This is a genomic window from Pseudoalteromonas rubra, assembly GCF_005887095.1.
In the GTDB taxonomy this organism is placed as follows: Bacteria; Pseudomonadota; Gammaproteobacteria; order Enterobacterales; family Alteromonadaceae; genus Pseudoalteromonas; species Pseudoalteromonas rubra_E.
This window is the reverse complement of the sequence record NZ_PNCI01000013.1, coordinates 1-57,671: the sequence shown is the minus strand read 5'-3', so window position 1 is coordinate 57,671 and position 57,671 is coordinate 1. Positions and strand designations below refer to the sequence as shown.

At 48.4% G+C, this 57,671-nt stretch carries 41 protein-coding genes and 1 tRNA gene (1 of these 42 running past the window's edge); 24 read left to right on the top strand and 18 right to left on the bottom strand.

Annotated elements, in window-relative coordinates; genetic code table 11:
• From CWB99_RS06170 to CWB99_RS06130, 9 genes are all read right to left on the bottom strand, one after another.
• Positions 1-530 carry the 5' end (the start) of a peptide MFS transporter gene (locus CWB99_RS06170; RefSeq protein ID WP_138550258.1) on the bottom strand. Its footprint begins 907 nt before the window's first position, so the window shows 530 of its 1,437 coding nt (coding positions 1-530); it begins with the start codon at positions 528-530; its stop codon lies off the left edge, out of view.
• 279 nt (positions 531-809) lie between these two features.
• A complete protein-coding gene (locus CWB99_RS06165) occupies positions 810-2,018 on the bottom strand; it encodes a DUF642 domain-containing protein (protein WP_138550257.1) in 1,209 nt (402 codons plus the stop codon).
• 392 nt (positions 2,019-2,410) lie between these two features.
• A complete protein-coding gene (locus tag CWB99_RS06160; protein WP_138550256.1) occupies positions 2,411-6,520 on the bottom strand; it encodes a poly-gamma-glutamate synthase PgsB in 4,110 nt (1,369 codons plus the stop codon).
• Entirely contained in the window at positions 6,510-10,844 is a 4,335-nt protein-coding gene (locus tag CWB99_RS06155) for a hypothetical protein (RefSeq protein ID WP_138550255.1), read from the bottom strand. The genes CWB99_RS06160 and CWB99_RS06155 overlap by 11 nt, the downstream gene beginning before the upstream one ends.
• Complete coding sequence (locus CWB99_RS06150) at positions 10,832-11,590, bottom strand: hypothetical protein (protein ID WP_138550254.1); 759 nt, start codon at positions 11,588-11,590, stop codon at positions 10,832-10,834. Before CWB99_RS06150 ends, CWB99_RS06155 begins: the two co-directional genes overlap by 13 nt.
• Positions 11,580-13,877, bottom strand: a complete 2,298-nt coding sequence (locus tag CWB99_RS06145; RefSeq protein ID WP_138550253.1) for a hypothetical protein — start codon at positions 13,875-13,877, stop codon at positions 11,580-11,582. The genes CWB99_RS06150 and CWB99_RS06145 overlap by 11 nt, the downstream gene beginning before the upstream one ends.
• Positions 13,864-16,977 (bottom strand): poly-gamma-glutamate biosynthesis protein PgsC/CapC, encoded by a 3,114-nt coding sequence (locus CWB99_RS06140; RefSeq protein ID WP_138550252.1) that lies wholly within the window; start codon positions 16,975-16,977, stop codon positions 13,864-13,866. Before CWB99_RS06140 ends, CWB99_RS06145 begins: the two co-directional genes overlap by 14 nt.
• Positions 16,977-18,923 (bottom strand): hypothetical protein, encoded by a 1,947-nt coding sequence (locus tag CWB99_RS06135; RefSeq protein WP_138550251.1) that lies wholly within the window; start codon positions 18,921-18,923, stop codon positions 16,977-16,979. The genes CWB99_RS06140 and CWB99_RS06135 overlap by 1 nt, the downstream gene beginning before the upstream one ends.
• A gap of 49 nt (positions 18,924-18,972) precedes the next feature.
• Positions 18,973-21,186 carry a CapA family protein gene (locus tag CWB99_RS06130; RefSeq protein ID WP_138550250.1) on the bottom strand — a complete coding sequence of 738 codons (2,214 nt, stop codon included), beginning with the start codon at positions 21,184-21,186 and terminating at the stop codon, positions 18,973-18,975.
• A gap of 275 nt (positions 21,187-21,461) precedes the next feature.
• Between CWB99_RS06130 and tyrR the strand changes: the two genes are divergently transcribed.
• Positions 21,462-23,018, top strand: coding sequence for a transcriptional regulator TyrR (gene tyrR, locus CWB99_RS06125; RefSeq protein ID WP_138550350.1), 1,557 nt, complete (start codon positions 21,462-21,464; stop codon positions 23,016-23,018).
• A gap of 22 nt (positions 23,019-23,040) precedes the next feature.
• Here tyrR and CWB99_RS06120 read toward each other — a convergent pair whose 3' ends face one another.
• Positions 23,041-23,532 carry a hypothetical protein gene (locus CWB99_RS06120; protein ID WP_138550249.1) on the bottom strand — a complete coding sequence of 164 codons (492 nt, stop codon included), beginning with the start codon at positions 23,530-23,532 and terminating at the stop codon, positions 23,041-23,043.
• Between the two features lie 150 nt (positions 23,533-23,682).
• On the opposite strand from CWB99_RS06120, the gene CWB99_RS06115 reads away from it, so the two are divergent.
• Complete coding sequence (locus CWB99_RS06115) at positions 23,683-24,222, top strand: thioesterase family protein (protein ID WP_138550248.1); 540 nt, start codon at positions 23,683-23,685, stop codon at positions 24,220-24,222.
• 80 nt (positions 24,223-24,302) lie between these two features.
• Here CWB99_RS06115 and CWB99_RS06110 read toward each other — a convergent pair whose 3' ends face one another.
• Positions 24,303-24,977, bottom strand: a complete 675-nt coding sequence (locus CWB99_RS06110) for an OmpW/AlkL family protein (protein WP_138550247.1) — start codon at positions 24,975-24,977, stop codon at positions 24,303-24,305.
• Between the two features lie 168 nt (positions 24,978-25,145).
• Positions 25,146-25,910, bottom strand: a complete 765-nt coding sequence (locus CWB99_RS06105) for a response regulator (protein ID WP_138550246.1) — start codon at positions 25,908-25,910, stop codon at positions 25,146-25,148.
• A 339-nt stretch (positions 25,911-26,249) separates the two neighbouring features.
• On the opposite strand from CWB99_RS06105, the gene dapE reads away from it, so the two are divergent.
• Positions 26,250-27,428 carry a succinyl-diaminopimelate desuccinylase gene (dapE, locus tag CWB99_RS06100; protein ID WP_138550245.1) on the top strand — a complete coding sequence of 393 codons (1,179 nt, stop codon included), beginning with the start codon at positions 26,250-26,252 and terminating at the stop codon, positions 27,426-27,428.
• Positions 27,429-27,445: 17 nt separating this feature from the next.
• On the opposite strand, the gene CWB99_RS06095 is transcribed toward dapE, so the two are convergent.
• From CWB99_RS06095 to CWB99_RS06085, 3 genes are read right to left on the bottom strand one after another with little or no spacing between them, the layout of a single operon-like run.
• Entirely contained in the window at positions 27,446-27,982 is a 537-nt protein-coding gene (locus CWB99_RS06095; protein ID WP_138550244.1) for a hypothetical protein, read from the bottom strand.
• Positions 27,982-29,172 (bottom strand): peptidyl-prolyl cis-trans isomerase, encoded by a 1,191-nt coding sequence (locus tag CWB99_RS06090; protein ID WP_138550243.1) that lies wholly within the window; start codon positions 29,170-29,172, stop codon positions 27,982-27,984. Before CWB99_RS06090 ends, CWB99_RS06095 begins: the two co-directional genes overlap by 1 nt.
• The gene (locus tag CWB99_RS06085; RefSeq protein WP_138550242.1) at positions 29,172-30,182 is read right to left on the bottom strand and encodes a phospholipase; all 1,011 of its coding nucleotides are present in this window, start codon (positions 30,180-30,182) and stop codon (positions 29,172-29,174) included. Before CWB99_RS06085 ends, CWB99_RS06090 begins: the two co-directional genes overlap by 1 nt.
• 182 nt (positions 30,183-30,364) lie before the next feature.
• Between CWB99_RS06085 and CWB99_RS06080 the strand changes: the two genes are divergently transcribed.
• Complete coding sequence (locus CWB99_RS06080; RefSeq protein WP_138550241.1) at positions 30,365-31,207, top strand: MipA/OmpV family protein; 843 nt, start codon at positions 30,365-30,367, stop codon at positions 31,205-31,207.
• Entirely contained in the window at positions 31,197-31,598 is a 402-nt protein-coding gene (locus CWB99_RS06075; RefSeq protein ID WP_138550240.1) for a DUF3019 domain-containing protein, read from the top strand. The genes CWB99_RS06080 and CWB99_RS06075 overlap by 11 nt, the downstream gene beginning before the upstream one ends.
• A 202-nt stretch (positions 31,599-31,800) precedes the next feature.
• Here the strand turns inward: CWB99_RS06075 and CWB99_RS06070 are convergent, their stop codons facing one another.
• The 3 genes from CWB99_RS06070 to CWB99_RS06060 all read right to left on the bottom strand — a co-directional run bounded on the left by CWB99_RS06070 (position 31,801) and on the right by CWB99_RS06060 (position 34,058).
• Positions 31,801-32,304 (bottom strand): hypothetical protein, encoded by a 504-nt coding sequence (locus CWB99_RS06070; protein ID WP_138550239.1) that lies wholly within the window; start codon positions 32,302-32,304, stop codon positions 31,801-31,803.
• Between the two features lie 221 nt (positions 32,305-32,525).
• Entirely contained in the window at positions 32,526-33,002 is a 477-nt protein-coding gene (locus tag CWB99_RS06065) for a globin (RefSeq protein ID WP_138550238.1), read from the bottom strand.
• 276 nt (positions 33,003-33,278) lie between these two features.
• A complete protein-coding gene (locus CWB99_RS06060) occupies positions 33,279-34,058 on the bottom strand; it encodes a delta-class carbonic anhydrase (protein WP_138550237.1) in 780 nt (259 codons plus the stop codon).
• 335 nt (positions 34,059-34,393) lie between these two features.
• On the opposite strand from CWB99_RS06060, the gene CWB99_RS06055 reads away from it, so the two are divergent.
• The 19 genes from CWB99_RS06055 (at position 34,394) to CWB99_RS05965 (ending at position 57,249) form a co-directional block, all read left to right on the top strand.
• Positions 34,394-34,470: transfer RNA gene (locus CWB99_RS06055), tRNA-Met, on the top strand.
• A gap of 260 nt (positions 34,471-34,730) precedes the next feature.
• Positions 34,731-35,186 carry a ribosome maturation factor RimP gene (gene rimP, locus CWB99_RS06050; protein WP_138550236.1) on the top strand — a complete coding sequence of 152 codons (456 nt, stop codon included), beginning with the start codon at positions 34,731-34,733 and terminating at the stop codon, positions 35,184-35,186.
• A 42-nt stretch (positions 35,187-35,228) separates the two neighbouring features.
• The gene (gene nusA, locus CWB99_RS06045; protein ID WP_138550235.1) at positions 35,229-36,728 is read left to right on the top strand and encodes a transcription termination factor NusA; all 1,500 of its coding nucleotides are present in this window, start codon (positions 35,229-35,231) and stop codon (positions 36,726-36,728) included.
• Between the two features lie 29 nt (positions 36,729-36,757).
• The gene (infB, locus tag CWB99_RS06040) at positions 36,758-39,436 is read left to right on the top strand and encodes a translation initiation factor IF-2 (protein ID WP_138550234.1); all 2,679 of its coding nucleotides are present in this window, start codon (positions 36,758-36,760) and stop codon (positions 39,434-39,436) included.
• 115 nt (positions 39,437-39,551) lie between these two features.
• A complete protein-coding gene (rbfA, locus tag CWB99_RS06035) occupies positions 39,552-39,962 on the top strand; it encodes a 30S ribosome-binding factor RbfA (RefSeq protein ID WP_054015307.1) in 411 nt (136 codons plus the stop codon).
• Positions 39,962-40,897 carry a tRNA pseudouridine(55) synthase TruB gene (gene truB / locus CWB99_RS06030; RefSeq protein WP_138550233.1) on the top strand — a complete coding sequence of 312 codons (936 nt, stop codon included), beginning with the start codon at positions 39,962-39,964 and terminating at the stop codon, positions 40,895-40,897. The genes rbfA and truB overlap by 1 nt, the downstream gene beginning before the upstream one ends.
• Positions 40,898-41,002: 105 nt before the next feature.
• Positions 41,003-41,272 carry a 30S ribosomal protein S15 gene (rpsO, locus tag CWB99_RS06025; RefSeq protein WP_010385052.1) on the top strand — a complete coding sequence of 90 codons (270 nt, stop codon included), beginning with the start codon at positions 41,003-41,005 and terminating at the stop codon, positions 41,270-41,272.
• Positions 41,273-41,544: 272 nt separating this feature from the next.
• A complete protein-coding gene (gene pnp, locus CWB99_RS06020) occupies positions 41,545-43,659 on the top strand; it encodes a polyribonucleotide nucleotidyltransferase (protein ID WP_138550232.1) in 2,115 nt (704 codons plus the stop codon).
• A gap of 111 nt (positions 43,660-43,770) precedes the next feature.
• On the top strand, positions 43,771-44,673 hold the full coding sequence (gene nlpI / locus CWB99_RS06015) for a lipoprotein NlpI (protein WP_138550231.1): 903 nt from the start codon (positions 43,771-43,773) through the stop codon (positions 44,671-44,673).
• Between the two features lie 4 nt (positions 44,674-44,677).
• Positions 44,678-45,850 carry a hypothetical protein gene (locus CWB99_RS06010; RefSeq protein ID WP_138550230.1) on the top strand — a complete coding sequence of 391 codons (1,173 nt, stop codon included), beginning with the start codon at positions 44,678-44,680 and terminating at the stop codon, positions 45,848-45,850.
• A 231-nt stretch (positions 45,851-46,081) separates the two neighbouring features.
• Complete coding sequence (locus CWB99_RS06005) at positions 46,082-48,874, top strand: monovalent cation/H+ antiporter subunit A (RefSeq protein WP_138550229.1); 2,793 nt, start codon at positions 46,082-46,084, stop codon at positions 48,872-48,874.
• A complete protein-coding gene (locus tag CWB99_RS06000) occupies positions 48,874-49,248 on the top strand; it encodes a Na+/H+ antiporter subunit C (RefSeq protein ID WP_138545818.1) in 375 nt (124 codons plus the stop codon). Before CWB99_RS06005 ends, CWB99_RS06000 begins: the two co-directional genes overlap by 1 nt.
• Entirely contained in the window at positions 49,245-50,756 is a 1,512-nt protein-coding gene (locus tag CWB99_RS05995) for a monovalent cation/H+ antiporter subunit D (protein ID WP_138550228.1), read from the top strand. The genes CWB99_RS06000 and CWB99_RS05995 overlap by 4 nt, the downstream gene beginning before the upstream one ends.
• A complete protein-coding gene (locus CWB99_RS05990) occupies positions 50,757-51,293 on the top strand; it encodes a Na+/H+ antiporter subunit E (protein WP_138550227.1) in 537 nt (178 codons plus the stop codon).
• Positions 51,287-51,556 (top strand): K+/H+ antiporter subunit F, encoded by a 270-nt coding sequence (locus CWB99_RS05985; protein ID WP_010385043.1) that lies wholly within the window; start codon positions 51,287-51,289, stop codon positions 51,554-51,556. The genes CWB99_RS05990 and CWB99_RS05985 overlap by 7 nt, the downstream gene beginning before the upstream one ends.
• Before the next feature lie 9 nt (positions 51,557-51,565).
• Positions 51,566-51,895: a Na+/H+ antiporter subunit G gene (locus CWB99_RS05980; RefSeq protein WP_138550226.1), complete on the top strand. Its 330-nt coding sequence runs from the start codon at positions 51,566-51,568 to the stop codon at positions 51,893-51,895.
• A gap of 270 nt (positions 51,896-52,165) precedes the next feature.
• Complete coding sequence (locus CWB99_RS05975; RefSeq protein WP_138550225.1) at positions 52,166-54,280, top strand: methyl-accepting chemotaxis protein; 2,115 nt, start codon at positions 52,166-52,168, stop codon at positions 54,278-54,280.
• A gap of 95 nt (positions 54,281-54,375) precedes the next feature.
• Entirely contained in the window at positions 54,376-56,316 is a 1,941-nt protein-coding gene (locus CWB99_RS05970; RefSeq protein ID WP_138550349.1) for a DNA topoisomerase III, read from the top strand.
• Positions 56,317-56,391: 75 nt separating this feature from the next.
• The gene (locus CWB99_RS05965; protein WP_138550224.1) at positions 56,392-57,249 is read left to right on the top strand and encodes a tetratricopeptide repeat protein; all 858 of its coding nucleotides are present in this window, start codon (positions 56,392-56,394) and stop codon (positions 57,247-57,249) included.
• Positions 57,250-57,671: the final 422 nt, after the last annotated feature.

Sequence of the window (57,671 nt, the reverse complement as noted above, 5' to 3'; positions counted from 1 at the left end):
ACATAACCTGCGATAAGTGGACCTAACGCACCACCTAAGTTGATACCCATGTAGAAAATTGTGAAGGCACCGTCACGGCGCTTATCACCTTCCTGATACAAGTCACCAACCATAGTCGAGATGTTTGGCTTAAACAGACCGTTACCGGCACATAATAATGCCAGACCAATATAGAAAACCTGCTCTTCCATACCGGCAACCAGACTGTGTGGAATACCCATAGTAAAGTGGCCTGCGGCCATCAGGATACCACCAATGATGATAGCTTTACGCTGACCCAATACGTTATCGGCTAACCAACCACCGATCAGAGGGGTCAGATAGACCGCCATGGTAAAGGTACCGTACAGGCTCAGTGCATCGGCGTTGGTCCAACCAAAGCCGCCATTTTGTACCTGAGCAACCAAATATAAAACGAGTATTGCACGCATTCCGTAGTAGCCAAAGCGCTCCCACATTTCCGTGCCGAAGAGTAAGAACAGGCCTTTTGGATGGCCCAGAAACTCACCGCGATTAGGTAATGAATTCATATTATTCCCATTTCAATCAAATGTGTTGTTTTGGCCTTAATATTATCGATGCCGAAGGTACTGTTGATGACAGTATTCAGCGACATACTTTGAACGGGTGGCCAGTCCCCAAATGATTTCCAAGTTAGGTCAGTGTTGACTAACTATTCATTAAAAGCGCGTCAGTATACCTAGTGGGATGGCGATGGGGAAGCCTTACCAGCTGGGTCGGGCGCTTTTTGTATACAAAAAAACCAGCCTGTCAGGCTGGTTTTTGAGCATTTAGAGCGTATGTTCCGGTTATCGGCAGAAGTTGTCGACAAAGGTCAGGTCGTTAATATGCTCAGGACCTTCCATCACTAAAGTTGCAACGGCTGTGTCTGGATTCATTTGCCAGATTTGCGCATTGCTACCTGCTTCGCGACCAGAGACGTACAGTTTGCCGTCGGCGGTAATGGCCAGACCAGAAGCCCAGTTAACACCGTGCTCACCAATTTTAGTCAGTTCCATATTACCTTCATCCAGCGTATACAGTGCCTTACCGGTTAACACGTAAAGGACGTTACCGTCTGCTGAGTACGCAATGTCACCATGGCTGAAGTCATCGCCAGAGTAAGACAATTTACCCAGTACGGTTTTTTCACCGCTGTTCATGTCAAAATCGTACATGTAGGTTTTACTGGTGCTGCGCAAAGATACGCCATCTGGTGTAACAGCAGAGCGATATAAAGGCCATGAAGTTGCATTAGCCACGCTATATTGCTGGTTACCATTGAGATCCAGCGCCCACAGGGTAGAAGCTTTAGACTTGCTGTCAGTCTGCTCCATGAAATAAAGCACACCGTCTTTGCTTGCGATGTTAGATGCGGTGTGTGTTACTCCTGACACAGTGCTGTACTGACCTGCGTCAACATCAAAGTGATACACGTAACCATTTTGCGAGGAGCCGTAATTGTTGATACCAAATAAACCTGTAACACAGTCAGCAGTGACCGAAACGTTATCCAGTAGTGCACCGTATGAGTCTGAGTTACCAGCACCAACGAATTTCAAAGTACTTGCGTCACTGTTTGCCGTTACCGTAATGGTGTAGTGTTGCCAGCCTCGTTGCGTACCATTTAGCTCTGCAATGACCTGGTCGTCCCAATAGACGGTTGCTTTATTGGTGGTGCTATTGTTAGTAACACGGGGTGAGTAGTAAAAGCTTACGACATATTGTTTGCCAGCTTCCGTAGCCACGCTTTGGTATGCGCTGTAGTTACGGGTTGAGTCCAGCTCAATGTATTGCTCACCATCCTGTGCCTGAATAAGGCCAAGGCGATTAGTCTGAACTTCAAACTTAGCGGAGCTGCGGCTCCAGCCAGGCAAAGTTCTGAACAGACTCCAGGACCCATTAACGGCATCTGACTGTTCAAAAGAACCATTGGTGATCAGGTTTTCACCGGCGTTTGCAGCAAAGCTGCTGATTAGGGCGGCACTTAGGCCAAGCGCAAGAACTGATAATTTCATAAACATACTCCAGGGCTAAATTCTATTTGTGTAAACAAAATGTTATCCCTAATCAATTTTAACTAATCCCATTTTCTTACTTTTACACGGTTTGGTCAATTAGAAATCAAAAAAATGACTGTTAGTTCCGATTTATACCTCAGTATTAGAATATAAAATGATACCAAAGGATTGGTTTTCATTGTTGGTGTACCTAATACTTTTACATGTCATCCGAACAGTCACAGTTCGCATTTTGCACAGTTTTGCATTTTGCGAGGCCTGTCTCGGCCATTTTGCTTAATAAAATTGCACAATGCGAAATGACACTGTTTTTAAGTCATTCAGAGATGATTAGAGCAAGGAGCGTGCCTACACTGGCCTGGTGCAGGCAAACAGATGTATGAGCGTTGTTAATCCTTGCCGCGATTAAGCCAGCGCTCCGTCAGCCAGCCCGGTTTTTGGCCCCTGTTCAGCGCGGCCAGAACCGTAATGGCGCGTTCCGGTGTGATCCGCTGTGTGGCAATATCCTGATAAACCTGTTGTGCGGTTTTCTTTCTTTTTACCGCAGCACCGGCGTCGAGAAACGACTCAACCACTTGCAATACAAAGCGTGTAACACCAGAGAGGCTTTCCGGCCCCACAGCTTGTTCGTCGCTGGCGCTTTGTTGAGTGAGCCGTTCGGCCAGGTGGCTGAGTTCGGCCTGAGCGAATTCGCTTTGTGCCTGAGGGAGCTTGCTGAGGGTTTGCAGCATGTGTGAAAAATAGTCGCGCTCAATACGATTGACCTTGTCTAGTTGTGTCAGCTTATTGAGGTCGCGACGAAACTGAGCATGACTGATCTGTGGCTCCAGTAGCCGTTCGCAGCTGGCGTGCAGAGTATGCCAGTGCTGCCAGGCATAAACATAGTTTAGTCCCGGCCCCTTGATGTTTTGCATACCGACAATTAATTGATGTTGTCCGGCCAGCCCCAGGCGGGCGATACGATTGGTGAGCTCATCGGCGGTGATATGCGGGTTGTCTAACAAGTGCAATTTACTGTGCATTATACTGCCCAGAACCTGAGTCAGTTGTTTTCGGTTTGCACTCAGATCATCTAATGTTCTGAGGGAATGTGCCAGTTGCCAGTTCTGAACCCGCAACCGGACAATACCTTGCTGGACTTTATCGTCAATATGCTCAGTCAGTGTTGTCGCCAAAAGGCTGTCATCAAACAAATGCGCAGTGTCCAGCAGGGGAGCTTCAAACAGGCTGTTTAACTGCTGAATAAAGTGCTCCGGGCTTTCCCCGCATTTCCATTGCGTCAGCAGGCGTATCAGATCTTGCTTGTCATTATTATCAATCAGTCGGTTAACTCGGGTATCCAGTGCCTGATCCAGATAGGCCTCGAAGCCGTCGACGTTACTCCCGATCACCACTATATGGTCGAAACTGAGATCTTCCACCAGGATCTGCGCAAATACTTTTGACCGTGCAACCCGGTCATTACGGTTGTTCAGCAGAGCGATGGTTTGTGTCTTTGGTTTGTCGTTCAGGTCGAATAAGCCAAGACGACGCCAGTTTTCCAGGGTCGCCAGGCGCTCATTGGCTGACATACTATTAACGAAAGACTGAGTCAGATGATCAACCGGTGCCGCTGTAAAATGTTGTAATACGCCAACATCCGGCACAATACGCTCGGCGGTTTCTTTATACACATAATCTTTATCAATACCGATGTACTGGGCCATTTTACATACCAGGGCAATGTTGTCCGGGTGTTCTTCATACGGGTATAAGGCGCGGATATCCGGCGTGATTTGAAAACCATCACCCCAGTGCAGTTGGATCAGGGTAGATTGCTTGTGGTCCGCAGCGCGATTCAGAATTGGGGCCATGGTTTGTTCAGCGGTAAAGATCTGGGTGTGGCTGCCAATAAAGGCGGCCATTTCCCGCGCAACATCCACACCGCTTGGGCCAAGGATATCTTCATGGTCCGGATAGGTGTTGGTGATAGTGGTGAAGTTATCGCGCATCCAGCGACGCAGGATCCGCACATATCTGGGGGTCAGGCCCATACACTCCCATAAAAAGACATCCGCACGCACCGAGCGAGCAAAATCCAGCACGTCGCTTTGTTCCCAGATACTGGCTTTGTCGAAGGGTCTGAACAGGGGTAATTCATATTGCTCCCCTGAGCTGCGGGCAAAGATCATCATGGCCTCACACCCGGTTGTTTTAGTAACCACGCGCAGCGCCAGGCTACTGAACAATGCTGCTTTGAGCCGCTCGGTACCTGACTTTCCCCGGGTGCCCCAGCCCCCAATGGTAACGGGGATTTTCGCACGGTTGCTGCGGATTTTGCGATTTAGCCGGATATGACGCAACCAGAAATAAGCAATAAAGGTCGACACAAAAAACACCAGCTGACCTATGCTGTTTTGATAAATAGAGTAAAGGTATTCTTTAAAACTGTAGCCCAGATTAACCAATACCCCAGATACGCCTGCCCGGGAAAACAATTTTGCAATACCCGGCTCAACCGGGAAGGTGCAGCCTAGTTCGCTGCCATAAGGTTTAAACTCCAGATCAAAGCCAAGTTTGCGCAGTTGTGCAATATAATTTTGTTGCTCCAGCGCATTGCCCTTGCGCAGGCCGTCGATTTCAGCGTAGTTGACTGATAAGTGCCAATAGGCGCGGACCCGTTGCCACAGACGCTGTGGCGGTGTCACCACTAAAATGCCATCGGGGGTGTAATTCTTACTACTGGTCTTGAGTTGATCCTGGCTGAGCACCGACAACAAATAGTCGGGCAGGGGCAAATGTGGCCGAGCACTGGCTTCTTTGAGGTGATAAAGCGCCTCGCCCGGGACATTTGTGGCACTGATCTCAGCCGTGGTACAACTGGGCACATGGAGTTGTGCAGAGGGAATTTTTGCTCTGGTATGACTAAAACTCTGACGTTTATCTGTACTGGGTGTGAAAAACTCATGCCAGATCCGCCAGAAGCGTCGGCGGCGTTTGTAGTCTATCTGGATCCGCCAGCCTTGCTTTTCACGGTAGGCGTTAAAGCTCTGTTCATGCTGAGCCAGCATGCTGAGTGCTCGTCCCAGTATATCCTGATCGATATCGCCGGGTAAGTACACAGCTTCTTGCTCAGCCAGTATCTGGGCAAGTTGTGCATGCAGACTTTGCTGTGTGAAGCTGAATAACTGCTCGCGGGTTCGTGCAATGTAGCGCCGTACGGCTTGGTCAGGTTCATTTTCCAGAGCCTGATTTAATACGGCTAAATAACGTTGCATTAACACTGTGTCTTGATTGTTTGCGGTATCGTCCAGTGTTGCTTCAACGGCCTCATTTAGCATGAGTCTGGGGCTTTGCTCCAACAGCATACGCTTAACTTCCAGACACTCTTCGCCAATGAGATGGGAACGCCATAACTCAAATGCATACCCGTCAGCAGAAAAACGAGCCGCGGTAAGCTGCTTAACCAGGGTGAAACGCACTGAATCGACCACTTCATTTTCGAAACGTTGTTCCAGTAGTTCTCTGGCCAACTTATCAGGCAGGTTACGCAATTGCTCAATACACACTTGCCGTACTCGGGCAAACGGGTGCTGTGTTAGCTCCCGCAATAGCAGAATATCCCGCTCTGCCAGAGGGTGCTTATTGGCCAGAATTCGAGGCATTGCAGCCACAATGAACAGCTGATCATTGTGCTTGTGTGTGGATGTGTTGTCGTCAAGCGTTGTTTCAACATAGGCCCACATATAACTGCGAACAAAGGTCGGACGCTGGTGGATCAGAATTTCAAGAATATCGATAATGGCCTGATAAGGGGTATTTTCAGCATCCAGTAGCTCGATGAGTTCGGCAACCAGTTCGCTGTCCAAGTCCGGATCGGCTTTAAATTCATTGATCACGGAAACCTGATTGACCAGCGCGCGGATCATGCCATGGCGGACGTGGGCATTGTTACTGGTGGCCATTAAACGCAAGAAAAAGGGTTGCAGATCCAACTTTTTCCAGGCTTGTTCCAACTGATCACCCGACAGACGCAGATAACGGTTGGTCAGGGCACCGAGTTTGGCAATAAAGAAACGCAGGTCTTGCTCCAGATCGGCAACCAGTGTTTGATAGCGGCCTATGACCGCACCTTCATCGAACCAGCGAGCAAACGCTTGCTTATCTTGTTGCAGCTGGGTGCCCGAAGCCCCCAAAGTTTCTGCATACTTAAGGATATGTAATTGTTTCTCGGTAGCCAGCTCGGCTTTGCTGAGCCGTTCTACAAACGACTGGTAGTCTGCATCATGTCCTTCCAGTTGTTCGTGAAGCCGCTCAATTTTATGGCGCAAAAACGCAATGGTCTGCAGCAGCTGCCAATAGTCTAGCTGCTCGTCTTTTGGCTGATTTTGTAACAGCTCCCATCCGGCCAGCTCCTCAATCAGCTGCTGGTACTTGTGACGGTGCAGATTCAACCAGAACTGTTCTGTATCGGCAAATAGGATTGCCTGAAGCTGGGCTTTTAATTGGTTATCTGCCATACAGATCCTGCTCTAAAAAATGCGTTAATTGCAGCGATTCAAAAATAATCTCATCATGTGCAAACGGGTCAAAGCCACTGCGCTGCAAATTGCCCAGGGTGACCTCAAAACGAATGCTGTGGTTATTTCGGAACCAATCCTGTGTCCAGTTCAGGCTGATCCAGCCGCCAGTGTGTTCGCTAAAGTCGAACAGCGTTTGCCAGCCCAGCGTAGTCAGGTACTGCCAGGTCGCATTAGGCCGGTGATCATCGGCAAACACATAGCTACTGCTCAGGCCGACAGAAAAAATATGGCCCTGATAATATTGCTGCCAGACACCACTTAATGACGCAACGTCGAGTGAGGTCCAGTCGTCATTAGAGGTAGTCGTAAGTTGCGCACTAAGCTGACTGTCTACGCGACTTTGATGACGGAGACGGTAACCGCCACGCCAGCCATGGCTGTGGTTATGACGGTAAAAGTTGAACATGGCATTACTGATGGTCTCATCCGCCAGATACTCGTCTTTTTCAATACTGGTGTAGTAATAAAATGGCTGCCACCACCATTGATGACGCCAATGTTGATCCTCGCGCCAAATCTCTCCAATGGTCACGGCCCACTGGCTGGTCAGGTGTGTTTCCCGGCTCTGTGGCGACTCCTGCCAGCGATTATTCCACAGCGCTTTGGCAAACCAGTCGTCTTCATCATCAAGCCAGTCATACAGGCCATTGATACTGAATGACGGTTCACTGGTGTTATTCAGGCGAAAGAAGCTTTCCAGCCGATACCAGTGTTGCTTATGTCGGTTACGCAATCGTATGCCCAGGTCCAGCGTGTGTTCAGAGCCCAGCGGCTCACTACTTTGATAGATACCATCCCGATTGTATTGCATGACGCCTTCAACATGGGTGAGGTTGCCATCAGTCTGCATAATGGGTTCACGGTAGTGCGTTTTTGTTGGCGTATATACCAGTGTGGGTTGAGGCACTCTGTGTGGCTGCAAAGCAGGTGCCACGGCCAGTTTATGGCGATTGGGGTTAAGTTGCCAGCGATAGAGTCTGGCCAGGCTCGACGTTTGCGGTGCAAGAGTCAGTAGTCCGGCCGGATAAAAGCCTGACTGCTCCCGACGGGTATCCTGTTCGACGTATTCCAGTTTAAGAACGGCGTCTTTATTCAGTTTAGCAGTGATCGGGTTGCTGTCATTGCCATAGTAAAAGAGTTGCTCAGCACCCAAATCGATCGTTTGCCAGGCGCCTTGTTGGTATGCCTCGACCTCGACACTCAGTAGCTGTGCGGCAAACGGGTTGAGCCAGCGCAACACTAGTCCCCCGCTGGCCAGGTCTGCACGCGTTAACCCGAGCTCACTTCGGTTGCTGTCAAGGCGCCAGTGCACGTTGCCATCGGCGCGCTCAACACTGAGTTGCGGTCGTTGATGTTGTTGTAATAACTCCGCATTGGCGAAGTGTAAGACCAGCCTCACCTGCAATGACTGTAACTCCCTCAGATCCAATGCCAGGCTATGGTTAGGGCGTAAGATCAGCCCTGGTAAATCGTCATCGCGGCTGGTATGTCGGCTAAACTGCTCAGCGGCACTGCGTGTAGACAGCGCTGATAAATCGACCAACTGGGTACCTGCATAATTTTGATAAGCTTCGAACGCTTGCCAGTGCCCAAAGCTCTGGATGCGGTTATACAGCATGTCCAGTGCCGGGCTTGGCGAGGATTGCATCAGCCTTGCTGATAGGGCGGTATATTCATGTTCACTGAGTGTCTGGCGCTCAAGACGATAAAGCGCATTGAGCAGCAGAGTGCGTTGCAGAGCATCGGATTGTGCACCACCGAGCGGTGTTTGATAGAGCAAAGACATAAAGTCATCCTGCCACAAGGTCCCCTTCAGATCCTGACCTGAAGTGATGGCATGCTCAGGCGGTAAAGCATCAAACTGGAGCAGCAGCAGCTGGTCGCTACTAAAGGTCAGTTGCTCTCCGGGTTGAAGCGAAAAATATCCGCTACTGGCTATGGATAAGCGTGGCTGATCTTGCTCGTCTATACGCAGCGTGGTGGTCGAAGGCACGTCGTTAAATATCGGTATTATGTCACTTTGTGCTGAGCGATGTGCTCGCAGCCAGACTATCTCGCTTTGTTGTGTCTCTGCCGCCCGAGCTCTGGCACTGACTTTGAGTAGCATAGGACGATGAGCGGTGAGAGAGAGACTTTGATTGACTATCGGGTACGCCGAGGTGTTGCTTGTTTCGCTGAGCAGTGTACTGACACCGTGGTGACGTAGTGAATAATCAACAACCGGCGGATGGCTGGCAGGCACAGTGTAGCCAAGTTGCTGACGGACTGGGTGCAAGTCGTCATCGTCTTTACGTGTGTCATGCCCTAACCACAGAGCATAAAGGTTTTGCTGTAATTCGACAAAACTGGCGCGCAGTGCTGCCTCGCAGGCTGGCAGTGTTTTGTGCCACATACTGCACAACCCCTGAATGCTGTGAATCGAACGAGTGCTCTGGTAGTGCTTCAATAGTCGCTGAGCGGCATAATGTTGTAACTGAGGGTAAGGATGGCTCAACAGAGCGCCCAAATAGCGCTCAGCAGTATTGTGTTCTCCCAGCTCAGAAAAAGCGGCCAGACGTAGCTGCCAGGCTCTGATCACGACTTCCTGATGGGGGCTGTCTATCAGTGACTTCAACAAAGGTAACGCCTGCTGTGGGTCTTGCTTTAGCATCATTTCAGCTTCGCCGAGACGATAGTGCCAGTGGCTGGCGCTGAGACTGCTTTTGGAGGTGGAGTGCTGGGAATGAGTCAGCACAAACCGAGACAACCCTTGCTGATAGGAATGGGCAAGCCGTTGCAACTGTTGCTCCAGGCGATAGGCAATAGCCGGGCTTTTGTCGCTGAGCTGGCCCGGGCGCTGATATAAAACGGCATTGCTTGGCAAAGACTGTAACTCTCTGACACGTAAAGCCAGATCCACCTCAATGGGATCTCTGACAGTGACACTGAGTTGCCGTGCGTCCAGTGGCAGAGGCAGCTCCAGCATGGCAAAATGTCCGGATGGCAAGAGATCTATGGTGTGCCGATAACTGTCTATTTCCACTGTCAGTTGGGTGGCACTTGTTGTGCGGGTATAAAGCCTGAGTGTCGGGGACAGGCGTTGCTGATCAATCAGCTCAAACTGAACAGGGCCAGAGAGGGTATGATAGTGCAGCAACTGACGCTGTTGGGTTGCATACAGGCGGTCGGTTGCAAGGCGATAAGCCTGTGTTACGGTCTGCTCACTGACGTGAGTGGTAAATGGGTGTTCAGCGCGTTTGGGCTGTAAAAAACGCACTGTGCCTAAGGTATCTTGCAACTCCGACTGTCGCTGACGTCCCAGTGCACTACTTTTCGCCAGATCCGCCGAATGCAAAGCCGAGATAGTGTGATGCTGGTAGACCTGCTCCAGCTGCCACTGCAAGTTATCTGTCCAGTATGGGTTAAACAGGGACTCCGGCCAGGTTTGTGCTGCGTCGGTATCAAACAAGCCACGCTCCATGCGCACCAGGTTTAGCAAGGTATCGCCCTGGGCTTCAAGGCGCAAATAGCCCCCGGCTGGCACGGCGATATAGTCGCTGCTAACCAGGCCGATAACCTGATCATCATTGAGCATTACATCATGGCCAAGGCGATGTTTACGCAACTGCGGGGAAAATTCCTCTGCGGGAGAGTCGCTCAGGGCTATCTGACTGATCACAGCATCATTAAGTCGAACCGAGACTATGCCTGGCTGCGCCGGATCGGGCAAAATGCGCCGGGCGTTTAATCTGAGCTTTGTTGCCTCGGCAAAAAACAGCTGAATACTCTGTCTGTCGTTTAAGCGATAATGTGTGGTGTGGGTCTGCGCTTCATAGAGCTGCATTGCCGGTAGCGCCAGCTTGACCGGAATGCGAAACGGATCCCGGTGTCGATGAAACAGGCCTTGCCAGGCTGAGAATGGCTGGACATCTTCACTTGGATTGTAAAAGCGGATCAGGCGTGTAGTGGGGCCAGCAGGCAGCTGACACCGATTTTGCTCACAGTGAAGTTCGGCCCGGGTTATACGCTGCATGGCATAGGGGGACTGTCCCTGCCATATTTGAATGACCTGTGCTTCGCTCTGCAGACTGAGCCAGCGGCCCGCCGGAAGCAAGATGAAACGGGATTGTTCGGCATCCAGATTGATGTCTGCGGCATTACGATGCAGCTGCAATGTGCCGGGCTCGAACCAGTCTGGTGCACTGTGCAGTGCTGCGGGTTGTGCCAGCGCAGGCAACAGCGTGCTTGTCAGGAGCAGGAGCAAAACAATCAAATAAGGCATAGGGCAAACTGTTCCAGAATTTGAGGGTTTGATACCAGTCGCTCTCGCATTGGGCGACTTATCTCAATATGAATAAAAAATCCCGCGGGCAAACCGAGGCGATGCATAATATTGCGCGTACCACCCAGTTCAGAGACTTGATGTGGGTATTGATAGGTATGCTCGCTGACTTTTGACAGACATTGAGCTAATTGTGTCAAAGTTGGGGTATTTTGTCTGCCCTGGCTGATAATGAAATCTGCGAGACGGCCATGTGATGTACGACGCTTATCCTGATTAAAGCCATGTATTTGGTACAAATGACTGGCTGGATAACGTCGAGCAAAAGCCTGTGCGGCGGCAGCATGCAAGCCACTGGGACGGTGTGAATAGTCCATACTGTAAAGGTCCGGGCTTGGCTCATTTCGGTGCTCAGTGTTGATAACCATGACCTGACAGCGGGTATTGAACACGGCTTTACCTATTTTGCCTGTCAGTTGATCATGAAACTGATGAGGCACAGACAGCATACAGGTGCTTCCTTGAGGTCGAAAATACAGATCGCCGCCGCCAAACTGCTTTGAGCTGGCACGTAAAGAGACAAGCCCTGGTTGGCTTCGCAGTTGCCAGGGCGGCAAGGCAACCGGCTGTGCAAACCAATTGTACAGTACTTGCCAGCTGGGGCTTAGCAGCTTAGGCGTCTCATTGGTATAACCCTTGCCTGCTAGCAGCAGTAATGACAGGAAAACAAGCGCGTTAATATTCATGTTGCCACCATTGCGGTTGAGGAGGAGGCGTTGCATATTCTTCCAGCAAGGCAAACCACATGGGTTGCTCTGCCGACAGACTAAGCTGATATAGTTGTTCAATGTCCGAGCCCACTGTCAGCGTGACGGAAGGGTAGGCTGTCAGTGCCGGCTTTTTCGGATGCAGCAAGAAAGCGGGCAACTCTTGATCAGGTGCCAAAGCATAGCGCTTACGCGAAATACTGTATTCATCGCTAAAGGCACGACTGAAACGTCCATCCAGTTGGGTACTCATAACGAGTGGGTGTTCAGGGCGATTACCTCTGACAAAGGGTCTGATAACAATCGCCATCGGCTTATCTTTGCCGCGATAATCCTGTATCAGAGTTTGCCCAGGTTGTAACTGAAACAGACGTACTTTCCAGTAATCACGAGGCGCTCCCTGATTGATAAAATGCTGTGAAGAGGTATTTGATAAATCAGGTAAGCTATCCAGCTGCGCAATATCCTGATCGGTGTAGCGGATCCCCTTGTCACTGAGAGTAATTAACCTGGGAACAGGCGCCAAGGCCGTATCACTTTGTTGCAAGCTGAGCTGAGCGCGTTGCAGCTGCGCCAGATTTTCTAACGGCGCATACTGAAACGGGGCCGCCGGCTGCGGTGGTGCAAAATACTTGGGCGGATTGTAGACAAGCGCAGTATTGGATACCGGTAAACGCACAAACAGGGCTTGTGACAGGTAGCCGGTTTGTTTTTCTTCTATAAGGGGAGGGGCGCTGAATAGCCGCACTTTGAGGATCTTTTGTTGCTCAATAAAGTAAAACTCATTATCGGCACTTTGGCTAAACCAGGCACCGACCTCAGTGAATCCAGTTTGTGGCGCGTCACACAGTGTGGCGCACACATAGTTCTGATGATGCATTGTGCCATGGCGGCTCTGCAGCTTAACGGCCACTTGTTCGGTACTGGTGAGGGTGATTCTATGTGCCTGTCGGCTCAGGCGCAGAAACCTTTTTTCACTGTCGGATATGGCTTCGCGTCGGGTTTCCGGGGTGATTAAACGATCAAAACCACTACTCAACCCCGTCAGGGCGAGTTCCTCAGAGCGCAGCAGTTGCTGCCGGGAATCATATACCTTTGCCTGCACTGTGCTGCCCGCTGGACCACGCATATCGAGTTGGATATCGCTGCCACCCTGGACCGTGAACTCGGCCTGGCTGGTCTCATCCAGCTGATAGTAATAGCTGTGCAGGGGGGCAACGACTTGGTCCAATTCGTCCCGCCAGGTAGTGATCATCTCAGAACGAGAGCTGATCACCAGTAATCCAGGTTGCAGATCCGGCAACAGGAACTGCGTCGGGTCATCTGTCTCTGTCAGGCTCAATGTCACTGGGGCTTGATGCTGCGTGAGGTCATGCCAGACCAGTTGCAGATCTTTGCTGTTTCCTTGTGTTTGTACGCTCAGATCCCCGGTGTTGGTAAGGCGTATCGAAGCGGCAAGCCCTGGTCGGGTGTAGTATCCATCCAAGTCAAATTGCTCGGCAGAAAAGTCATAGGTGATCACATTATAGGGCAGAGATTCATAGAGAATATCGGCGTCAAAGTCGATACCTGGTATCCCTTGCGGAGCCAGTTTTCGCCAGTCGTAAGAAACTGCATTGGCAATTTGCAGCGGCTGCAAACCACTGTTTCCCAGCGTATGATAACTGGTCATCCGTTCTCGCCATTGCTGAGGCAGCTTTAGCCAGGTACGGGTTACATCATCCGCATTGGTTGGGGTCTTACCATGGATACGCACGACAACGCCACGCAGGCTGGGCTCTTCCGGAATTAACCGTAAGGAAATTTTACTGGCACGAGTCAACTGCTGCCAGTCCACATAAAATGACTGCCCAGATGTGACAGCCAGCGCCTGTCGGTCCTCAATCAATTGTTTAACCTGTTGCTGGCCTTCCTCCAGTGCAAGTTTAGACGCATGATGATAAACATGTTTTTCCAGTTCATTGTCCTGACTGTCCAGCAGCCGGTATTCTATCGCATAATTGATTGGCTTATCGAAAACGGTTTGGCTGGCAAAAATAGCGTTCGACAGCACGCGAATAGCAACAGTCCGTGAAGTAGGAAAGGTATACACGAGCGGGCGATCCGGACTCAGCCAGTGCACCACAGAGCGGGTCTCTTCTTCACTGCGCGCCGCAATGCGCTCAGCCGAATTTAGCCAGACATAAAAATGCAGTGCAACACGGTACCCCGCAAGTAACACTAGGATTATGAGCAGCGCCTGCAGTACGCGTTTAATCCAGTACATTCGGCCCCCCTTGCATCATTTGTTCAAGTGCTTCAAGCGTAATCAACCGGTTACGCTGAGCAAGGTACACCGCTGCGGTTTTACCTGCCAGCTGCATTTGTAGTCCGAGTAATCCGTTGTCGGAAAGTCGGATGGCCTGCAGGGTGCACTGTGCCAGGCCGTCGCATAAGGCGCTTAACCAGGGCAGGTGCTGGGTTTGTGCATAGCGGCCGATTATCATGTCGAGTCTTTGCCTCTGTTGTGGTGATAGCTCGGCCCAGTCATCTGGCCCAGTTGCCGCAAGGCGCATCTGCATAAAGCTGGGGTGCACGGATACGGCAAGCAACCGCTCCTGAAGTGCCTGTTCAGAGACGGCATAGTGCTGCTTAAAATCGGAGGCCAGCCACAAGGTTGCCAATTCACTGTCGGGGCTAAACAGACGATAGCCCGATTGCGGAGACGAACCAATTTCCAGCCCCCGGGTAGCAATCTGCCCAGAAACTTTCTCTACTGTTATCCCCAATCGCGTCATGGCCTTATACAGTGCGTTTATGGTCGAAGTATGTCGAAAATCAGGTTGAGTAAACTGATAGGCAATGGCACTGGGACGGATCTGTGAAGGGGCACTGTGACTGCGAACCTGCAGACTTAATACCGGCATTCCCGGATTGTGTCGTACCGCACTTTGGTGTACCACATTATAAAGTGTCCGCGTATTAGTCGGCGCCATGACGTTTGCCTCTTCACTAGCATAAGGGTGAGCGCCGGCAATGAGCAGTGCCCGGGCACCACTGGTCTGGAACAGGTCCGTTGCAAACTGTAACGTATTACTTTCGAACAGTGGCCGCGGCACCTGAATGGTTAGTGGTACAGTGGCGTTGAGGTTTATGACATAAAATCCCTGCCCTTGCTGGTAATAGCTGACTTCGGGCAAAGGGCTGATGATCACCAGGCGATGGGCATCACTTGTAATCAGCTGCAGGCGATAGCCTACCATGTTGGCGAGCCGGTTAAGCTGTTGCAGGCGATTGAGATCATCCTCATCCAGAGAACGCGAACGCAGCTCATAGGATAGTTTGAATAAAGGCTCAAGGACCTCGTATTCCCACAATGCAGCCTCGTTTTCTGCGAGCATCCGAAAATGACCGCTGCCTTTGGCACTAATATGTTGAGAAAACTGAGTAACCAACTCTTCGAGTGGCATACTCAGCCGCTCGACAGGATACTGAGGTGCATTTACGTTACTTCTTGCTGTATGTGACAAGAGGGTGGCGTAACTCAAGTTGTCGAAGAAGGTTTCCAGCATGGCTCCCTGATAGCCTGGGTAGGGCAAGTTGTCCTCACTAAGCAGGCCGAACTGGCTACGCTCAAATCCCAACAGACGGGTAAGCTGACGTTGTGACAGCGAGTCGGGCAGCTGATTGTAAATCCAGAACTGACTGTTGTCGACAAAGCGCGTTTGCCTCAACTGAGGCCGTGTATATTGGTTAATGGCCCTGAGCTGCAGTACCTGATTGGTATTTAATGCGCTAATAAAGGCCTGGTAATAAGCACTTTGTGGCCGGGTTTGTTGACTGGCTGCCGACGGCGTTACCCGAGTGCCCAGTGCCAGAGCACTGCTCCCTAAAATGGCAAACAGTTGGCCGGCGGCATCACCAGCCAGACGTTCACTGGTCGGGTAGGGGACGGTCACGATATGTTCACGCACCGGAGATTTAGCCAGCGCAAACAAGCCCCTGGGATGTGTCGTCTGAGTATCTTTAATCACCAAAATGGCGGGATTATCTATGAGTACAAAGCCCAGCTCTGCCAGCACCTGAGCAGCACGGTATTGGGTGTCGGGATCCTGAGGGTTCTCATTCAGCAAGCGAATGGCCCCTCTAAAGCGCTGCAATTGCTGCGCTTGCTGGTAATGGCTGAGATTCAGCAAGTCGTACCGTGCGGTGTAAAGATAGCTTTTATATTCACTGACATGGTGACTCAGCGGGGCACTTTGGGCTTCGTCGACCGCCGCGGGTTGTGTTGGGTTGTGGATCAGAGATGGCACAAACATGATGGCAAAACCGATACCGAATGCAAGCAGGCCTCCGATCATAGAAGTCTGGAAAGTGGCCCGCAGCACCAGGCCCAGGGCGTTCTTCTGATAGATTTTGAGTGCCAGCAAGGTGGATAACATATAGCCAAACGCAAATGTGTCCGTGGCTTTGAGTGTCGGGAAGTAATCGACCACAAAGTAATTCAGCAACAGCTTGTAGATAAAGCCAATGTTGAAAAACAACAGTAACAACCGCGCGCCCTCAAAGTTTGCATGTTTGAGGCGGGTAAAGTTAAGCAAGATAGCGCCCAGTGATAAGATCACCGTTGTTTCGATAAAGGTAGTGATGAGTTTACTGGGTTGCATGAGTTGCAGGGCCAGCAGTGCCGGTAACATAATACCATTGAATTCCCAGCCGTAACGAATATTGGCCCGAGAGGCCAAAAAGGCTGTGATAACCAGGATGATATACGCTTTAGGTGCAGCCAGAATCGAGGCGGCAACGGCTTCATACATGATGGCGAGGTTAGCAATACTGAAATTGGTAAACGGCATCAGGACAAAGCGTACCAATATGAAGGTGATGGCCAGCTGGATTAATGTCACGCGCATACCATAGCGAAAACCACCATTCCACATCACGTTGGCGGTCAGTGCAATGATCACCAGGCCCAGGCTGTAAAGCTGTCCGGCATAGTCAAAGGTAATATCCCACAGCGCCAACACCTGACCTATCTGAGGCCAGAACAAGGTGTCCATAAACACCCGGACCAGAATACTGATCAGAATAATGGCAAAGAAGCGATCTCTGCCGAACATTTCTGCATAGCCCAGTCGCTCCATCGCCACTTTGGCACTCAGGCGCATCAAAACGTAGACGACGATGGCTTCGAGCACGATGACGACAGCAGAAACCGGGCTGACGATCAACAAGGGTACCAGATAGCCAGGTACAACCAGGCCTGTGAGCGGAAAGCCGAAACGTAAGTTCAGCATGCAAACAACGGCTATGCCTACCCAAACGGTGGTGATAACAGACTGGCCCAGCCCGCTTCCATCTGGAAAAAGTGGTAGCACCCAATCCATTACAGCGTGTGCTCCTTACTGGTGTCTCCGTCGCCATCGGGCTTGACAGCTGTGAGGCTGCTTAAAAGCGCATGTGGATCATCAAGTTGCTGCAACAGGGTGGTGATGTCGATAAATTCAAACAATATGCCGGCCACCGAGAAAGGCTCCCCAATGGTACTGCTGACCTGGTTCGCGGAGAGTGACCGAATATTAAGGATATAGGTGTCTGTACCGAGGGTTGCCGGCAGAAATAGCTCGCCCTGTTGCAGGGTCAGGTAGCGCAGTTTGCCTTTGAGTGTCTCTTTTGGCATTGAAGTGATCTTGTCCAGCAGATCCAGTGCGGTCATTTCGAACAATGCTAGATGGTGTTTTTTGGCCAGTTGCTCCAACGGTTGATTGGTTTGTACGACCTGACCAAACAGATTAAATAACACGGCAGCTGTACGGATCTGATTGAACACTTGCTCCAGCGTCGAGAGTTTTTGCTCCATTTCCCCAATGGCAGATTTTACTTTCTGACTCAGAGGTTTTTCAAGCGTCAGAGTCAGTGCTCGGGTCAGAGGGCTTAAGGAGGCACGTTGCTGGTTTTGCAGCATTCTGTAGTGGAACAGCAGCTCACCTATCTGACTTGCAAAGCGATTAACATTCTTGATAAACGCTTTTTCATCAAATTGTTCGTTCGGGATCACCGTCATCGCCCAAAACCCCCGAATGTCGCCGGCATACATTAAAGGCACAACAAATTGGCGCTCAAGTTCCAGCAGACCGCTGAAAAACGGACGTGAGGTTTGCACCGCGCCAAAAGCTTTTATGGCGTCGGAATAAGGCGGGCGCTGATAATCACGACGCTGCTCCACGATGTCTTCAATATTGCAGTTGATGGCGCGGATCTCTTCGAGCCTGTGGTCACCCTCGAGGCGGGCAAGAAAGATGGAGCGGTTGAGTGCCAATTGCTGATTCACAAGCGTAATAATGGCATCCCAGGGCGTGCTCTCAGTGCTGATAGAGCGGGGTAAATAGCGTCCCATCATGCGTTGATGGACGTTAGCAATCAGCTCCAGCAGCTCGTTTTCTTCGAGCCATTTACGGGAGAAAAACACCCACAGCATAGTCACCAGGTTAATCACCAGAAGCTGACCTATGGGCAATAAATACTGGAGTGTGATCATTATCAGATAACTGGCCAACAGGCTTGCAAGAGATAAACTGGCTGCAATAATGATGCTCAGCGTGAGCGTATTTTTCTGATATACGATGAGCAATAATGCCAGTAGCCCCAGCTGTAGCGCCACAGACTGCCACTGGGCCAGGCGAGTAATTAACTGGTCTTTTTCCAGGCTGTCTGCAACATAGGCATGTAAATAGACCGGGTTATTTGCACCATGCAACTTGGGGGCCCGCAGAGGTACGCTAAAACCGAGTTGTTGCTGAGCAATTAACACGACCTTGCCTTCGAGCTGGCTGAGTAGCACATCTTCTTCAAGCAGCCGGGTGCTGGAAAACTTAGGCAACGCGCTGGGTGATAGCGCAAAGTTGATCAGTTTGCCTGTATTGAGGTGTTGCGGCCCATAAATGCTTTGCCAGACATTCTGGCACTTATCCTTAGGCTTACCGAGCACCATGTTATAACCTAGCCAGGGTTGTACGTCTGGCAGGCAATAGCGTGTGTCAGCGAAGGGAAAGAATACATTGGCAAACGACATGCTTTGTTTCGAGACAACATCAGAAAGCACAATAATGGCATTCACTTTATGGTTTAGTAACTGGGTGATGAGCTCAGATTGCTGACGTTGTAAATTTGGCGACTCAATCACCACAATATCACTGCTCTGTTGCTCAAACAATTGATTAAACTGGCTGTAAACATAGGCGTTCAGGCGTGCAAATGAGCCATGTACGGCAAACACCAGAACAACTAAAAAGAGCAGTAAAATCGACCAAAACGGCTTTTGCCGCTTAATCATAAAAATTTGTTGTTTGAGCGACACACGCCCCCCGAAATATCTGGTTATGTTAATCGTAAGCAGAAAAGTGCAGTGTCAACGTGACGGGGTCGTCGGTTTCCAGTGCCATAAAATCCAAGCCATGCATGCGGTCTGCCTGCCATAACCTATTGTTGAGACTAAAAGATTTTTGCCATGAGATCAATGCAAGCTGATCTAGCATAACGGTTGCTTCGCCTTGCTCTGGCGGTGCCTGCTTGATTGCCAGTTTGACTGCGCGTGCAGGCAATTGCTCAGGCCCCAGGGTCTGACTGTCATCCGGCAGGGTAATATCATGACGAAATGTCTGCCAATCGTAGCTGCCTGAATTAATCAGACCGACTTCCTCGCTGGAAAATTCCAGGTTGTCTTCTGCGGTGACTATAGTCAGTTCTGCATCCAAAGCGCCAGCATTGTCACCTTTTGCGTAGCCGAACAGAGTCAATTCAGAATAGGCTTCTAGGGTTGACTCTGCCGGAGTGATTGGCATGGTGCGCAGTGTTTGCTTAAACGGCATACGGATCGGCCGGTTATTAAATTGTGTGCGAGACAGGCACATGCCTTGCGTACCACGCATTGCCCCGGTCAGACAGGGGGTAATGTCATCACTTTCATGTTCCCAGCGAGTGACTTCATTCACTTCATTGTCATTGTCCCAGTCTTCAAAGTCACCAAACCACATTAGATCTCGGCCAAGCGTGACGTCTGCGGTGCCTGTGCTCGTGATTTTACTTAAAAATGCATTACTGGGCGCATACTCTCGAAGATCAACAAGGTGATCTCCGGCAGCTAAGTTTAGTGTCACAGTTTCTACCTCTTGCACAGTGGGCGGCTGTTGGAAGTAGACGTCGCCATAACCCGGCCCGGGCACGATGGCGATTTCTGGGCTCGAAAACTCAGCCAATCGGCGGATCAGGTAGTCACTCAAAAAACCACTCACCAGCTTGGGCTGATAATCTTCCAGGTAAATAGGGTAAGCTCTGGCGGATTGCGTTTTGGGTGATTGCGTTGGGTCGATCCTTACAGAGACGGCAACGCCCAGTAAGGTCTCATGGCGGTTTTGCTCAAACACAAAGTTGCCCAGGCCCAGTAAGGCTGGCACTCCGTTGTACAGACCAAAGCCCTGAGCCACATGAGGGTGGTGGGCTATCATCAGATCAGGAGCACGACGACTGACAAATTCAAACCGGTTGTTGATGTAACGGGTGGGTGCATAAGAGTATTCATCTCCCCCATGCAGCTGGACAATAGCGTAATCACTGTTATCACTGGCTTGCTCAACAGCGGCGCTGAGTGCCGTGCTGTCGGTCAGGTCGGCAGCGCCTCCTTTGTCAGCGGTGGCGATATAAGTGACCTGATGGTCTTCACCCGTAATAGAAGTGGCCGACACCAGAGCAAGCGTTGTGTTACCCACTTTAACCAGGCGGGGTGCATAGGCCTCTGTGGTGTTATTACCGGCGCCGCTGTGGCTAAACCCTGCCTGCTCAACAAATTTGATGGTGTCCTCTAACCCCTTTTGTTGATAGTCAAACACGTGATTATTACCTAGAGCGACATAATCGATGCCAATTGCGGTCAAGCCCTGCAGGGTATCCGGTAACGAGAAAAAGGCGAACTCTTTACTTGGATGAACCGTCGTGGGTGTTGCAAGCACTGGGGATTCGAGATTAACGGAAGCAAAATCAGCGCTAGCCATGATAGGTTTGATGAACTGAGTCAGGGCAATGGCACTGCTTGCGGCATTACCTGGTCGGATCATGGCATCTTCAACATCGGGTAACAGATTGCCCATAGTGGTCAGCGAAGGGTCCATATAGCGGCGACCAAACATGGTATCTCCGCCAAACATCAGCTCGCTGCTGGTGGCACTTACCTCTTTTAATACGACAGGCAAAGGTTGGTCTTGGTACGCCTTGCTGTTGACGACCATTACGATGCGCTCATACCCGGGCACTGAGATAGTCAAAGTTATGTTGTCGCTATTCAGGTCTGCTAGGGTTAATTTCCCTTGCGCATCCGTACGGTACTGGTTGTCGAAAAGCTGTACACTGGCATCAGTTAAGGCAGCGTCATTAGAATCCAGCAGCTGCAACGTTAAACCACGGGTTTGGTTTTGTTGCTCTTGTTGCTGCTTTTGCTCTTCCTGCTGTGCTTGTGTCGGGCCAGTCTCGTAAGGGTCCTCTACAGAGCAGGCGCTGAGCAAATACATTACGGGAACAAATGGAATTAAGTTGTAAATTTTCAAGGCTGCCCCTTAACCTGTACGGCTTAATATCTAGGTCTTTTGTATTATAAAATCATTGTTCGTCAAACTGCAATCGTTAAGCATTAATATTGTGTACATTGATCACCCCTATATTGTACGCATTAATACGTATATTTTTCACAGGGAGGATCTGTCTTTTTCATTATAGTTGCTATGGCTAAAATCTCTGTCCAAATATGTTTACGTTTTGCTAGTCTGGGGTCTATTCTTAGAGTATGATCCCGCAAAAGGTAGAAAACCGTTTTGAGGAACAAATGCGTTTAGAAATTCACTGTGCCGATCGGATCGGTATTGCGCAGGAAATTTTGAATATCCTGGTCAAGTACCGGGTTGATCTAAAAGGAATAGAAGTTGATTCCGTCAATTGCAGAATGTATGTGAGTTTCCCCCCGATTGAGTTTGAACAGTTTCAGAAAATTATGCCTGAAATCAGACTGATCGATGGGGTGGAGGATGTCAGAACAACGGCTTTTCTGCCTTCTGAGCGTGAACACAACGAGCTCAACACTTTACTCAGTGCACTTCCCGATGGGGTTATTTCCATCGATGCGAAAGGCTGGGTGCGTCATTGTAACGATGCCGCATGTCGTGACCTGAACCTACCTGAATCGGAGATCATGGGTGCCAATATTAATAACCTGCTGAAAGGGTTTAATTTTACTCGTTGGCTGGAAGGTAAAGACGTATTGGGCCAAACCACTCGGGTTGAAGTCGGCGGCGAAGACTTTATTGCTGATATTTTACCTATTTCTGTACCGCAAGGTCCTGAAGGAGACGTGCTGGCAGGGGCGGTGATCAATATTAAATCCCAAAGTCGACTGGGTCAGCAGGTTAGCGCGTTTCGTCGCTATGGGCAGGAGAGTTTTGCTGCCATCCATAGCCAGAGTACGGCGATGCGACGAGTTGTCCGCGAAGCGCGAAAAATGGCACAGCTTGAAGCACCAATTTTAATTACCGGTGAAACGGGAACGGGTAAAGAGTTGCTTGCACGAGCCTGTCATTATGCCTCTAATCGCTCATTAAAGCCGTTCATTGCGCTGTCATGTGCCTCTTTACCTGATGATGTCGCCGAGTCTGAGCTATTCGGCTATGCCGGTTATGAAGAAAACAGTGCGCCTAAACGGGGCGTGCTGGAGCAGGCTGATGGTGGCACCGTATTCCTTGATGAAGTCGGTGAAATGTCGACTCAGCTACAAACCAAATTGCTGCGCTTTTTGCAAGATGGCACCTTCCGTAAAGTGGGTGATGAGAATGAAGTTAAGGTGAATGTGCGCATCATCGCTGCAACCCAAAAAGATCTACCGGCAATGGTGCAAGAAGGCAGTTTCCGTGAAGATCTGTACTATCGCATCAATGTTTTAACACTGGAAATCGCACCTTTGCGTGATCGCAAAGCCGACATTAAATCACTTGCAGAGCACTTTATTCAAAAATATGCACAGCAAAGTGGCCATGCAACGCCAGCGCTGGATGAGGAGTGCCTGCAGTTCCTTGAGCAATATCCATGGCCGGGTAATGTCAGACAACTGGAAAATGCCATTTATCGTGCTGTGTCTATGCTGGACGACAATGAGCTACGCATTGAGCACCTTCAACTGCCAACCTTTACCCATGATCTGGGTTATTTGGAGTCAGACTTTGAAGGAACACTGGAGCAGGCGGTTAAGCGTTTTGAAGCAACCTTACTGCGTAAACTCTACCCAGCTTACCCAAGCTCACGCCAGCTGGCTAAACGATTAGGGCTAAGTCATACAGCAGTTGCAAATAAGCTCAGAGAGTACGGGATAAACCGAAAAACAGTGAAAGTATAAAGTGAGGGGACTGTCAGTCCCCTTATTTCTTCGTGCCCATATTTTTGGTCACGCCGTCCAGCTTAATATTATCAATCCCTTGCTCAGTAAACTTGATGGTGACACTGATGTTGTTGCGTACCAGAAAGTAGTCAATGTCATCCAGACGCAACACATAATCGCCTTTTACGGGGCTCATAAATTGCTTCTTGAACAGCTCAAGTTTGTGGTCCCCAAGCTGCCAGCTGAACCCTTCGATAAAACCCGGGTTAAACTCCTGGATCCAAACCTTAGAATCATCTTTGCTCAGTGTAATGGCAATGGAGTACGATTCGGGTAATTGGGCCATGTCATAGCTGTTATCGCCAATACGAAATTTCTGTGCATCACCTTGCCAGCCAAAGCCAAAGTTAAACTCTTTTTCAATGCCGGTGGGATAAACCAGCTGACCTTTGCCTGGTAAATCAAAATCAGCCCAGGCATAACCTGCGCTGAACAAGGTCAATAAATACACTAGCTTGGTTATATATTTCATCAAGTTACACTCTTCTTAGTCTTGCATAAAAGTTAATGCACAAACGCACTTTTCGCAAGTTATGCATGCAGAGGGCTGTCTAATTCCTGCTTGTTGTGAAACCCGGCTGTGCTAAACTCGGGTTTTATGCTAACTGGTTGGACCAATAACATGAATTTGTATTTCCGCTTACTGTGGTTGTTCTGGCGGATCCGTCAGAATAAAGCCACGCAACCTTTGCTCGACGTGATTGATATTAATTTCAGAGCACTGCCGAGTGATTGTGATATTAATTTGCACCTGACCAACTCGCGTTACCTTGCCATGATGGACTTAGCGCGTACCTGGATGACTGAACGCGTGGGATTATTCAGCGCGATAATGAAACGTCGCTGGTTTCCCATTGTGAATGCCACTGCGATAACCTATATTCGAGACATCAAGCCACTACAAGAGTTTACAGTGTCAACGCGATTAGTTGGCTGGGATCACAAGTATTTTTATATCGAGCAGAAGTTTCATTCAGAGCGCGGTCTGCATGCTATTGCCTATGTACGTGGAGTGTTCAAAAGTCGTCAGGGCGTGATCAGTGTAGAAGAAATGCTGGAAGTTGCCGAGTTTACAGGTGAAGCGCCAATCTTGCCTGAAGAAGTGGTGCACTGGAAAGAAATGCTGGAACAAAAGAAAGCACGCAATAATAAAGTGGCATAAAGGGTCATAGTGTTTATGACCCCTGGGGATTGAGAAAGTAACTCTGTATCGTGCCCACATAGTGTGGGCACCTTAAATCATTAGAACTTGTACTTCACACCGAACATAGCAACAATCGGGTCTAACTCTACATCTGAAGTTAGCGCTTGCTTACCGTCTGCATAAACGGTTGCATCTGTGTTGATGTCCATCTTAGAAATCATACCGTGCAGGCCCCACTTATCGTTCAGGTCATAGTTGAAACCGACCTGAAGTGCTACACCAAATGAACTATCCAGATCCACCTTAACATCATCAGTGCCTAATACACCCTTAAGTGCCGCACTTGCTTCTTCGTCGAAGAACACTGTGTAGTTCAGACCTGCACCGATGAATGGGCGAAACTTATCATTTGCACCGAAAAAGTGGTACTGCGCCAATAATGTAGGTGGTAAGTGCTTAACAGAAGCAATCTCTACGCCACCCAGTTGCGTGCTCGGGCTACCCGGAATATAGCCTACGCCTTCAACTGTGTGCGAAAACGGAGTCGCTGCAATTAATTCAAATACAATGTTATCGTTGTACTGGTAGTCAAATGTAAGACCCAGTTGCGTATCAGAGTCAGCCACCAAGCCTGCTGTTTTGATTTCATTCAACGCAGAGCCAGTGTCACTCGGATTAACGTTAATTGCGCCCACATTTACACTGAATTGAGCCTGAGCCAGTGGAGCAGTTAGCATCAGCGTAGATAGGATAGCGGCAGTAAGTTTTTTCATTTTCATCTCCTGAACCTGTACAAGGTAAATCTTTTTGTTGCAGCTATCATAGGCCGATGGGACTTTTCAAAAACTGTTCTAGATCAATATTCAAATTGCGAGGTTTCAGAAAAAATTGAAAACTTGATTTAGATTAAGTTTTTGACTCAGATGGCCTGGGACGGCTGCTTAATTATCCTGGATCATTTCGGTTTCACAGCCGCCCAGATGTTTTAGGAGTTCATCAAGGTAGCGCTTAGTGACGTCATTGAGCATGTCACGATTAAAACGTAGTGCCAGCTGGCACATTTTGGTGTCAACAAAGCCCTCTACAGCCACAATGCGAACAGGCACTGCGTATAACGGAGAGATCAGTAAATTTCCACCGTTCAAATCAAAGACATCCAGCTCAAGCTCATAGGTATTAAACAGATGCATTTCTCGGCTATACGGCGATTGCAATAACATGCCTGTTTGACTGATGTTTTTTACGTGCCCCGAGAGTGTGCGGCTGCCAGTGCGGATCCGAACACTGTGTTCTGGCAAACCGGATAGCCTGATGGCACCACGACGACTGATGGTGTTCCAGGATTTATGAACCGTTTCTTCGAGTTTGTCGGCGGTAAAGGGTTTCATCATATATTGTGATACCCCGTTTTGGATAGCGCAGACCACATGCTCCCTGTCCCCCAGCGAACTCATCATAATGAATGGGGTTTTACTGTGCTTTTTTGACTTCCTGACCCGTTTAAGCAGCTCCTCTCCGTCGATGTTTGGCATTTGCCAGTCGGCAATGATGATATCGATATGGCGGGCATCGAGTAATTCAAGCGCAGCCTGACCATCCTCTGCGGTGTAGACATTTTCTGCACCCAGCCGGTTGACTAAAGTGGTACGAACCAAGTTTCTAACCAGCTGGCAGTCGTCGACGACCAAAAAACTGACATCCTGCATTACTAGTTCCTTATCTTGCAGCAATTAAAACCCACTAGAGACTTCCGGGACCCTGGATTAGGCTAACAATTCTAACCTTCACATACTTAGTTCTAGCATACACAGGGCAATTGACAACTTGTTATCGAAATTGACCAATCTATGACAAGGCTCTGTGCTTTGTTGTGCTCTTCGCAATGGGGTTGTCACAAAAGTGCCTTGCAGAAGACATGAACTGGTCACGCTCGAACGGTGTAATCGGGGGAGAGAACCGTGACCACTGGGTACCTAGTGTCTATCGATATGTGACTGAACCAGATCCCAGTGCGCTCAATATTTAGAATACAGGAAACGTATAGTATGCCTTCCCATGCGACAAAACCTGCTGCTAAACACAGCCCGCAACTTGATACCGTCAATACCTTGAGACGCTTGATCTCAGCTCCGTCTGTAACTCCTGATGATGCTGGTACAATAGAGTATCTGTCACAGCGCCTGGGTGCTTTAGGGTTCGAATGTACGTCCCTTGACTGTAACGGCGTTCGCAATTTGGTGGCCAGGCGGCAATTTGGCCCCGGCCCTGTCATGGCTTTTGCGGGGCATGTTGATGTTGTACCGGCCAACCCGAGGGGCTGGATTGCACATCCTTTCGCTGCGGCTGTGATTGATGATGTCATTTACGGACGCGGGGCGGCAGATATGAAAGGCGGCGTAGCAGCTATGCTCAGTGCAACGGAACGTTTGTGTGAACAGGCGCAGCATTGTCGGGGCACGCTATTTTGGTTGATCACCTCAGATGAAGAAGGTGAAGCCGAGTATGGCTCTAAAATTATGGCTGAGTATCTGGCCCAGCAAGGTATTACGCTTGATGCTTGCCTGGTTGGGGAGCCTACCTCACATCAACAGGTTGGTGACACGATAAAAAATGGCCGTCGTGGCGCCATCTCCGGGCGTATACAGATACAGGGCAAAGCAGGGCACGTCGCTTACCCCGAGCAAACCGTTAATGCGGCCCATATTGCCGGTGATCTGGTAAATGAGTTGGCAAACCTCAGCTGGTGGAAAGACGTTTTGGGTTCGCAAACGAGTTTGCAGGTTACCGGTCTGACTGTACCGGATATCGTCGATAACCTGGTGCCGGCAAGCTGTGAAATAACCTTTAATGTGCGCTATAGCCACGCGTATAAAAGTCAGGAAATCTATCAGATAGTTGCGCAGGCGCTGGCACCTTGGGACGACCATGTCAGTGTGCAATGGGAGCGCCCTTGTGAGTCTTATTACACGGGGAGTCGAGAAGCTGCATGCTTTCTTAGCCTAGTTGAGCAAGCCATATTTCGGGTCAGAGGTCAGTTTCCGGCACTCAGTACAGCGGGTGGCACGTCGGATGGTCGCTTTTTTGCCTCAAGTGAGACTCAGGTGATTGAGTGCGGGGTTAAAAACGATTCTATTCATCAGGTAAATGAACACGTATCAGTGGCAGATCTCCATGCCATTGAGGAGATCTATACCGCTGTTTTGACCGACTACTTTGGCGTTTGAACCCCACACAGCGGAAACTACTGAGCCAGTTCCCTGCGCAGTTGTTTCTGCATGGCTCTTAGCCCCTGTATTTTCTCTCTTGCTTCCTGAAGTTGTTGTTCGGGAAGCTTGTGTCTGACCCCTTTTTCCAGCAACAGCTCTAATCGGGCGACCTTTTTATCCACTGCAGCGATATAGTCCTGTTTCATCTTATCCATTTCGCCAGATTGGTATGCCTGATAGGCTTGGTGATCGGACAAGTCTCCAGAATATGTCGGGGTCGATATACTTGGGGCTATGGGCGGGATATAAGGTGTGTCTTCTGGCTCGGCTTCCTCACTGGGATCAGCCACAATAACAGGCAATTCTGCTGTGCTGACCAAAGGCACTGAAATCGTCGTAGTTGCTGGTGCGGTGGAGGTGTCGTGTTGATATTCTGCTTGCTCAGTTGGGGCAGGTGTGCGCTGTGAACGCACATCAGCAGTGGGCAAAGGCGCAAGTGATACCAGGACCCAAAGCGCATAACCCAGACCTGCCAGGACGAGCGCCAGTGTGATCGCCTGTAACCTGGTCATCAGAGTGGTACCCCATGCTGTGTTTGCCAGTGCCTGAATTTTTGCTGATAGGCTGCCTGGGCACGTTGCTTGGTCAGCGCGTCTAATGCCTGATAACGCACCGTTTCACTGTCCTCAGAGTAATAGGCATATTTGGGGTGTTGGGTATACACCACGGCCCACCGCCCAGATGGGGTCCGCACCGGAGGAGTCGCTTTGCCCGACTGACTGCTGAAAGCCAGTTGTGCAAGCCAGCGCTTTTGATGTTCCCGGGTAATGGAAACCGGTGTAGTTTTGCCAGCTGAATCGAACTCGTTATGTTTTTGGGTTTCTTTTAATGCCTGTTTCATGCCTTTTTTATTCATGAGGCGATGGAAGTGTTGTGCCTGCGTTTGTGATTCAAAGGTGGCTGCCTGGGCTTCCAGTGTAGATTTGTATCTGAAGTCTTTACGGTGCTGTTTGTAATAGCGGTGGATCTCAGCTTGCGATATAGTCGCTCTGAGTTGTTCCAGATATGTGCTGCGCTCACCGTGCAGTTGTGCTTTTATTCCTAAAAACGCCAGCATAGGAGGACGTAACAGCTCACCTTTAGCCAAAAGCTCCAGACGTGACAGACTTAACCCATGCTTTGCCAGTAAAGGTGCGGCTCTGTCGGTGAGGTTTGCATAGTAGCGCCACTCATCAAGCTGGTGAACTAGCAAGTCGATGTCACCCTGATGAAGGCGAAATCGATTCTGCATCGATTGACTAATGAGTAGATCCGCCAAGGTTACTTTGGGTGTGTCGAGCAACCGTATTTGCTGCCACTGTTCGAGTTGCCTGGTTTGGTAGTTGCCGTTAGCAGGGTAATCTCCAAGTAGTTTAGATAGCGCTTGTGCGCTAAAAGGGGCAATCGATTTCTCTTTGGTGATGGATTTAAGTTCGGGAAATTGATGCGTAAGCAAAGTGACAATAAGGCGACGGATATGGTAGTCATTATCAAACCCGACACCAGATTGACGGATCATCAGCTCGGGGTTAAGTTGCTGGGCTGTCGCCAGTAAAAACTGATTTTCAAGCAAGTGCTTATTCAACTCTGCAGAGGACAAATCACGATCTTGCTGTGTATAGAGAGATTGCATGAGAACCAGTTCAGGCTTAGTTAGTTGAGTCAGTGTTGCCCAACATGGCAGGCTTAAACAGCCTGCCAGGAGTAAAACAAGGTAGTTCATTAACGGGCTACCATAGCATGATTAAGCATGTGAACGACCATTGCGATAGCATGCGGAATAACCTGACGAGCAGTATTCAGGCGATCATAGTGATCCTCTGAGTTCAGTACAATGCCACCTTGCGAGTAAGAATAGGCGCCGCCTTGTGTAAGTAGCGGACGAATATCTTTGTTTGCAGCATCTGGTGTTGAGAAGCTACTCATTGCCTGCTTTACCAGTGCGAGGTTATTGAGGTTTTCCTGATCATAGTAGTCTTTCACCCAGGATTCCCAGCTGGCGTGGTTTAGGTCTGACGTTGTCCAGGTATGGTGAGGTTGAAGGAGATCCGTTGTGTGGAATACAAACCCCAGGATCTGTGGGTTACCATTTTGCAGATAGCTTTGATACCAGTACTGGCCTAAGTTATCGATCGGCTGAAATGGCATTTCTTCAAAGTCATCGTACATACTGTATCTGGAGTGGCTATCCAAGCGGTAGTTTTTTTCTGTGATGCCATAGCTGTCATATTCACTGTCATCGGCACTAAACCAGCCTGTTTCACCTCCTTTGCCGTCATCCAGATAATCACCCTTTAACCAAGTAGCCGCCATGTTGTCTACTGTGCCCCAGACAGTGAGCTTGTCATAATTGTATCCACCAAAGTCGTTACCATGGACGTCAGCGCCTTGAGTGTGATTTTGGAAGTGCCAATAGCTGGTGTATTTAACGATGCTTTGAGCTGCGCCCCATAAAGGTGCCTGCACACAGTCGCCAGTGATCGCACCACAGAAGAAGGTATCTTCAAAATCATCGACATCATAGGCTGCTTGTCCCATAACTTCTGCAAGCTGAGTTACACTCATGCCATGCGACTGAGCATACGCCTGAAGCTTGGCAAATTGCGTGGTTGACGGATTTTGTGCCATGTAGTTGACGGCATCGATAACGATGCGCTTGTGTGTTTCCTGACTAAACGCTTGTGCCCCGGAGGCTGTTAGCGTCAGTGCGCAGAGCAATAATGTTTTCTTCATTGTAGTGTTGTTCCAATAGTTAGAATGTAGACTCTATATGAGCCACGGGAATTAGAAAGTGCTAGTGTTACATTAGTATTAAATATTGGTTAAATAAAATCTTGGTTTCGATACCTTGTTGTCCTCGTTGACCTCAGGTATGATGGGGACTTAATTTAGGCACATGAAAAGTCATAATAACGATGAAAATTATAAAGTTACTTTCTGCTGTGCTGCTTTGCCTGGCTCATCAGGTTTATGCCAATGACAGCGCTGGTGATCAGGAAGAAGACTGGCTCGAAGATAATGGACTGGAGTGGCAGTTGAGCATTGGTGCCTTTTATGTAGACATGGCACTACCTGAATTAATTGGTGCCGACAACTCTCCGGCACCACCTACCCTGCGAGCTGACATCAAATTACAATACAAGAACTTTTATCTGGTGACTTACTCCGGTGATTTTTTTGGTGGCTCAGACCTGGGCTATCAACTCATTCAAGAGGAAGAGTGGGGGCTTGATATCATCTATGGAAGTTATCAGCTGCCCTTTACTGAAACCGGTTACTTCGATACCAAAGATCCTGTGGTGAAAGAGCTTGAGGGCATAAAAGACAGAGATCCGGATCAGTCAATGGGCGTTGCATATTACCGCGCTGTTGGCGATTATCTGGCGGTGGCCGAGTTGGTCTATGATGTATTTGGCGATACCAATGGCTGGGTTTTTCACCTGGAAGCAACACGCAACTTCGAATTACGTAATTGGGATCTGTGGCTTAACTTTGGTGCAAATTATTACTCCAGCAATTTTAATAACTACTTTTATGGTGTGACTGAGGAAGAGCGTAATGACTATCTTACGCCTTATGAGCCTGGTAGCGGGGCGTCTGCGTTTTTCCAAGCTCAGTTGAGCTATCCGGTCGCTGAGAACTGGGAGTTTAGCGCGGGAATGTCTTTTTTAGTGGGTTCCAGCGAGGCAAAAGAGAGTCCACTATTGGAATCTAACCATGCCAGAGTACTATTTACTGGGGTGAAATATGTATTTTAAGCTCACTTCAGCCATCACTATCGGAATGCTCTGCGCTTCAACAAGCGCACATGCCACTTCTAAAGATGAAAGGAAAGAGATATTACAAGCTGCACCGAATAAGTGTGTTGCATTGCATGAAGGAAGAACTTGCTACACTGATGTGACGTTCTCAATTTCGGCTAAGCAAGTGGGTGACTACTGTATAAGAGAGAGCAACTCCAAGAAGATCCTGCAATGCTGGGCTAATGTCAGCCATTTTGAGTATTTGCTGGCTTTTGGCTCTGCACAGAGCGTCAGTTATGAGCTGATCTCTAAAACTAAACGTGACGTGCTCGCAGTAACGACCATCAATGTCAACTGGGTTCATAAGGTACGTAACAAAAAGCGACGCTGGCAGCGTCTGTTTTAATATCAAACCGGATGGTTAACCGGTCACTCCAGAGGCGAGGAAAAAATGTCCGGGTCTAAATGGAGTATGGGTGCTAAAAAGAGCTGCTTCCCCTGTAATTGATAGGTTTAATCCCTCTAGCTGACTACGTAGTAATGTGGGGGGTCTAACTAACTTTCGTAGTAAAGGCTAGCGTAATTTAGCTAGCCTGAAGTTGTCGAACCTACTGACACTGCTCCACCAAGCCTCTCAGATGAGAGCCTATGTCTTCACTTTTACTTTGCCCCTGTTCCAACAGCGTTTTTGCTTGCTGTTGCAGCTCTGCAAGCTCATAGTTTGCCAGTAAGGTTTTTAGGTAGCTCATTGTATCGGCACCCGCCTGCAGTAAGTCGGGCAAACTTTCCATTGACAGTTCTTGATCGGCCAGGCCCGTTATAGTGTCCATCAGATCTGCCAGGTTTGCACTGTCCTGCAGTGCACCTTCTACCTCAATCATGGAGCCCATAGGATCGGCATTGAGTTGCTTGACTACACAACTGGCCATCGTGCCGGCCTCGGCCGACTGACTCATTGCAGCCAGGCCGTGCTCTCTGATATCCGCAATGACTTGCTCCAGTTCTTGGTTATTTGCCAGATATTGTTGCTCTATTTTAGCTTTAGAGTCTCCCAGAAAGTCACATCCAGTCAACGCGAACAAACTTATGCCATAAATTAAAGAACGCTTCATATTAAGTATCCAAAATCAATCCACTTATTGTCAGTTTACTGGCTTCACAGTCTGTTGTCATTATGATGGCTAGCATAGTTGCAGCGGATAGGTCGGCAAATACATCTTAGCCATAACCCGTATCAACGCAGACCTTTCCACATCATCTGGGGACAGATTATGGCTAATATCAAAGTTGGACCAAGTACAGCGGCAGGCTTGTCCTGCCGGGCCTGATAAATTCAAGTTCTCAGGCGTGCGGCAGCCTGGTTACGATAGCGATCAAGCTGTACAACATTCGAGATACCAAACAACTCTGACTTGATGATATTGGCAAACACATGCAAAGCACGTTTCCAGGCATTACGCACAGCAAGCGTAAACTGCGAACCTAAATGAACTTTCAGCACTTCAAGCAAGCTGTTGCAAAAGGTGCTGATATCTTTGACTGAAGGAGACAGCGCGGCAATTAAAATACTCTGCTGACGAAGAAACTGGGTCAGTTCATGCTGCCTGGGCAGGTTGATCAGGCATTGCTGCATAAAGTCGTGTAACCGATATTCCAAAGACAAAATATGCCGTTCAGATTCAGGCAATGTCATGCTGACCCGGCTCTGTTTTAGTTTATTATAAAAGCTTACGCAGAAGCAGTGAAAATTAGGCTTAAGCGTCGTGAAAGACTGGTTCAACAGCTGGTACTGATAGGGTGAAATACTCATAATCGCTCCACATACGATTAGAGCGAATCCATTTGCTCAAGTAATTGCGCAGACTCATTATTTCAGCCCGCTTTGGCTGGTAATGAGAGCTACAGTAACTTGGGTAAAAGTAATGATGGCCTAATATACTTGAATTGCGGTACGACATGCGCCATCAACTTCAGTATAGGTAGAATATGATCTGATGCGCAAACTTTATCCGAATTATTGCGTTTAAAAAGCTCGACAGGTCGCTATCAGCTCACCACTATGGCGAAGCTGATAGCCCGAAAAACACTATTTAATCGGAGAAAGTAACTTGGGATCGGTGACTAACTGCCTGACACCATGGGCGTGATCTTCTTCAAATACGTTGTCTTCACACCATTTGGCCAAACTGTTGATATCAACTTTGGCACAAGCAGGTCTGACACTCCAGGTGACCTGAAGGGGTGAACATTGCTTGTCGTTGTAGCTTGGCCCGGTTGTTGAGCCCAAGAACTCTACCGGTTTACCGGTCGTTTGTGGGATGTACTTTGCCTGATGATAGCCATTGACTATGTTACCATCGTAGCTTAAGTCATTAAAATCTAATGCATCTTCATCATTCACAACGAGGAAAACCTGAGTTTCAACACGCAGATCTGGGTTTGCACATTCATTACTTAAACAAGAACCTAAACCTTTACCAGGAGCAACGTCACACGAACTGTGTACCCAATGTACTTCTATGGTGTCACCTGGTTTTACGTTTTTACAGACCTTGCCTTTTGGTGCGCGTAATTCAGCCTCTGTCAGGCTGCTGGTGGCGTTACACTGGTAGCCACCGTATTTACCGTTGCCGGCAAAAACAGAAAAGTCTTTTGCCTTATGTTCAGCGTTTTTATGAAAGTGGATATTACATAAGTTCATTTCACTGGCAGGTGGGGCGAGTGAAAATACACGTTTGTTCTCCCCATGCAACTGATCGATATCGCGCGGGGTTTGCGGACCAAACCCTTCGCAGCTATTCGCGAGGGTGTTAAAGGAAAGTAGTGTTAGCGCTGTCATCGAGACGCCTATAAATACCTTTTTCATGACTGGTTCTCCATCAATTTATATTAACTCGATGGGCCGCCAGTATAGATGTTTAACTTTTAAGAACAAGCTAAATGGTAAAATATTGTGAACGAATGGTTTTTTATAAGTTAATCTCGATGTTTTTGTTCGTTATTCTCGATCTCTAATTGTGTAATGGTAAAATATTTCGATTGTTTGCTGTGTAGTCACTATGGTTTAAGCGTCTCGTCTTGATAGGTGGCGAAGGCAATGCACTAAAGCGTCATTTTAGTTAAAGGCGGTATCTAAGGTTGCGTATTTATACAACTCTCTCTATAATACACGCCAGTTGATGCAGCTAGACTGCACGTTGACGCGGGATGGAGCAGCCTGGTAGCTCGTCGGGCTCATAACCCGAAGGTCGTCGGTTCAAATCCGGCTCCCGCAACCAAGCTTAAGAAATGTATTCATTTCTTACAGTTCGCGCATTCATCGTAATGCGCGTTTTGCGTTTAAGCATATGCTTAATTTAGGCTGATACAGCCCGCAACCAAGCTCGGCCACTGGCCACACAGTTTGTTTTTGGTGTGACGCCCCGCTTGGTTCGGGGCGTTGTTGTATCTGGAGCTAAGCAATAGAGCCCAGCCCAGAAGCAAACAGCTGAATCATTAGGGCTTTTGAGCCCTTTTTTTGTTTGTATGGAGGTAATTTGTGACAAAACTCGAGCAAGAATTAACGACTATGTTAGAGCCGGCTGTTGAAGCCTGTGGCTTCGAATTGCTCGGTCTGGAAGTGATGCAAGCTGGTCGTCATTCGACACTGCGCATCTATATTGACCATGAAAATGGTATCAATGTGGATAACTGTGCAGATGTGAGTCGTCAGGTCAGTGCCATTCTGGATGTCGAGGACCCCATTACAAATGAATACAACCTGGAAGTGTCTTCACCTGGTGTAGACAGACCATTATTCAAACAAGCTCATTACGAGCAGGCAGTGGGCGAAGAAGTGCGCTTGCGTACAAAGCTTCCACAGGAAGGTCGCCGAAACTTTAAAGGCGACTTAATTGCAGTTAATGGCGATATGATCACGCTATCCGTCGATGGCCAGGAGCATCACCTTATGCTCAGCAACATCGAGCGCGCGAACATGATCGCAAAATTTTAAAAATTAGGTGCGAAGGAAAAAAGGGCAAGCGAGGCAATACTTATGGCAAAAGAAATATTATTGGTTGCAGAAGCTGTTTCCAATGAAAAAGCAGTCCCAAAAGAAAAGATTTTTGAAGCATTAGAGTTCGCACTAGCGACGGCCACCAAAAAGAAACACGATGGTGAGATCGAAGTGCGCGTTTCTATCGACCGTAAGACTGGTGAGTATGACACTTTCCGTCGTTGGATGGTGGTAAATCCGCAAGAAGACGGCTCTTTGGAAAACCCTTACGCAGAGATCACTTTTGAAGCGGCACAGGTTGAAGAGCCTGACATTCAACTTGGTGACTTTGTTGAAGAACAGATTGAATCTATCCAGTTCGACCGTATCACGACTCAGATGGCAAAACAGGTCATCGTTCAAAAGGTTCGTGAAGCAGAGCGAGCACTAATTGTTGACGCTTATAAAGATCAGGAAGGTGAGCTGGTTACCGGTGTGGTGAAAAAAGCATCACGTGACACCGTGGTACTTGATCTGGGCAATAACGCTGAAGCGGTTATTTACCGTGAAGACATGTTGCCGCGTGAGAGCTTCCGTCCGGGTGACCGCGTACGTGGTCTGCTTTACGCGGTTAAGCCAGAAGCGCGTGGCGCGCAGCTGTTTGTAACACGCTCTAAGCCTGAAATGCTGATGGAACTATTCCGCATTGAAGTACCTGAAATCGGCGAAGAGATGATCGAGCTCAAAGGTGCTGCACGTGATCCAGGATCACGCGCAAAAATTGCGGTAAAATCAAATGACAAACGCATCGACCCTGTCGGCGCATGTGTGGGTATGCGCGGTGCGCGTGTACAGGCTGTGTCTACTGAATTAGGTGGCGAGCGCGTTGATATCGTCCTGTACGATGACAACCCGGCTCAGTTTGTTATCAACGCTATGGCGCCGGCAGAAGTGGCATCGATCGTGATGGATGAAGACACGCGTACGATGGAAATCGCGGTAGAAGCCGACAACCTGGCGCAGGCGATTGGTCGTAACGGTCAGAACGTACGTCTTGCCAGTCAATTGACGGGTTGGGAACTGAACGTGATGACAGTGGAAGACATGGAGCGCAAGAGCTCAGAAGAGTCTGACAAACTGATCAACCTGTTCACCGAAGCGCTGGACATTGACGATGACTTCGCAACCTTGCTGATCAACGAAGGCTTCTCAACACTTGAGGAAGTGGCCTACGTACCAGTTGCAGAGTTCCTGGAAATCGATGGTCTGGACGAAGACACAGTGGAAGAGCTGCGTAAGCGTGCAAAAGACGCATTGACAACGAAAGCGCTGCGTGACGAAGAAAGCCTGGAGGGCGCAGAACCTGCAGAAGATCTGCTGAATCTTGAAGGTCTGGACCGTCACCTGGCGTTTGTTATGGCCAGTAAAGGGGTGATCACGCTGGAAGATCTGGCTGAGCAGGGCATTGACGAATTAGTCGAAATCACTGAATTATCTGAACAACAAGCGGGTGACTTGATCATGGCCGCACGTAATATTTGTTGGTTTGGTGAGCAATAGTAGTTTATTAACGGGAGGTAACGCATAATATGGCAGAAGTGAGCATAGAGAAACTAGCCGAAAACATTGGTACAACTGTTGATAAATTACTCCAGCAGTTGGCAGATGCAGGGATCACCAAAGCCACTGGCGACCATGTTACTGAAAACGAGAAAGCACAATTGCTGGACCATTTGAGTAAACAACATGGCGGTACCGGTTCGGAAGGACCGGAGCGTATGACTTTGCAACGCAAGAGCAAGAGCACATTAAGTGTGACCGGCTCACATGGCAAAGCAAAATCCGTTCAGGTTGAGGTACGTAAAAAGCGCACTTACGTTAAAAAGAGCGCAATCGAGCAGCAGAAAGAGCAGGAAAGACTCGCTGCAGAGGAAGCTGCGCGCAAAGAAGCAGAGTTGAAAGCTCAGCAAGAAGCTGAGCAAAAAGCCAAAGAAGAAGCCGAGCGTAAGGCACAAGAGGAAGCCGAGCGTAAGGCACTAGAGGAAGCTGAGCGCAAGGCTAAAGATGAGGCAAAACGTGCAGCGCAAGCTGAACGTCAAGCGAAAGAACAGCAGAGTGAAGAAGTGGATAGCGCCCAACAAGAGAAAGAGAAACTAGAAGCAGAGCGTCTGCGCAAAGAAGCAGAAGCGGCTGCCCTAAAGAAAGCAGAAGAAGAAGCCAAGCGTAAAGCAGAAGAAGCTAAGCGTTTAGCAGAAGAGAATGAAGCCCGCTGGAAAGCTGAAGAAGAAGAGCGTGCACGTCGCGAAGCTTCTGCAGATCACCACCTTACGACATCGACTTACGCGCGTGAAGCCGAAGACGAGTCAGATGCACAGGAAGAAAAGAGTGCACGTCGTAAGAAGAAGAAAAAGCCAGCTGAAAAAGTGGCTCAGCCAGTACGTGGCAAAGGTAAAAAAGGCAAGCTTAAAGCACCTACCTCACTACAGCATGGCTTTAAGAAGCCAGTTAGCGAAGTGAAGCAGGAAGTCCGTATCAGCGAGACCATTACGGTTGCTGAGCTGGCATCACGCATGGCTGTTAAAGGCGTTGAAGTCGTTAAGACCATGATGAAGATGGGTGAAATGGTTACCATTAACCAGGTCATCGATCAGGAAACTGCGCAGGTTGTGGCTGAAGAAATGGGCCACAAAGTTGTTCTGGTGAAAGAGAACGAGCTGGAAGAAAAAGTACTGAGCGAGCGTAACGAAAGTGAAGCGCTAGAGCAACGTGCACCAGTTGTTACCGTTATGGGTCACGTTGACCACGGTAAAACTTCAACACTGGATTACATCCGTAAAGCTAAGGTTGCTGCTGGCGAGGCTGGTGGTATTACTCAGCACATCGGTGCATACCATGTTGAAACAGAAGGCGGCATGATCACTTTCTTGGATACTCCGGGACACGCAGCGTTTACCTCAATGCGTGCACGTGGTGCCAAAGCGACTGATATCGTTGTTCTGGTTGTTGCAGCTGACGATGGTGTAATGCCACAGACTAAAGAAGCGGTACAACACGCCAAAGCGGCAGAAGTCCCTCTGATCATCGCTGTAAACAAAATGGATAAAGAAGGCATTGACCCGGATCGCGTTAAAAACGAACTGGCTCAGCTGGACGTTATTCCTGAAGAGTGGGGCGGTGATACGCAGTTCGTTCACATCTCAGCGAAAACAGGCCTGGGCATTGACGACCTGCTTGAAGCGATTCTGATGCAGTCTGAACTGCTTGAGCTGAAAGCGGCACACAAAGGCATGGCATCAGGTGTGGTTATCGAATCTCGTCTTGATAAAGGTCGTGGTCCGGTTGCAACTGTACTGGTTCAGTCTGGTGAGCTTAACCAGGGCGATATCGTACTGTGTGGTCTTGAATATGGCCGTGTTCGTGCAATGAAAGACGAAAACGGTAAAGACATCACGACTGCAGGTCCTTCAATTCCGGTTGAGATCCTGGGTATGTCGGGTGTACCAGCTGCCGGTGACGAAGCAACCGTTGTTAAAGACGAGCGTAAAGCACGTGAAGTTGCACTATATCGTCAGGGTAAATTCCGTGATGTGAAACTGGCGCGTCAGCAAAAAGCGAAGCTTGAAAACATGTTTACCAACATGACTGAAGGCGATGTGTCTGAAGTGAACGTAGTACTGAAAGCAGACGTACAGGGTTCAATCGAAGCCATCTCTGATTCTTTGGTTAAACTGTCTACAGACGAAGTTAAAGTGAAGATCGTTGGTAGCGGCGTAGGTGGTATCACTGAAACTGACGCAACGCTGGCTGCTGCGTCTAACGCTATCATCGTGGGCTTTAACGTTCGTGCTGATGCCTCTGCACGTAAAGTGATTGAAGCTGAAAATCTGGATCTGCGTTACTACAGCGTAATCTACGACCTGATCGAAGAAGTGAAGCAGGCAATGTCGGGCATGCTGGCACCTGAATTCAAGCAAGAGATCATTGGTCTGGCTGAAGTACGTGACGTGTTCAAGTCGCCTAAGATTGGCTCTGTTGCGGGTTGTATGGTAACCGAAGGTGTGGTTAAACGTAGCGCACCTATCCGTGTACTGCGTGACAATGTTGTTATTTACGAAGGTGAGCTTGAATCACTGCGTCGCTTTAAAGATGACGTGGCAGAAGTTCGTAACGGCATGGAATGTGGTATCGGCGTTAAGAACTATAATGACGTTAAGGTCGGTGACCAAATCGAGGTATTCGAAACCGTTGAAGTACAACGCTCGTTGTAAGTCAATCAGGGTTCAACCTTGAAATGGGGGCGTTAGCCCCCATTTGTGTTTGTGTTTCCTCTAGTGGGCGATTGTATGCATTGCCCGTTTTAATGATTAAATTGAAGTGGTGAAAATGAGAGAATTTTCTCGTACTGATCGTGTTGCACAACAGATCCAAAAAGAAATTGCCGTGATTTTGCAGCGTGAGATTAAAGATCCGCGTTTGGGCATGGTCACTGTATCGGCTGTAGAAGTATCGCGCGATCTGTCCTACGCCAAAGTCTTTATCACTGTCCTCGGTGGTGATGACGATAAAACCAAAGAAAACCTGTCTATTTTAAATGAAGCGACAGGCTACATCCGCTCGTTGCTGGGCAAACGGATCCGCGCCCGGATCATGCCTGAATTACGCTTTGTGCTGGACAACTCACTGATGGAAGGCATGCGCATTTCTAACCTGGTTGATGAAGTGATCCGCAAAGACAATGAAAAGCGTGGTGACGAAGCGCAGTCAGATACGAAAAGCGACGACGGAGAAGCCTGATGGCGCGTCGTAGTAAAGGTCGCCCGATAGACGGGATTGTGCTGCTTAACAAGCCGCAGGGGATCTCCTCCAATAAAGCCCTGCAACAAGCCAAAGGTATTTACTTTGCGCAAAAAGCGGGCCACACAGGCGCACTCGATCCGCTGGCAACGGGCATGCTGCCAATCTGCTTTGGTGAAGCGACCAAGTTTACGCAGTTCCTTTTGGATACTGACAAAACCTATGTTGTCCGTGCCAAGTTAGGCGAACGTACCACGACCTCAGACTCTGATGGCGAAGTGGTCGAAACGCGTCCGGTACAAATCACTCGCGAGCAGCTAGAGCAGGACGTCGCCAGTTTTCTGGGGGAGTCTGATCAGTACCCATCGATGTATTCGGCGCTCAAATATCAGGGGCAGCCTTTGTACAAGTACGCCCGTGAAGGTATCGAAGTGCCACGTAAGTGCCGCAAGATCAACGTCTATTCGATCACCTTGGATGAATACGACGAGCAGGCGCAAGAGATCCAGATGACGGTGCATGTCTCAAAAGGGACTTACATTCGTACCATAGTGGATGACCTGGGCGAGAAGCTGGGCTGTGGGGCACATGTCATTATGCTGCATCGCTCTGAAGTGGGCCACTATCCGAGTGATAAAATGATCACGCTGGAAGAGCTCGAAGAAAAACTTCAACAGGCCAAAGCAGAAGATTTGCCGCCGTCGACTTACATTGATGCGCTGTTACTCCCTATGGATACTGCACTGGTTGATTTGCCAGCGGTAGAGATAACCGCCGAGCAAGGTGTAGCATTCAGTCATGGTCAGACCGTGGTGGTTGGTGAGCTACCTGAGGGTGTATTGAAAGTGGTGGCTGATGGTCGCTTTGTTGGTATTGGTGAGCGCAATCAGCACGGCCATTTAAAGGCCAAACGCGCGCTATCCAGCGCACAATAAAATTTTTTGTCAGCGGGGGTAATTGCTGATACAATGCCGCCCGCTTTGTCGCTTTGGCTGAATTAGTGATCGGCTGAAGCATTACTTAAACAATTGGAGTTTATTATGTCACTAAGCAATCAAGAAAAAGCAGAAATCGTAGCAAAATTCGCACGCGCAGAAGGCGACACTGGTTCTCCTGAAGTTCAGGTTGCACTGTTAACTGCTGATATCAACAAGCTACAAGGTCACTTCGCGAACCACAAGCATGACTTCCACTCACGTCGTGGTCTGCTACGTAAAGTAAGCCAGCGTCGTAACCTGCTTGACTACCTTAAAGGTAAGAGCGTAGAGCGTTACTCTGCACTAATCAAAGAGCTTGGCCTACGTCGCTAAGAACTTGATTATTTGTCGGATTTTTATCCGATAAGAAAAAAGGGGCTAAATCGCCCCTTTTTTTGTGGGTATATACTCAGTATACTTATGCCCGAGCTGCCATTCTGGTGGTTCAGCGCCAAGTCTGCAGCCAATTGTAGTGCTTAAGCGGATCATCTAGCTCTGTTTGGTTTAGCCTTTTTTATCAAATAGTTATTAGTCACTTTAGTCCGCTTAAGACTGTAATTGGTCGTTGTTGGCGCTTATATGTTATTTTTGTAAGGAATATATTTGTGCAAGCAATTATTAAAGAATTCCAACTTGGTCAACACACAGTAACCCTGGAAACGGGCGCAATTGCGCGTCAGGCTGACGGTGCTGTATTGGCCAGTATTGGTGACACTTCTGTACTAGTCACTGTTGTAGGTAAGCGTGAAGCTGCACCTGGTCAGGACTTTTTCCCTCTGACAGTAAACTATCAGGAAAAAATGTATGCGGCAGGCCGTATCCCTGGTGGTTTCCTGAAGCGTGAAGGCCGTCCTTCAGACAATGAAACGCTGATTGCGCGTCTGATTGACCGTCCAATTCGTCCTCTGTTCCCGGAAGGCTTTGTAAACGAAGTACAAGTTATCGCGACAGTGGTTTCTTCAAACCCTGAAATTCAACCAGACATGGTTGCAATGATTGGTACTTCTGCGGCGCTGGCAATTTCTGGCGTGCCGTTCAATGGCCCAATCGGCGCCGTGCGCGTTGGTTTCACTGATGGTCAGTACGTACTGAACCCGTCAGTGACAGAACTTGAGCAAAGTAAGCTTGACCTGGTTGTTGCTGGTACCGAAGGTGCCGTACTGATGGTTGAGTCAGAAGCTGAAATTCTGACTGAAGAAGAAATGCTGGGCGCGGTTGTCTATGGTCATGAGCAATCACAGGCTATCATCAAGGCTGTGAACGAGTTTGCTGCAGAAGCAGGCAAGCCGGCTTGGGACTGGACTGCACCAGAGAAAAACGTTGAGCTGTCTGACAAAATCGCAGCCATCGCTGAACAAAAAGTCGGTGACGCTTACCGCATCACTGATAAAGTGGCACGTAAAGACGCACTAAGCGAAGCAAAAGCAGAAGTGGTTGAGAAGTTAACTGCTGAGCTGGCTGAAGGCGATGCGTTGGACGAGCAGGAAGTGTCTAAGCTGTTCAGCTCACTTGAGAAGAAAATCGTACGTGGCCGTATCATCGCGGGTGAGAAGCGTATCGATGGCCGTGAACCAGACATGGTTCGTGCACTTGACGTGATGACGGGCGTATTGCCACGCACACACGGTTCAGCCATCTTCACACGTGGTGAAACTCAGGCTTTGGTTACTGCTACCTTAGGTACAGAACGCGATTCACAAATGATGGACAACCTGATTGGCACGCAGAAGCATCACTTTATGCTGCACTACAACTTCCCTCCATTCTGTGTGGGTGAGACAGGTTTCATTGGTTCGCCTAAGCGTCGTGAAATTGGTCACGGTAACCTGGCTAAGCGCGGTGTACAAGCGGTTATGCCAACGCTTGAAGAATTCCCGTACTCTGTACGTGTGGTTTCTGAGATCACTGAATCAAACGGTTCGTCTTCAATGGCGTCTGTATGTGGTACGTCTCTGGCCCTGATGGATGCGGGTGTACCAATCAAGTCATCTGTTGCGGGTATCGCGATGGGTCTGGTTAAAGAAGGCGATGACTTTGTCGTACTTTCTGACATCCTGGGTGACGAAGATCACCTGGGTGACATGGACTTTAAAGTAGCGGGTAACAGCGCCGGTGTAACTGCACTTCAGATGGATATCAAGATTGAAGGTATCACGAAAGAAATCATGCAGATCGCACTGCGTCAGGCAAAAGCAGCACGTCTGCATATCCTGAGCGTGATGGACCAGGCAATCGCCAGCCCATCTCAGGACCTGTCTGAGTTCGCACCACGTATCTACACCATGAACATTCCACCGAAGAAGATTGCTGACGTAATCGGTAAAGGTGGCGCGGTGATCCGTCAGCTGACGGAAGAAACAGATACAACTATCGAAATCGAAGATGACGGTACCATTAAGATTGCTGCAACCAATGGTAACAGCGCGAAAGAAGCGATTGCTCGCATCGAAGCGCTGACTGCTGAGCTGGAAGTAGGCACTATCTACACAGGTAAAGTAAACCGCATCGTAGACTTTGGTGCTTTCGTAAACGTACTGCCTGGTAAAGATGGTCTGGTACACATTTCACAGATCAGCAAAGAGCGCGTAAACAACGTGGCTGATCACCTGAGCGTTGGCCAGGAAGTGAAGGTAAAAGTACTGGAAGTAGACCGTCAGGGTCGTGTGCGTCTGAGCATCAAAGAAGCATTAGAGTCAGAAGCGGCACCTGCTGCTGAGTAAGATCTGACAAAGAAACAATGAGTTTCGATGAAAGGGGCTGAATGGCCCCTTTTTTTATGCTTTAATGATCGCTCGAACCGAGTAGCGACGAGCGGATCACCGATTCGCAACATGCCCAAAAGGGGAAATAGATTGAGACTGTTATTATTACCTTTGCTATGTATGAGTTTGCTGGGATGTCAGTCAACTCAGCAGGCCGTTGATACACCCAATGTGACAGTGCCTTTTGCTGTACCACTGGCGGCTAACTTTCGCAATGAAATCGCCATCGCCAGATACAGTGAGTTGTTGCAGAACAAAACGCTGGATAATGATCAACAGGCGCAGCTGTTTTATAACCGCGGCATGCTATATGACAGCCTGGGGTTAACCACATTAGCACGGATAGACTTTAATCGCGCAGTCAAACTCAAGCCAGATTTGGCAGAAGTCTACAATTTCCTGGGCATTCACCACACACTGCGACAAGAGTACGGTACAGCATACGAAATGTTCGATGCGGTGCTTGAACTAAATACAGATCATGAATACGCCTATTTAAATCGTGGTATTGCCTTGTATTACGGTGAACGTCCGGCACTGGCCGTGAGTGATTTTGAGGCTTTTCTGGCACGTTCTCCTCAGGACCCGTACCGGCTCATGTGGCTCTATCTTGCAGAGTCAGAAATCGACCCAGTTGCGGCAAAAGCGGCCCTTAAGCAGCATAGCCAGGCATTAAATAATGACGAATGGGCAACACAGCTGGTGCAGTTATATCTGGGGGAGTTGTCTCAGCAGGCATTCCTTGCACAGGTTGGAGATGGTGTGAAGTCGCAGCAGGAGTTTGCTGAACGTCTGTGCGAAGCCTACTTCTATCTTGCCAAGCGTTACCAATTTGAAGGTAAGACAGGTAAGGCTATCGAATATTTTAAACTGGCACTTGCCACCAATGTGTATGAATTTGTCGAGCACAAATATGCTCGTCTGGAATTGCAAATCATCGCTGATGAAATGAATCAGGCGGATGTAGGCTAACGCTATGTCTGCTTCTGTGCTTCGCTATGTGGTAATGCTGGTTAGCATCACTCTCATAGCGGGCAGTACGGCCAATCCTTGGCTAATGAGCTCCCCCAATGTGCGTCAGGCACAGTTAGCTTTGCTCAAGCGCAGCCCACAGAGTTTTTACCTCGACACCCGACAGGCCAGTTTATTGTTGCCTGAGGTACCCAATGACACTGTACTGGCATTACGCCAACTGGGATCGCCAGAGGCGACTTTCGAGAGGGCGATCAGGTTACTCGAAAAAGGCGATTTGCACACTGCTGTAATGCTTGCCAGCGCACACTGGGACGCTGTCAGCGCACAAGCTCATAGGCGTTTACTGCAATCACTAACTGCGATTCAGGCTGTTCCTGAGATAATTCAGCTATCTGCTCAGTTTTCCCTGCCCCAGCCATACATGACATTGTCACAACTTATGCAAGGGGTGTCTCCAGGTCAGCTTGGTCGTTCTGATTTGAACCGACTTGGGGTGGACACACTAGATAAGGTCAGCTGGGATAATGCAGCATGTCAGCGTCGAGTACTTATGTTGAGTGACTCCTGGCTGGGACTTAATAAACTGGAACAGCTAAAGGCACAGTATCTTGTAGCACCTTTGCCATATGCCGGAAGCTATTGCTTTGCAGGTCCGATCTATATGGGAGCAGACTTACAGTGTGGTGTGAAAGCACGCAAGTATGCACATTGTGATGTTATTACCATGCCTGACAGAGCACACTGGTCTTCGGCGGATCACTTAGTGTTGATGACAGGGCAGGGTGAGGCCAACGTCAGCCGTGGAGTCATGACTCTAAACCTCAAAAGTGACTACAAGGTGTTTATTCATGAATTGATGCACTTTAGTGGCTTTGAAGATGAGTATGCCATTGGTATAGATAAAGCTCAGTGGTTATGTGCGACTCCTGGCCATAAGGCGCCAAATTTATATGTAGGCCACACGCCTCCGAAGGGTTGGTACCCCAGCCACAGCTGCGAGGCAGGAGAGCTGCCTGCCTATAAACCTCAGCAAGCCATGTCCAATATGCAATATCAGAGCCTGGCGTTGTCAGCACGTTACAAAGAACTTTGGTTATTGGCATTTCAGCAACAGCGCAATAAACCCACTAACTTTCAGCGATTTATTCAGGTCAAATTAGCCGCTAAGGGTTAAAAGCCCAGTTTATTTATGAATTTAATCTGAATTGTTTGTAAATGTTGGCTAAAATGGCAGCGTATAGAGCGCGAAAGTCTAGACAACTCAAATACTAATCAAGTATAACTGGTAAGCGTTATGTGTGATAAAAACGTGCGCAAAATAAATCAGATAGTCTATGCATAACACTAGCTACACACTGCGCGCTGTTCCGTTATTTACGGTTATTGAAGATAAAAGGTTTTCTTTATGACATTGCTTTGGATACCCTTGCTATCCTTATTAGGCAGTTTACTCTCATCGTTTACAGGTAAACTATCCCGCAATCACTCGACTGCGGTGACTTTGCTTGCGCCCGGACTGGCACTTGCGCTGGCCTGCTATATGGCTCCGGAGGTGTTTGCCAATGAACAGCTGCGTACCACGATTGAGTGGATCCCGCTGTTGGGCTTAGAACTCTCATTCCGCTTAGATGGTTTATCATTGTTGTTCGTGTTCCTGATCCTGGGGATCGGCATATTGGTGATCTTCTATGCGCGTTACTATCTCAGCAGTAACGATTCCATTCCCAAGCTGTACGCATACCTCATGTTATTTATGACGGCGATGCTTGGCATCGTGATGTCGAACAATGTGTTGCAATTATGGCTGTTCTGGGAATTGACCAGTATCAGTTCCTTTTTGCTTATCAGTTACTGGTGGCACAAATCAGAAGCCCGTAAAGGCGCCAAAATGGCATTGGCTATCACTGGTGGCGGTGGCCTGGCTCTGCTTGCCGGCTTGCTGTTGCTGGGTGATATTGTCGGGAGTTATGACTTAGACATCATTCTTGCCAGCCGTGAACTGATCCAGGCTCATGACTTGTATGAACTGGCTCTGATCCTGGTATTACTGGGTGCATTCACTAAATCTGCGCAGTTCCCATTCCATTTCTGGCTGCCACATGCCATGGCTGCACCAACGCCTGTGAGTGCTTACTTACACTCCGCAACTATGGTTAAAGCGGGTATCTTTTTACTGGCTCGTTTCTATCCGGCACTGGCCGGAACCGAAATTTGGTTTATTCTGGTTGGGTTAACCGGTCTTGTGACTTTGCTGGTCGGTGCCTATATCGCTTTATTCAAGCATGACCTCAAAGGACTACTGGCATTCTCGACCATTAGCCATCTAGGCCTGATAACCTTGTTGCTGGGCCTGGATACTGAACTGGCAACGGTCGCGGCTATCTTCCACATTATCAATCATGCGACTTTCAAAGCCTCATTATTTATGGCTACCGGGATCATAGATCACGAAACCGGCACACGAGATATGCGCAAGCTAAATGGGATGTGGCGATTTATGCCATACACAGCAACGCTTGCCATGGTGGCAGCAGCATCTATGGCGGGTGTTCCGCTGTTGAACGGCTTCTTATCGAAAGAAATGTTCTTTGCTGAAACCTTGCACCAGCAGCTGCTTGGCTCAATGTCCTGGCTGATCCCGATTCTGGCAACCATTGCCGCTGCCTTTTCTGTGGCATACTCGGCCCGTTTTATCCACGATGTGTTTTTCAACGGAGAGCCGGTGGGCTTGCCTAAGGAGCCACACGAGGCACCACGTTACATGCGTGTGCCTATCGAAGTTTTGGTCGCATTGTGTCTGATTGTGGGCATGTTCCCGGGCTTTATCGTCAGTGATATTCTTAACGTTGCCTCTGCTGCAGTATTGGGCGGGGAACCACCTGAATTTAAAATTGCCATCTGGCATGGCTTTAATCTGCCTCTGCTGATGAGCGGCATCGCTGTATGTGGTGGTCTGTTGATCTACACACAGCGCCGTTATCTGTTTACATTCCAGGCTTCATTGCCTCCCCTTAATGCGAAAAAAGGGTTTGAGCATGCGATGTATAGACTGGTCAGCTGGAGTCGTGCGCGCATTGATGCCATCGAAAATGGGTCGTTACAACGATACCTGATGCTGATGCTGTTGGTGGTGCTGTTAAGTGCAGGCTGGCCGCTGTTCGAAATGAGCCAGCTAGTTGGTGAAAACAAACCAACACCTATCGATGTACACAATGCGATTGGTGCAGGTTTGCTGATGATTGGTGCGATAGGCACAGTTATCTGGCATCGCACACGTATGGTTGCCTTGTTGATGATCTCGGTTGTGGGCCTGATGGTGGCCGTTGCATTTACTCGCTTCTCTGCCCCGGATTTGGCACTTACTCAGTTAACTGTTGAAGTTGTCACCATTATTCTGTTGATGCTGGCGCTATTCTTCTTGCCGCAAAGAACACCGAAAGAGAGTAGCTCGGTGCGGGTGTTGCGCGATCTGGGTATTGCTTCTGCCATTGGTGTCATCGTGGGGAGTATTTGTTATGCCTTGATCACACGTCCACTGAGTTCTATTTCAGACTTCTTCCTTGCAAATGCAAAGACAGGAGGTGGCGGTACCAATGTGGTGAATGTTATTTTGGTCGACTTCCGTGGTTTCGATACTTTGGGCGAAATAACTGTACTAGGTATCGCCGCCCTGGGTATTTATAAGCTTTTGATTAATTTGCCGCTATTTATGCCAGGTAGTGACTCAGAGGGTCGCCCCTGGGCAAGAGAACGTTACCCCATCCTGTTGGCGTCTATTTCACAAAGCTTGTTACCGTTGGCCCTATTGGTGTCGGTATACATTTTCCTGCGTGGCCATAACTTGCCCGGGGGAGGCTTTATTGCGGGTCTGGTTACTGCGATTGCCTTTATTTTGCAGTATATCGCGCACGGGTCGAATTGGATCTCAGAGCGCTTCACACTCAACTACCGCAAAATTATTGCCTCAGGTATTGCCATAGCCATGATTGCAGGCTTGGGCAGTTGGGCATTTGACCGCCCGTTCCTGACCAGCTGGTTTGATTACTTTGATTTGCCGGTAATTGGTGAGATTGAACTTGCCAGTGCACTGGTATTTGACTTGGGTGTGTATATTACGGTTGTTGGTGCAACTTTGATGATCCTGGCGAGCCTGGGCAAGTTGACAGCCAATGCACCTAAAGAAGAGGTAAATATTTAATGGAGCTATTGTACTCATCTTGCGTAGGCCTGTTAGTGGCCTGCGGAGTATTCCTGATTTTACGAGCCCGGACCTTCCCTGTGGTATTGGGGCTTACTATGTTGTCCTATGCGGTTAACTTATTTTTGTTTGCGTCTGGCAGGTTGACCATGAACAAAGCAGCGGTTTTGGGGTTTAGCGACGGGTATGCCGATCCTTTGCCTCAGGCGCTGGTCTTGACAGCGATTGTGATAGGCTTTGCAATGACGGCGTTTGTGGTCATTCTGGCTATTCGGGGTCGTGCTGATCTGGGCAACGACCATGTTAATGGCAGTGAAGTGCACACGGCTTCGCGCAATGTTGGCTCTCAACGTAAGGAGCAAAGTAAAGCATGACGCAGCACCTAACTTCTTTGCCAGTATTGCTGCCAATGCTGGCCGCTATTTTTATGTTGATGCCACCTTGTGGCAAAAATCTCAGAGCCCGTCGCATCGTCTCAGTGGGCATGGGCGTACTCACTACCGTGGCATCGGCAATTTTGCTGCTGATGACCCAGGAACATGGCACGTCTGTTTATGCCATTGGTAACTGGTCTGCACCATTTGGTATCGTACTGATAGCAGATCCTTTGTCTGCACTGCTGGTGACACTGACTTCATTTCTGGGGCTAGTGTGTGGTTTATACAGTTGTGCCGGTGACGATGAGCGGGGAAGTTTTTTCCACCCGCTGCTACATTTTTTGGTCCTAGGCGTCAATGGGGCATTTCTTACTGGTGATGCATTCAATCTGTTCGTATTCTTTGAAGTATTGTTGATTGCCTCATACTCACTACTGATGCACGGTGGTGATAAGCGCAATACACGTGCAGCTTTGCAGTATGTGATACTGAACTTAGTTGGGTCGTCGGTATTCCTGATTGCTTTGGGGATATTGTATGGCACGCTGGGCACCTTAAATATGGCGGACATGGCACAAAAAGTGACGTTACTGCAAGGTGACGATGTGTACCTGGCTAAGATAGGTGGCTTGTTACTATTGGTTGTGTTTGCTCTGAAGGGCGCATTATTGCCGCTTCACTTGTGGCTGCCTAACACCTATTCGACGGCAATGCCTGTCGTAGCGGCTTTGTTCGCTATCATGACCAAAGTGGGTGTTTATTCCATGATGCGTGTATATACCCTGATTTTTGGTGAAGAAGCAGGTGAGTTAAGTCACATGGCACAAAACTGGCTCTGGTGGCTGGCAATCGCAACCATAGTGATGGGTGCCATCGGGGTATTAGCAAGTCAGGACTTAAGAAAAATGGTGGCGAACCTCGTCGTTGTATCAGTCGGCACTTTGGTTGCCCTGGTTGCTGTACAAACTGTACAAAGTAGCGCGGCGGCCATCTACTACTTAGTTCATTCGACTTTAGTGAGTGCGGCGTTATTTCTGCTAGCAGATCTTATTGCAAGGCAAAGAGGCAAAGTCGCAGATAGGATCACCGCTGGCCGACCCGTAGCGCAACCTTTGCTAATCGGCGGTGCATTTTTGATTGCCGCGGTGGCAGTCATAGGCATGCCACCCTTGTCCGGGTTCGTTGGTAAAGTGTGGATTTTGAGATCAACGCTGGATACGCCGTATGGTAACTGGTTCTGGCTAGTGTATCTGGTTGCGAGTCTGGCGGTTCTTATTTCCGTCTCAAAAGCGGGTAGTACTGTGTTTTGGCATCATACTGGCAAAAGTGAGAGTGAGCAGGAACGGGCTCACCCAGCTCAGATCAGTGCCGTGCTTTTATTGGTACTGTGCACGCCATTGATGGTGATTTTTGCAGGTCCTCTGAGTGAATATGCATTGCTTGCCGCTCAGGAGTTGCACGATTTCACAGGGCTACTGCAGGACGTGTTAGGAGGAGTAAACTAGATGCGTTTGGAAGCAAAATATAAATGGTTGCCAACGCCGTTTCGCAGCCTAATGCTGTTTATTGTTTGGTTGCTGTTAAATAACAGCGTAGCACCAGGTCATTTAATCTTGGCTGCGATTTTGGCCGTTGCTATTCCCCTTGCGACTTTCCCATTCCGTACCAAACAGCCTTTGGTATTGAAACCAGGTAAGGCACTACAATATTTGTTAATGGTTTTGTACGATATTTTGATGGCCAATATTGAAGTCGCAATCAAGATTCTGGGACCGACACGAAAATTGAAGCCCGCATTTGTAAAAGTGCCCATTGATCTGGCTCAGTCTATGCCGATCACCATTTTGGCGAGCACCGTGTCGCTGACACCGGGCACCGTGAGTGCAGAAGTCTATCCATGGCCTGAAGACATGGCTGATGGCGCAGAGCCACAACAACGTTACTTGTTGATCCATGTTCTGGATCTAGACGATGAGGCAGCGTTGATCGACACGATTAAAACGCGTTACGAAAAACCCATTAAGGAGATCTTTGCATGTTAGAGACGGTGATTCTGATTGTCTTTGCGATGATCGGTGTATCTTTGCTACTTAATCTGTGGCGACTTGTGGTCGGGCCATCCATTCCTGATCGAATCCTGGCATTGGATACCATGTATATTAATACGATTGCCCTGATAGTGCTATATGGCATGAACATGGGCACTTCGTTGTATTTCGAGGCTGCACTATTGATTGCCTTGCTTGGCTTTGTCAGCACAGTGGCGGTATGTAAATACCTGCTGCGCGGCGATATCATTGAATAGGGGGAGCGAATGATGGAATGGGTTATTTCATTTTTGTTATTGTTAGGCGGCAGTTTAGTTTTGGTCGGCTCCATAGGTCTGGTCAAAATGCCGGATTTCTTTATGCGTCTGCACGGACCGACTAAAGCAACGACTTTGGGTATGGCCTGCTTATTATTTGCAGCAATGGCTTACTATGGTTTTTACGGGGAAGGGGTGAGTGTCAAAGAAATTCTAATTTCTATGTTTTTGCTCATTACCGCGCCTATCAGTGGTTATATGTTGATTAAATCGGCAATTCACCACAGATTAGACAGTATCGAGCCCACCAGTGGCAAAGACAAGATTGAGGAAGACTGAGTCTCGTTTTAATCATGAGTCGCTGTAGTGCTTCAACAGCGACTCCTTTTGTTTGTATCCCCAACTTTTCATCCTGCTGAGCTGTTTAGTTTGCTCTCACCCATTCAACTCTTATCAATAAGTACAAATTATGTACTACCCTTGTTTAATGTAAAAAAAATCGCGGATTAGTGTAGTCATAATTACTTAAAGCTGTCATTTTAGAATACGCAAAAAAGCGAAACTTTTGCTAAAGTTATCTAAATAAACAACCATTTGTGAGTGTTTTATATGCAGCATATGTCCATCAAGAAGAAGCTTGTCCTGTTTGTGATCACGCTGGTGACCGCCCTTGTGGCTTTGCTAGTAACGACCATGTGGATGAACCTGCAAAAAGAGAACAAAGTACAGAGTACACAACTCAGAGAACTGGTTTATCAGGAGATCAGAACAGGGCTAACAGCACAGGGACAATATTATGCACGTCAGGTAGCTGAGTTTATCAACTCGGCTTATCGGGTACCCTACACATTAGCAGGGGCTTTGAAAGAAACTTCTGTAAGCACGCCATTGGCGCGTACTCAGGTGCAAGATCTGGTTGCCGGCGCATTGAAACAAAATCGTTTTGTATCCTCAATGTATGCTCAGTTTGAACCGAATGGTTATGACAGACAAGACCAAGCTAATACGTCCGGTGCCAGTCACTCTGCACCAGGAGATGGTACGCTGGAGCTCTATTTCACCCGAGATGCCAGTGGGATCACGCAACATCAAATTGAGTCAGCGGCTGATAAGTATTTAGACAAACGTAACGAATTTGGGCTTCGCGAAGCCGAATGGTATCTCTGTGCACGCGACAGCGTGGCGCCTTGTATTATGGAGCCTTATCTGTACGAGATTTCTCCAGGCAATAAGATGCTGATGACATCACTCACTGTACCAGTTGATGTTAACGGACGTTTTCAGGGGCTGGTAGGGGTTGACGTCAACTTGCCGGTATTCCAGAAGCTGGTTGATGAATTATCAGAATCACTTTACCAGGGACAGGCGAAAGTATCTTTGCTCAGTAAGTTGGGATTGGTTGTCGGTGCCAGCCATTACGATAAACTTGCCAGACCTTTGAAAGAATCTGTCAGCTCGGACGTCGCAGAGAAGCTGTTGAACTTACATCAAAAAGGTGGGTTCAGTGAAATAGGAGATATGCTCGCTATTGCTGTGCCTATTGAGATCAAACTTGCCAATACGACCTGGTCTTTAGTTATCGAATTACCTAAGGAGGTTGCACTGGCCTCTGTTACCCAGATAGAACAACAAATAGAAGAGTCAACCAACTCACTTGGACGTTGGATGCTGTTTTTGGGCACTGTCGTTGCAGCTGTCGCATTGGGTCTTGCGCTGGTGCTGATTAACACCATCATTGGCCCGTTGACGTATATTGAGGAGCGAGTCGATAGTCTTGCTTCCAGCGAAGGTGACCTGACTCATAAACTGGAGGTAAGTCATCATGCTGAATTGATATCTCTGGCTAATGGCTTTAACCGCTTCACAGACAAACTCAGAAGCATGATCATTGATCTCAAAGAGTTGGCTGAGGAGTCATATGCCCAATCTCACAAGACAACAGAAGCAGCCATCAATATAAAAAACAAGGTATCGAATCAGCATCTTGAAATAGACAGTGTTGTGACCGCAATTAACGAATTGAGTGCAACAGCAACAGAAGTGGCCAGAGCCTCGGAAAAAGCAGCTTCAAGTACAAATCATGCTGTTGAGACGGTGCAAAGTAGTGAACGAAGTATAGTCAGAACAACAGAGACAGTGCAGGAAATCGCCGAGCAGGTATTAGACGCGAAGAACGCGTTTGGCAAAGTCTCTGAGCGCAGTGGTGATATTTCCAAAATCCTGGATGTTATTCGCGCCATTGCTGAGCAAACCAATTTACTTGCGCTAAACGCGGCGATAGAAGCGGCCAGGGCAGGTGAACAAGGTCGAGGATTTGCTGTGGTCGCTGATGAGGTACGTGCACTGGCTTCAAAAACGCAGGCCTCAACCGATGACATTAGCAAGCTTATCGATAATCTGCAAAGCGAAGTCACCGGTTCAGAGCAGATCATTGAAAGGACAGTCAGTCAGGGTGAACAAGCGGTTTCATATTGTCGGGAGTCGGCAGAGTTAATGAGTAGCTTAGTGGGCGAGCTCAGCAGTATCTCAAATGAGGTAACACAAATCGCGACTGCGGCAGAAGAACAAAGCATGGTGACAGAGGAAATTAGCACCAACACAACAGGGATTTCTGACGCGGCTGCTGAACTGTCTGGCTTTGCTGATGAAGTAGAGCAAGCAGCAAGTGCACTGACCTATATAGTTGAGCAAAAGCACAAGCAGTTAAATCTACTTAAAACCTAAGTCCCACCTCTATCTGAATGTCCTACAGGGTCAACTCTGGCAATTAACGTCAGAGTTGACTATCATAACTGTAAATACATACAGTTATTTCAATGATGAAACTTTATATTGCCGAAAAACCGTCCCTTGGCAGAGCCATAGCGGATGTATTGCCCAAACCTCATAAAAAGCATGATGGCTATATAGAACTGGCCAATGGGGATTGTGTTACCTGGTGTATTGGTCACTTACTTGAGCAGGCTGCCCCAGAAGACTATGATCCTAAGTATAAAAAATGGCAAATGATGCATTTGCCGATTATACCGCAGCAATGGCAGTTCAACGCAAAGCCTAAGACAAAAAAACAACTGAGTGTTGTTAAAAAGCTCATAAAAAAAGCAAAGCATCTTGTTCATGCTGGCGACCCTGACAGGGAAGGGCAATTGCTGGTTGATGAGGTACTTCAGGATGCAAAGCTCCCGGTTTACAAAAAGCAAGATACACAGCGACTGCTGATCAGTGACTTAAACCCTTCTGCTGTAAAAAAAGCACTCAATCAGATGCGTTCCAATCAGGAGTTTGTACCTCTAAGCGTGTCAGCGTTAGCGAGAGCTCGAGCGGACTGGCTCTATGGTATGAATCTGACCAGAGCTTATACGTTGGTTGGGCAAAAAGCAGGGTTCCAGGGAGTACTGTCAGTTGGCAGAGTACAAACACCGGTCCTGGGGCTTGTTGTGAGGCGGGATATTGAAATTGAAAACTTTGTATCCAAGCCCTTTTATGAGGTGCAAGCTTATGTGAAGAAAAGTGATGGGAGTGAATTTTGTGCCAAGTGGCAACCCAGTGAGGCATGCCAGCCTTATATGGATGAGGAAGGCCGGGTGCTCGTCAAAGGCTTGGCTGAGAATGTCGCTTCTAGGATCCTGGACCAGAATGCCCAAGTTAAGAAAGTGGATGCGAAACCGAAGAAGCACAACCCGCCTTTACCTTATAACTTATCGGCATTGCAAATCGATGCGAACAAGCGGTTTGGTATGTCAGCGAAACAAGTATTGGATGTGTGTCAGGCGCTTTATGAGAAGCATAAACTTATTACATATCCCCGCTCTGATAATCGTTATCTGCCGAAGGGGCACTTTGCTGAGTCCAGACAAGTATTAGATGCGGCATTAAATAACCAGGGGCTGGAAGAAGACAAAGTTGCAGGCGCAGATCTGAACTTGAGGGGCAAATGCTGGAATGATACTAAAGTTGAGGCACATCACGCCATTATCCCAACAGCAAAGAAGTTGAAAACGGCTCAATTAGGCCAGTACGAAAAACAAGTTTACCAGTTAATTTGTACTCAGTATCTGGCGCAGTTTTACCCTTCTTATCGGTATACAGAAACCAAAGTGGAATTAGAAATTGCTGGCGGCGTGTTTATTGCCAAAGCTGAACAGATCATCGACCTTGGCTTTAAACGTTTATTTAAAGTGGAAGAAAAGAAGCAGGTTACTTTGCCCCAGCTGGAAGTCGGCGAGTTACTAAACTGTTTTAAGGGAGAAGTAATAGAGAAACATACTCAGCCCCCCAGTCACTTTACAGAAGCAACCTTATTAAGCGCCATGACAGGTATCGCCAGGTTTGTGTCGAACGCAGATATCAAGAAAGTGTTGAAAGAGACTGATGGGCTGGGTACAGAGGCAACCAGAGCCGGTATCATCGATTTATTGTTTAAAAGAGGCTTTTTGCAACGTAATGGCAAAAGCATTAAATCAACAGAACTAGGTATTGCGCTTGTCAAGACACTTCCTGAAGATCTGTCTTTGCCTGACCGAACGGCACTGTGGGAGTCTCAACTGGCGAAAATTGCAATGAAAGAGCAAACCTATCAGACATTTATGCATCCCCTTGAAAATGAAATAACAGGTATTATTGAATGCGCGAATACGAGTGACAGTGCTATGTTTAGTGGCCTGAAAAGTGGTAAATCCGGTTCGAGAGCCTCATTTTCTAAAAAAAGAACTAAAAAACGCGCAAGTACCCGAAATGGCCGTCGAAAGTCAGCGGCTTAATCGGATTTTATATTTGCCTTGTAATTGGTGTGGATGTCACCATATAGATAGTCAAATATCAAAGCTGGTTTGAACATGGAAAATAAAATCTCACTTACACCGGAAAACATTCAACAGGTGTTGGCATCTTCGGATCCTGAAAAGCTCATATTAATGACGTTTTTTAGTGCTCAGGAACCAAATTGTATTGCGCAAGCTGATATTCTTGATGCGCTTGCTCAGCAATATCCAAATAACATAGTGGTTGCAACGGTAGATTGCGATCAACAGCAAATGCTTGCTTCTCAGTTGGCCCAACAAGTAGGTCTTCAGGCGTTACCAACTTTGGTTGTGTTGAAAGGCGGTACGCCTGTAGATGTTCTCCCTGGTGCGAAAACACAAGAAGAGATTTCCAAGGCTTTGTCGGAGCACCTGCCTTCACCTGAGCTGATTTTACTTGATCAAGCCAAGCACGCGCTTGCTAATGGCGAACTGAATGATGCCTTTGCACTGGCAAAGCAAGCTTATGGTGTTGCAAAAGATAATCCACGAGTTTCGCTGGTGTTTGCAGATATCTGTATTCAGATACAAAAAGTGGAAGAAGCTGAGGCGCTATTAGCGTCTGTCCCGGCAGAAGCACAAGATGCCTACTTCACTAACTTAAAGTCGAAACTGGAACAAGCCAAAGAGGCTCAGGAGTCACCTGAGCTTAAGCGTCTTATGGCTGAAGCTGAAGCTGCACCGGATGATTTATCTATATTATGTCAACTGGCTCAGGTCCAGGTCGATGCTGGAAAGAAAGCTGATGCTTTGGAAAGCCTGATATCTGTGCTAAGAAAAGACATGAACTTTGGAGAAGCCAAAAAAGGCTACCTAGATATCATTGCGTCCTTACCGGAAGGCGACGAAATTGCAGCTCGCTACCGGCGAAAACTCTACAGTCTTTTGTACTAATTCTTTTCTCTAATAAAAATGGCGCAAAAAAGCGCCATTTTTTCTTGCGTCTCTTCTGAAATGTACAATACTTAGATCCCCTAGCAGCTTTAATGTGTCAAATAGGTGAATATTTGATGACAAGGATAGGGGTTTTGGCATGTTTAGTATAAAAATCGCTCGAGAGAGCCGTTTTTCTCACTTTTCTTCAAAAAAGGGGTTGCGCTGAGTTTCGATTTCCCTATAATGCGCATCCACCGACACGGGGCACAACGCTGAAAAGCAACGAGCCAAGTGAAGGAAAAGCCAAACGGAAAGCTTAATTAAGAAAAATTAAATTTTCTAGTTGACTTTAACAGTGAAGCGGTTAATATGGCGCTCCACTTCGCAGCAAGGCTGCGGTAACTAACCAAGGTTAGTTACACTGTTCTTTAAAAATATGA

Coding starts and splice junctions, on each gene's coding strand:
- CWB99_RS06165 (WP_138550257.1), bottom strand. CDS start 2,018: ATGAAATTATCAGTTCTTGCGCTTGGCCTAAGTGCCGCCCTAATCAGC.
- CWB99_RS06160 (WP_138550256.1), bottom strand. CDS start 6,520: ATGGCAGATAACCAATTAAAAGCCCAGCTTCAGGCAATCCTATTTGCC.
- CWB99_RS06155 (WP_138550255.1), bottom strand. CDS start 10,844: ATGCCTTATTTGATTGTTTTGCTCCTGCTCCTGACAAGCACGCTGTTG.
- CWB99_RS06150 (WP_138550254.1), bottom strand. CDS start 11,590: ATGAATATTAACGCGCTTGTTTTCCTGTCATTACTGCTGCTAGCAGGC.
- CWB99_RS06145 (WP_138550253.1), bottom strand. CDS start 13,877: ATGTACTGGATTAAACGCGTACTGCAGGCGCTGCTCATAATCCTAGTG.
- CWB99_RS06140 (WP_138550252.1), bottom strand. CDS start 16,977: ATGGATTGGGTGCTACCACTTTTTCCAGATGGAAGCGGGCTGGGCCAG.
- CWB99_RS06135 (WP_138550251.1), bottom strand. CDS start 18,923: ATGATTAAGCGGCAAAAGCCGTTTTGGTCGATTTTACTGCTCTTTTTA.
- tyrR (WP_138550350.1), top strand. CDS start 21,462: ATGCGTTTAGAAATTCACTGTGCCGATCGGATCGGTATTGCGCAGGAA.
- CWB99_RS06120 (WP_138550249.1), bottom strand. CDS start 23,532: ATGAAATATATAACCAAGCTAGTGTATTTATTGACCTTGTTCAGCGCA.
- CWB99_RS06115 (WP_138550248.1), top strand. CDS start 23,683: ATGAATTTGTATTTCCGCTTACTGTGGTTGTTCTGGCGGATCCGTCAG.
- CWB99_RS06110 (WP_138550247.1), bottom strand. CDS start 24,977: ATGAAAAAACTTACTGCCGCTATCCTATCTACGCTGATGCTAACTGCT.
- CWB99_RS06105 (WP_138550246.1), bottom strand. CDS start 25,910: ATGCAGGATGTCAGTTTTTTGGTCGTCGACGACTGCCAGCTGGTTAGA.
- dapE (WP_138550245.1), top strand. CDS start 26,250: ATGCCTTCCCATGCGACAAAACCTGCTGCTAAACACAGCCCGCAACTT.
- CWB99_RS06095 (WP_138550244.1), bottom strand. CDS start 27,982: ATGACCAGGTTACAGGCGATCACACTGGCGCTCGTCCTGGCAGGTCTG.
- CWB99_RS06090 (WP_138550243.1), bottom strand. CDS start 29,172: ATGAACTACCTTGTTTTACTCCTGGCAGGCTGTTTAAGCCTGCCATGT.
- CWB99_RS06085 (WP_138550242.1), bottom strand. CDS start 30,182: ATGAAGAAAACATTATTGCTCTGCGCACTGACGCTAACAGCCTCCGGG.
- CWB99_RS06080 (WP_138550241.1), top strand. CDS start 30,365: ATGAAAATTATAAAGTTACTTTCTGCTGTGCTGCTTTGCCTGGCTCAT.
- CWB99_RS06075 (WP_138550240.1), top strand. CDS start 31,197: ATGTATTTTAAGCTCACTTCAGCCATCACTATCGGAATGCTCTGCGCT.
- CWB99_RS06070 (WP_138550239.1), bottom strand. CDS start 32,304: ATGAAGCGTTCTTTAATTTATGGCATAAGTTTGTTCGCGTTGACTGGA.
- CWB99_RS06065 (WP_138550238.1), bottom strand. CDS start 33,002: ATGAGTATTTCACCCTATCAGTACCAGCTGTTGAACCAGTCTTTCACG.
- CWB99_RS06060 (WP_138550237.1), bottom strand. CDS start 34,058: ATGAAAAAGGTATTTATAGGCGTCTCGATGACAGCGCTAACACTACTT.
- nusA (WP_138550235.1), top strand. CDS start 35,229: ATGGCAAAAGAAATATTATTGGTTGCAGAAGCTGTTTCCAATGAAAAA.
- infB (WP_138550234.1), top strand. CDS start 36,758: ATGGCAGAAGTGAGCATAGAGAAACTAGCCGAAAACATTGGTACAACT.
- rbfA (WP_054015307.1), top strand. CDS start 39,552: ATGAGAGAATTTTCTCGTACTGATCGTGTTGCACAACAGATCCAAAAA.
- truB (WP_138550233.1), top strand. CDS start 39,962: ATGGCGCGTCGTAGTAAAGGTCGCCCGATAGACGGGATTGTGCTGCTT.
- rpsO (WP_010385052.1), top strand. CDS start 41,003: ATGTCACTAAGCAATCAAGAAAAAGCAGAAATCGTAGCAAAATTCGCA.
- nlpI (WP_138550231.1), top strand. CDS start 43,771: ATGCCCAAAAGGGGAAATAGATTGAGACTGTTATTATTACCTTTGCTA.
- CWB99_RS06010 (WP_138550230.1), top strand. CDS start 44,678: ATGTCTGCTTCTGTGCTTCGCTATGTGGTAATGCTGGTTAGCATCACT.
- CWB99_RS06005 (WP_138550229.1), top strand. CDS start 46,082: ATGACATTGCTTTGGATACCCTTGCTATCCTTATTAGGCAGTTTACTC.
- CWB99_RS06000 (WP_138545818.1), top strand. CDS start 48,874: ATGGAGCTATTGTACTCATCTTGCGTAGGCCTGTTAGTGGCCTGCGGA.
- CWB99_RS05995 (WP_138550228.1), top strand. CDS start 49,245: ATGACGCAGCACCTAACTTCTTTGCCAGTATTGCTGCCAATGCTGGCC.
- CWB99_RS05990 (WP_138550227.1), top strand. CDS start 50,757: ATGCGTTTGGAAGCAAAATATAAATGGTTGCCAACGCCGTTTCGCAGC.
- CWB99_RS05985 (WP_010385043.1), top strand. CDS start 51,287: ATGTTAGAGACGGTGATTCTGATTGTCTTTGCGATGATCGGTGTATCT.
- CWB99_RS05980 (WP_138550226.1), top strand. CDS start 51,566: ATGATGGAATGGGTTATTTCATTTTTGTTATTGTTAGGCGGCAGTTTA.
- CWB99_RS05975 (WP_138550225.1), top strand. CDS start 52,166: ATGCAGCATATGTCCATCAAGAAGAAGCTTGTCCTGTTTGTGATCACG.
- CWB99_RS05970 (WP_138550349.1), top strand. CDS start 54,376: ATGAAACTTTATATTGCCGAAAAACCGTCCCTTGGCAGAGCCATAGCG.
- CWB99_RS05965 (WP_138550224.1), top strand. CDS start 56,392: ATGGAAAATAAAATCTCACTTACACCGGAAAACATTCAACAGGTGTTG.